General features: G+C 39.7%; 48 protein-coding genes and 2 tRNA genes (1 of these 50 running past the window's edge). 27 read left to right on the top strand and 23 right to left on the bottom strand.

The genetic code is table 11. From position 1 onward, the window contains the following. The 10 genes from nrfE to radC form a co-directional block, all read right to left on the bottom strand. Positions 1–49: the beginning of a heme lyase NrfEFG subunit NrfE gene (nrfE, locus tag BKK47_RS01615; RefSeq protein WP_077493224.1), read on the bottom strand. 1,856 nt of this gene lie to the left of the window's left edge; the window shows 49 of its 1,905 coding nt (coding positions 1–49); its start codon is at positions 47–49; its stop codon lies beyond the left edge, outside the window. Positions 50–135: 86 nt separating this feature from the next. Continuing rightward, positions 136–1,101 (bottom strand): cytochrome c nitrite reductase subunit NrfD, encoded by a 966-nt coding sequence (gene nrfD, locus BKK47_RS01610; RefSeq protein ID WP_077493184.1) that lies wholly within the window; start codon positions 1,099–1,101, stop codon positions 136–138. Continuing rightward, positions 1,098–1,775, bottom strand: a complete 678-nt coding sequence (gene nrfC / locus BKK47_RS01605) for a cytochrome c nitrite reductase Fe-S protein (RefSeq protein ID WP_077493183.1) — start codon at positions 1,773–1,775, stop codon at positions 1,098–1,100. The genes nrfD and nrfC overlap by 4 nt, the downstream gene beginning before the upstream one ends. Beyond that, positions 1,772–2,410 carry a cytochrome c nitrite reductase pentaheme subunit gene (nrfB, locus tag BKK47_RS01600; protein WP_077493182.1) on the bottom strand — a complete coding sequence of 213 codons (639 nt, stop codon included), beginning with the start codon at positions 2,408–2,410 and terminating at the stop codon, positions 1,772–1,774. The genes nrfC and nrfB overlap by 4 nt, the downstream gene beginning before the upstream one ends. Before the next feature lie 68 nt (positions 2,411–2,478). Next, positions 2,479–3,999, bottom strand: coding sequence for an ammonia-forming nitrite reductase cytochrome c552 subunit (nrfA, locus tag BKK47_RS01595; protein WP_208603956.1), 1,521 nt, complete (start codon positions 3,997–3,999; stop codon positions 2,479–2,481). A gap of 463 nt (positions 4,000–4,462) precedes the next feature. Next, the gene (locus BKK47_RS01590) at positions 4,463–5,974 is read right to left on the bottom strand and encodes a hypothetical protein (protein WP_077493180.1); all 1,512 of its coding nucleotides are present in this window, start codon (positions 5,972–5,974) and stop codon (positions 4,463–4,465) included. Between the two features lie 282 nt (positions 5,975–6,256). Next, positions 6,257–7,072, bottom strand: a complete 816-nt coding sequence (mutM, locus tag BKK47_RS01585; protein WP_077493179.1) for a bifunctional DNA-formamidopyrimidine glycosylase/DNA-(apurinic or apyrimidinic site) lyase — start codon at positions 7,070–7,072, stop codon at positions 6,257–6,259. 71 nt (positions 7,073–7,143) lie between these two features. Continuing rightward, positions 7,144–7,314, bottom strand: a complete 171-nt coding sequence (gene rpmG, locus BKK47_RS01580; protein WP_005613503.1) for a 50S ribosomal protein L33 — start codon at positions 7,312–7,314, stop codon at positions 7,144–7,146. Positions 7,315–7,325: 11 nt separating this feature from the next. Beyond that, on the bottom strand, positions 7,326–7,562 hold the full coding sequence (rpmB, locus tag BKK47_RS01575; RefSeq protein WP_005542826.1) for a 50S ribosomal protein L28: 237 nt from the start codon (positions 7,560–7,562) through the stop codon (positions 7,326–7,328). Between the two features lie 212 nt (positions 7,563–7,774). After that, complete coding sequence (gene radC / locus BKK47_RS01570) at positions 7,775–8,419, bottom strand: RadC family protein (protein ID WP_425271830.1); 645 nt, start codon at positions 8,417–8,419, stop codon at positions 7,775–7,777. A gap of 193 nt (positions 8,420–8,612) precedes the next feature. On the opposite strand from radC, the gene coaBC reads away from it, so the two are divergent. From coaBC to crp, 5 genes are read left to right on the top strand one after another with little or no spacing between them, the layout of a single operon-like run. Continuing rightward, the gene (gene coaBC, locus BKK47_RS01565) at positions 8,613–9,815 is read left to right on the top strand and encodes a bifunctional phosphopantothenoylcysteine decarboxylase/phosphopantothenate--cysteine ligase CoaBC (RefSeq protein WP_077493177.1); all 1,203 of its coding nucleotides are present in this window, start codon (positions 8,613–8,615) and stop codon (positions 9,813–9,815) included. A gap of 49 nt (positions 9,816–9,864) precedes the next feature. Beyond that, on the top strand, positions 9,865–10,320 hold the full coding sequence (gene dut, locus BKK47_RS01560; RefSeq protein WP_077493176.1) for a dUTP diphosphatase: 456 nt from the start codon (positions 9,865–9,867) through the stop codon (positions 10,318–10,320). Positions 10,321–10,323: 3 nt separating this feature from the next. Continuing rightward, positions 10,324–10,980, top strand: a complete 657-nt coding sequence (gene slmA / locus BKK47_RS01555) for a nucleoid occlusion factor SlmA (RefSeq protein WP_077493175.1) — start codon at positions 10,324–10,326, stop codon at positions 10,978–10,980. Positions 10,981–11,001: 21 nt separating this feature from the next. Further along, entirely contained in the window at positions 11,002–11,220 is a 219-nt protein-coding gene (locus tag BKK47_RS01550) for a YheU family protein (protein WP_077493174.1), read from the top strand. Positions 11,221–11,239: 19 nt separating this feature from the next. Beyond that, positions 11,240–11,917: a cAMP-activated global transcriptional regulator CRP gene (crp, locus tag BKK47_RS01545; protein WP_077493173.1), complete on the top strand. Its 678-nt coding sequence runs from the start codon at positions 11,240–11,242 to the stop codon at positions 11,915–11,917. A gap of 450 nt (positions 11,918–12,367) precedes the next feature. Here the strand turns inward: crp and nagE are convergent, their stop codons facing one another. The 4 genes from nagE to BKK47_RS01525 all read right to left on the bottom strand — a co-directional run bounded on the left by nagE (position 12,368) and on the right by BKK47_RS01525 (position 18,061). Further along, positions 12,368–13,834, bottom strand: a complete 1,467-nt coding sequence (gene nagE / locus BKK47_RS01540) for an N-acetylglucosamine-specific PTS transporter subunit IIBC (protein ID WP_077493172.1) — start codon at positions 13,832–13,834, stop codon at positions 12,368–12,370. 75 nt (positions 13,835–13,909) lie between these two features. Further along, entirely contained in the window at positions 13,910–15,037 is a 1,128-nt protein-coding gene (locus tag BKK47_RS01535) for an N-acetylneuraminate epimerase (RefSeq protein ID WP_077493171.1), read from the bottom strand. A 107-nt stretch (positions 15,038–15,144) separates the two neighbouring features. Next, positions 15,145–16,995, bottom strand: coding sequence for a TRAP transporter large permease subunit (locus BKK47_RS01530; protein ID WP_077493170.1), 1,851 nt, complete (start codon positions 16,993–16,995; stop codon positions 15,145–15,147). Between the two features lie 79 nt (positions 16,996–17,074). After that, positions 17,075–18,061 carry a sialic acid TRAP transporter substrate-binding protein SiaP gene (locus BKK47_RS01525; protein ID WP_077493169.1) on the bottom strand — a complete coding sequence of 329 codons (987 nt, stop codon included), beginning with the start codon at positions 18,059–18,061 and terminating at the stop codon, positions 17,075–17,077. A gap of 292 nt (positions 18,062–18,353) precedes the next feature. Here BKK47_RS01525 and BKK47_RS01520 point away from each other — a divergent pair, with 292 nt between their 5' ends. From BKK47_RS01520 to BKK47_RS01490, 7 genes are all read left to right on the top strand, one after another. Then, on the top strand, positions 18,354–19,040 hold the full coding sequence (locus tag BKK47_RS01520; protein ID WP_077493168.1) for an N-acetylmannosamine-6-phosphate 2-epimerase: 687 nt from the start codon (positions 18,354–18,356) through the stop codon (positions 19,038–19,040). Positions 19,041–19,055: 15 nt separating this feature from the next. Next, positions 19,056–19,958 carry an N-acetylmannosamine kinase gene (locus tag BKK47_RS01515; RefSeq protein WP_077493167.1) on the top strand — a complete coding sequence of 301 codons (903 nt, stop codon included), beginning with the start codon at positions 19,056–19,058 and terminating at the stop codon, positions 19,956–19,958. Next, positions 19,951–20,817, top strand: coding sequence for a MurR/RpiR family transcriptional regulator (locus BKK47_RS01510; RefSeq protein ID WP_077493166.1), 867 nt, complete (start codon positions 19,951–19,953; stop codon positions 20,815–20,817). The genes BKK47_RS01515 and BKK47_RS01510 overlap by 8 nt, the downstream gene beginning before the upstream one ends. 9 nt (positions 20,818–20,826) lie before the next feature. Then, the gene (gene nanA / locus BKK47_RS01505; RefSeq protein WP_077493165.1) at positions 20,827–21,705 is read left to right on the top strand and encodes an N-acetylneuraminate lyase; all 879 of its coding nucleotides are present in this window, start codon (positions 20,827–20,829) and stop codon (positions 21,703–21,705) included. A gap of 125 nt (positions 21,706–21,830) precedes the next feature. Further along, positions 21,831–22,634: a glucosamine-6-phosphate deaminase gene (gene nagB, locus BKK47_RS01500; RefSeq protein ID WP_077493164.1), complete on the top strand. Its 804-nt coding sequence runs from the start codon at positions 21,831–21,833 to the stop codon at positions 22,632–22,634. A gap of 57 nt (positions 22,635–22,691) precedes the next feature. Further along, positions 22,692–23,846: an N-acetylglucosamine-6-phosphate deacetylase gene (nagA, locus tag BKK47_RS01495; RefSeq protein WP_077493163.1), complete on the top strand. Its 1,155-nt coding sequence runs from the start codon at positions 22,692–22,694 to the stop codon at positions 23,844–23,846. Between the two features lie 130 nt (positions 23,847–23,976). Then, positions 23,977–24,732 (top strand): class I SAM-dependent methyltransferase, encoded by a 756-nt coding sequence (locus BKK47_RS01490; protein ID WP_077493162.1) that lies wholly within the window; start codon positions 23,977–23,979, stop codon positions 24,730–24,732. Positions 24,733–24,852: 120 nt separating this feature from the next. Here BKK47_RS01490 and BKK47_RS01485 read toward each other — a convergent pair whose 3' ends face one another. Together BKK47_RS01485 and rnhA are read right to left on the bottom strand one after the other, a co-directional pair. Continuing rightward, the gene (locus BKK47_RS01485; RefSeq protein ID WP_077493161.1) at positions 24,853–25,914 is read right to left on the bottom strand and encodes a porin; all 1,062 of its coding nucleotides are present in this window, start codon (positions 25,912–25,914) and stop codon (positions 24,853–24,855) included. Between the two features lie 223 nt (positions 25,915–26,137). Next, entirely contained in the window at positions 26,138–26,602 is a 465-nt protein-coding gene (gene rnhA / locus BKK47_RS01480) for a ribonuclease HI (RefSeq protein ID WP_077493223.1), read from the bottom strand. 60 nt (positions 26,603–26,662) lie between these two features. Here rnhA and dnaQ point away from each other — a divergent pair, with 60 nt between their 5' ends. The 4 genes from dnaQ to der all read left to right on the top strand — a co-directional run bounded on the left by dnaQ (position 26,663) and on the right by der (position 29,658). Next, the gene (gene dnaQ, locus BKK47_RS01475; RefSeq protein ID WP_077493160.1) at positions 26,663–27,430 is read left to right on the top strand and encodes a DNA polymerase III subunit epsilon; all 768 of its coding nucleotides are present in this window, start codon (positions 26,663–26,665) and stop codon (positions 27,428–27,430) included. A 77-nt stretch (positions 27,431–27,507) separates the two neighbouring features. After that, positions 27,508–27,584: transfer RNA gene (locus tag BKK47_RS01470), tRNA-Asp, on the top strand. Positions 27,585–27,644: 60 nt separating this feature from the next. Continuing rightward, positions 27,645–27,721: transfer RNA gene (locus tag BKK47_RS01465), tRNA-Asp, on the top strand. Between the two features lie 422 nt (positions 27,722–28,143). After that, on the top strand, positions 28,144–29,658 hold the full coding sequence (der, locus tag BKK47_RS01460) for a ribosome biogenesis GTPase Der (RefSeq protein ID WP_077493159.1): 1,515 nt from the start codon (positions 28,144–28,146) through the stop codon (positions 29,656–29,658). Positions 29,659–29,701: 43 nt separating this feature from the next. Here der and hda read toward each other — a convergent pair whose 3' ends face one another. The 3 genes from hda to upp all read right to left on the bottom strand — a co-directional run bounded on the left by hda (position 29,702) and on the right by upp (position 32,452). Then, positions 29,702–30,397, bottom strand: a complete 696-nt coding sequence (gene hda, locus BKK47_RS01455; protein ID WP_077493158.1) for a DnaA regulatory inactivator Hda — start codon at positions 30,395–30,397, stop codon at positions 29,702–29,704. 59 nt (positions 30,398–30,456) lie between these two features. Next, positions 30,457–31,713, bottom strand: coding sequence for a nucleobase:cation symporter-2 family protein (locus BKK47_RS01450; RefSeq protein ID WP_077493157.1), 1,257 nt, complete (start codon positions 31,711–31,713; stop codon positions 30,457–30,459). Between the two features lie 112 nt (positions 31,714–31,825). Continuing rightward, on the bottom strand, positions 31,826–32,452 hold the full coding sequence (gene upp, locus BKK47_RS01445) for a uracil phosphoribosyltransferase (protein WP_018357133.1): 627 nt from the start codon (positions 32,450–32,452) through the stop codon (positions 31,826–31,828). A gap of 291 nt (positions 32,453–32,743) precedes the next feature. On the opposite strand from upp, the gene malQ reads away from it, so the two are divergent. The 6 genes from malQ (at position 32,744) to BKK47_RS01415 (ending at position 44,640) form a co-directional block, all read left to right on the top strand. Further along, complete coding sequence (gene malQ, locus BKK47_RS01440) at positions 32,744–34,834, top strand: 4-alpha-glucanotransferase (RefSeq protein WP_077493156.1); 2,091 nt, start codon at positions 32,744–32,746, stop codon at positions 34,832–34,834. 10 nt (positions 34,835–34,844) lie between these two features. After that, positions 34,845–37,034 (top strand): 1,4-alpha-glucan branching protein GlgB, encoded by a 2,190-nt coding sequence (gene glgB, locus BKK47_RS01435; RefSeq protein WP_077493155.1) that lies wholly within the window; start codon positions 34,845–34,847, stop codon positions 37,032–37,034. Between the two features lie 60 nt (positions 37,035–37,094). Beyond that, entirely contained in the window at positions 37,095–39,089 is a 1,995-nt protein-coding gene (glgX, locus tag BKK47_RS01430; RefSeq protein ID WP_077493154.1) for a glycogen debranching protein GlgX, read from the top strand. 18 nt (positions 39,090–39,107) lie between these two features. Continuing rightward, on the top strand, positions 39,108–40,403 hold the full coding sequence (gene glgC / locus BKK47_RS01425) for a glucose-1-phosphate adenylyltransferase (RefSeq protein ID WP_077493153.1): 1,296 nt from the start codon (positions 39,108–39,110) through the stop codon (positions 40,401–40,403). A 99-nt stretch (positions 40,404–40,502) separates the two neighbouring features. Continuing rightward, entirely contained in the window at positions 40,503–41,933 is a 1,431-nt protein-coding gene (gene glgA, locus BKK47_RS01420; protein WP_077493152.1) for a glycogen synthase GlgA, read from the top strand. A gap of 244 nt (positions 41,934–42,177) precedes the next feature. Continuing rightward, positions 42,178–44,640: a glycogen/starch/alpha-glucan phosphorylase gene (locus BKK47_RS01415; protein WP_077493151.1), complete on the top strand. Its 2,463-nt coding sequence runs from the start codon at positions 42,178–42,180 to the stop codon at positions 44,638–44,640. Positions 44,641–44,715: 75 nt separating this feature from the next. Here BKK47_RS01415 and BKK47_RS01410 read toward each other — a convergent pair whose 3' ends face one another. The 4 genes from BKK47_RS01410 to gap all read right to left on the bottom strand — a co-directional run bounded on the left by BKK47_RS01410 (position 44,716) and on the right by gap (position 51,131). After that, positions 44,716–46,518: an AMP-dependent synthetase/ligase gene (locus tag BKK47_RS01410; protein ID WP_077493150.1), complete on the bottom strand. Its 1,803-nt coding sequence runs from the start codon at positions 46,516–46,518 to the stop codon at positions 44,716–44,718. A 289-nt stretch (positions 46,519–46,807) separates the two neighbouring features. Next, positions 46,808–48,121, bottom strand: coding sequence for a group II intron reverse transcriptase (locus BKK47_RS01405; protein WP_244149096.1), 1,314 nt, complete (start codon positions 48,119–48,121; stop codon positions 46,808–46,810). 139 nt (positions 48,122–48,260) lie between these two features. Then, entirely contained in the window at positions 48,261–48,530 is a 270-nt protein-coding gene (locus tag BKK47_RS12650) for a reverse transcriptase N-terminal domain-containing protein (RefSeq protein WP_244149095.1), read from the bottom strand. A 1,581-nt stretch (positions 48,531–50,111) separates the two neighbouring features. After that, positions 50,112–51,131 (bottom strand): type I glyceraldehyde-3-phosphate dehydrogenase, encoded by a 1,020-nt coding sequence (gene gap, locus BKK47_RS01395; protein WP_077493149.1) that lies wholly within the window; start codon positions 51,129–51,131, stop codon positions 50,112–50,114. A 248-nt stretch (positions 51,132–51,379) separates the two neighbouring features. On the opposite strand from gap, the gene gmk reads away from it, so the two are divergent. The 5 genes from gmk (at position 51,380) to murI (ending at position 57,451) form a co-directional block, all read left to right on the top strand. Further along, the gene (gene gmk / locus BKK47_RS01390) at positions 51,380–52,006 is read left to right on the top strand and encodes a guanylate kinase (protein ID WP_077493148.1); all 627 of its coding nucleotides are present in this window, start codon (positions 51,380–51,382) and stop codon (positions 52,004–52,006) included. Between the two features lie 62 nt (positions 52,007–52,068). Continuing rightward, complete coding sequence (gene rpoZ, locus BKK47_RS01385; RefSeq protein WP_018357122.1) at positions 52,069–52,335, top strand: DNA-directed RNA polymerase subunit omega; 267 nt, start codon at positions 52,069–52,071, stop codon at positions 52,333–52,335. 77 nt (positions 52,336–52,412) lie between these two features. Continuing rightward, positions 52,413–54,524 (top strand): bifunctional GTP diphosphokinase/guanosine-3',5'-bis pyrophosphate 3'-pyrophosphohydrolase, encoded by a 2,112-nt coding sequence (gene spoT / locus BKK47_RS01380; RefSeq protein WP_077493147.1) that lies wholly within the window; start codon positions 52,413–52,415, stop codon positions 54,522–54,524. A 6-nt stretch (positions 54,525–54,530) separates the two neighbouring features. Beyond that, positions 54,531–56,612 (top strand): ATP-dependent DNA helicase RecG, encoded by a 2,082-nt coding sequence (gene recG, locus BKK47_RS01375; protein WP_077493146.1) that lies wholly within the window; start codon positions 54,531–54,533, stop codon positions 56,610–56,612. A 29-nt stretch (positions 56,613–56,641) separates the two neighbouring features. Then, a complete protein-coding gene (gene murI / locus BKK47_RS01370) occupies positions 56,642–57,451 on the top strand; it encodes a glutamate racemase (RefSeq protein WP_077493145.1) in 810 nt (269 codons plus the stop codon). Positions 57,452–57,671: the final 220 nt, after the last annotated feature.

Below are 57,671 nucleotides of genomic sequence, written 5' to 3'. Positions count from 1 at the left end.
CACTGATAGTTGCGATTAAAAGGGAAAGGAAACCAAGTTCTGGAAGCATAATAAATTTGTTTTTCAGTGGATAAAAATCGGGTTTCAAAAAAGAAAGGCGCATATTAATACGCCTTTCTCCATAAAACAACTTCTCTAAGCGACGGTTAATTGTCCTGCATACAAAATAAAGTAGCGTAAGCAGAGAACCCCGATCAAGTCGAAAATCGACACCCAAATAATGAAAGTGCGATTATATTTGAATCGATCGGAGGCAAACATATTGGCAATTAATGGTATTAAAATTCCGATAAAGAATACACCAATCCAGAATACCGCTCCCCAGAATCCCGAAAGCGCATTGTATAATGCCAAGGTTTTTTGTCCACCGCCAAAATATAATCCCACAAAGAAACACACTAATAAGCCAAGTTCAGTTACCATAATCGGCACTTCAAATTTGTGAATGAAGTGAGATTCGTGAGAATCACCTTTCAATTTACCGGCTATCAGAATGATTAAGAATGTGGCTGCAATTCCCGATGACGTGCCTGATGCTAAGAATAATGCCGGTAATACCGGATTATTTAGCATTGGGTAGCTGATTAAGGCGGACAGTAGGAAACCGGTATAGGCGCCTAACACCGCGGCAAGAACGAATAAAATCACTTCTACGGGGCTAATTAACCGTTCGGCAATGCTAATTAATTTCATCACAAATTTTAGTTTTGGTATAAAACGGTGAATGAGTGCTTCAATTTCATTTTTGAATATCACTACACCCCATAACACCAAGAACAGCATATAAATTTGGAAGAGCATCACCCCCATGGACATAACAGAATTGAATTGATAATTAAACATCAATTTCCAGAATGTCCAAGGACGCGCCAAGTGGAAAATTAACAGGGTTAAGCCGATTAATGTCGGCACCGAACCTAAAATCACACCGGCACGAATGATCCAGTTTTGGCTTGGGTTTTCCAATTTATGACTACGTTTAAATGCAATAGCTAATTGTACCGCACCGGATGAGATCCCAAGTAAAAACAAATAGATCGCAATGGTTGAATCCCACACTAAATTTGGCGTGTGGAACGGAACAGGATAATCTAACGTCATCTTCTAGGCTCCCCATGTTGGAATGGAATATGGTAGAGATTTGGTTGTGTCCCTAATTCCACTTTTGTGCGATAAACCGGTTTTTCTTTTACTTTACGGGCGACTTCACTGGTCTGGTTGTTCATATCGCCAAAGATTAACGCTTTTGTCGGACAAGCTTCTACACAGGCGGGCTGTTTACTCTTGGCTAAATTGGTATCACGACAGAAGTTGCATTTATCTGCGGTTAAATGTTCCGGATGAATAAAACGCACACGATACGGACAGACCGCAATACAATATTGGCAGCCTACGCATAAATCTTTATGCACATCGACAATGCCCGTCTCTTTATCAATAAATGAGGCACCGGTTGGGCAAACCGCCACGCAAGGTGCATTGCTACAATGCTGGCAAGATTGGCGGAAAAACTCATATTTCTGGTTTGGAAATTCACCATAAGGTTCGCTACGCAAAATCTCTAAACGAGATACGCCTTGCGGCACTTGGTTGACATCACGGCAAGCATCCATACAGGCTGTACAGCCAATGCAAGCCGTTTCATCATGTATCATTGCATAACGTTTGGTTTTATCTGCCTTATCTTCTTTTGCTAAAGAAGTTAAAGGTGTTCCCGTCATAAGGATCACAGCCCCCATGCCGGAAACAAAGTTTCGGCGTGAGCAAGTTGTCATTGTTTATCCTTTTGTTCGGTTGATTTTTCTTGTTCGGCTTGGCGTTTTTGTTGTTCACCATGACAGTCAACACAAAGTTTAACTCGTTGTTTTGGTTGAATGCCTTTCATTGCATCTTCTTTTGGATGAAGGGTGTGACAACTTGCACAAGGCAATTTCATCGCATGTACATCGTGTGCCCATAATTTCTCGCGGAGTTTATCCGGTTGGTGGCAGGCAAAACAGACTTGGTTTTGTTCTTGCACGGAATACATTGGTTTTTTCTCGCCAAAAATATCCCCTTCAAAACGCATGACATCTTTCGCACCACGACGGTGGTTTTCTGTAATATTACCGTGACAGCTTACACAGGTGATCGGCTTGCCGTTATTTGGATTTTTTTGGTTTAAATGTGTGCCATGGAATTTCCCAAAGTGCAATTCACCCCCGGATTGATCCAAGGTTTGATTTTTATCTACTTTGTCAAATTTATGACATTTCGCACAGTATTGGTTTGGGTCACGCTGATTGTCTAATTGCGGTTCATAATTTAGTGCAGAATCCGTTTGTGCGTGGGCAATCATTGGTGTCGCTGCAGCAAAGACAAGAAATGCTGTGGCTTTTGCCATATTGCGAAGGAAAGAAGTTAAATTCATTTTGGAACCTCAAATTTATTATGGAAAACGACCGCACTTTTAGCACAAAAGTGCGGTAACTTTTCTTACTATTTTGTTGCGGTATCTTCGACTAATTTGCCGTTAGCTTTTGCTTCTTTTTCCCATTGAGGTACAACTGTTTTTAAGAATTCTTCTTTTGCTTGACGTTCTTTTTCAATATCAATCCCCATCACTTTCCATGCTTTTTCAGCGGTAGAAATATCAGGGATTTCAACCGGTGTTTTTACGCCGTGTTTTGTTAAGATAGTCGCGAGTTTAGCACGTGCATCTGCTGCTCTATCTAAACCAGAACCTAATACGCGGAGCATCACATCAGGTGCGTGCATGTGACCACCGTGGCTTGCCGCAGCATAGTCCCAACGCCATTGAGCGTGGCGGATATCCATTAATGCCGCTTCCATTTCTTCTTTGCCAGCACCGGCATCCCAAGCTGCTTTAGCTTCAAAGTGAGCTTTCACCACTTGATCTTCTAAGCGACCCATCACATCTTTCACGTCTTTTTTACGTGAAACCACGATCTCTTTTAATTTTTCTTTACTTTGATCATGACAGTTTGCGCAAGTTGAATCGAAGGCATCAAATGGGTTTTGGATTTGGTGATCCGTATAAACTTTACCATCAGCATCCTGTACTTTCGGCATATGACAATCCACACAGGTTACGCCATTTTTACCATGCATCCCTAAAGACCAAATTTCAAAGTCAGGGTGCTGTGCTTTTAACATTGGTGCTTTAGAAAGGGAGTGAGTCCAATCGCTGAAACCAATATCATCATAGTATTTTTCAATATCATCGACTGTTTGACCGTTATTCCAAGGGAAGGTTACTTGTTTGATGTCGCCGGCAAAATAGTATTCAACGTGACAGTTTGCACAGATTTCCGCACGTTTTTCAGTACGCGCTGCTGTATTAAAACTAAGATCAGATTGTGCCTTTCCTTCTGCTTTTGCTTTAGCCTGTAAGGCATTATTGAGGTGATCTAAGGCACGTAAAACATGTGGGCGTGCAATGCGTAATGCAGGTTTGCCTTCTGCAAAATCTTTTGATGTTGTATCGTGGCAATCAGCACAACCAATAGAATTGACGATTTCAGGTCCACCTTTTGCCCATTTTGCATTGAAATAGCCTTCTTCGCCCCACTCAGCGATTAAACGCGGTACATCGGGACCTTTACATGTCCAACAAGCCATTGGTTGAGGACCGTCATTAGCGGTTTTTGGTGCGCCGGTACGCAAAATATTACGTACATCTGTAATCGCATAAGCGTGCCCACGAGGTGCGTTATACTCTTTAGAAAACGCATAGCCGCCCCAAAGCACGATTAAACGTGGATCTTCTTCGTCGGCATAAATTAGTTTGTCGCCTTTTTCTGTTGCTTTCCAAGATTGGAACTGTTTGGGGTATTTTTCTGCGAATTTTTCGCTTACGGCTTCAATTTTTAAATTTGGGTTTGGTGCTTCAACGGGTTGCTCAACCGGTTTGTAAACCATTTCGGCTATTGCCGAATTATAACCGCCTAACGCTGCGAAAGTGGCAGCTAAGATAAGACTTTTTCTTAATGTATTCACGATAAACACTCCATAGCAAAGTGGGGAAAAATAAAACTATTCAAATGCAAATTATTATTGATAACTTATTGATCTTACTTAAAAAGATACTTCAGTTTGGAAGTAACGATAACAAAAGTATGGTGATTTTCTAGGGCTATTTGTGAAAAAGTTGCTTTAGATCAAAGGAAAAAATAAAAATACACCTAAAGAGTTAGTTGGGGGGATTGAAGGGGGGGAGTAACGAATTTTTAACCGCACTTTGGTTTCTTTACAGTATTATGCAAAACAGTAATTTTAACGAAACATAGGAACACACTGCGTATGTATGTTATAAAGTCAAACCATAGCAAAATGTTATAAACGGACACACGCAGTGTGTCCTTACAAATAAACCTAAAATTAGGTTTATGAAACTGCATTATGTAGCAGTTTCTTTATATAAAGTGCGGTCGAATTAATTTATTGTTTCCAATTTATGCGTTCAATTAATGTTTGCTTCACTTCTTTGCACGCTGTCCCAAATCGGTAATGGTGTAGGACAGCGGAAGACTTGAACAGTTGGATACCAGAGATTGGTTGGGTTAACCAAACCCCAACGCCAATCACCAACATAAGACAACATTAATAAACTTGGTATGCCCATTGCACCTGCAGCATGAATGACAGAAGTACAAGTTGATACAAGGCAATCAAGATGCATTAACATCGCAGCCGTTTGGGCAAAATCTTTTGCATTTTTAGTCACCTGTGGAATATTATATTTTTCCAATAGCTGTATTTCTTGTTCATTACAAGCCTTTTGAACACAATACCAATCAATCCCAGGCATTTGAAATAAGGTTTCAATATAGTCTAAGTTATGGATAGAACGGTATGCATCATTTTCATTTATTGGATCACCACGCCAGGCAATGCCGACTTTTAAATTGCCTGTATCCGGAAATAAATTTGCGGTTTTTCTTTGAGTACTTGATTTCGCAAAAAGGTAAGGGTGTCGTTTCGGCAAATACTGAAACGGTGTACTTACATAAGCTAAAATCTCATGGGGATAGACCCAGTAATCAAATTCACCCAGAATTTCCGCTTGTTGACTTAATTTGGATGAGTCAATCACCTGATCAATATCAGGATGGGTGGAAAGGAGTGAAACAATAGGGCTTTGCACAATCCATTTTACTGTTTTTGCGCCTTGACTTTTAAAATAATAAGCTAGTTGTGCAAACATAATTTCATCACCTAAACCAAATTCAGTCCAAACCACAATAGTTTTTCCTGCTAAGTGTTCGCCTTTCCAACGTTTATCATAAAATTGTTCCAGAGGTGGTGTTGGGGTTCGACGTAGATGAGCATTGCCTAAAATTTTTTCCCGTTGCTGAAATCCTATTTGATAGTTTCCATTGGCTAAAGTGTTTAAGGTAGAATAAATATTCATTACCGGGGTAAGCGTCCTGTCAAACAAGCGTTGCCAACTTTCGTAGCTAACAGAAGGAATGTTATGAAATAGTTTAGCTCTAATAAAGTGAGGTAAAACGGAGCGTGGATTGACATATTCCATTTTTTCCAACAATGGAAGAAGGTGAATGGTTGGAGACTTCTCATTAAGAGCCTGTATGATTTGTGACTCGAGTTCAGCCACATTGAGCGTATTTTTACTAAAAATCCAAATGCCGGGATTCGAATTTTCGTGGAAAGTTAAAAGTTCCGGAAAAAGTGCGGTCAACATTTTAGGTGTTTTTTCAACAATACGTTCCATCAATAATAAACCGTCATTTTTCAGCACTCTTATCCAACATAGTAGATTTTCTTTGGAATAAGCGAGATCCGCATCGACAAACATAGCGGAAAAAGTAGAGTCCTTTGTATGTTGAAGTTTATCCTTCGTACCTAATTCCCGATTCCAAGAGCGAAGTTGTAATTTTTCAAGAAATTCTTGATTAAAATTAGTCATCATTAAATCGGAACAAAGTTTGAGTGCTATATTTTGTTCGGTCATTTTGTGTTATTCCTGATTGGCATTTGATAAGTTGAATTTGAATGATCTGTTAAGAGATTGTAAGGATTGTAAGAGTTACCCACTTGGCAATGGGTAACTATAAATTTAAATGAAAAAAAATCAAGTGGAGATAAGAATAATTAATTTGAAGGATGTTAAGATAAAAAACATACGACAAAAAACTTTTCTGTTACTTAGCTGACATTGAAGGAAATGTTTTAAGTCTATTACTCCGGCACGAAAAACTGCAAATTGAGAGCCTGTTTGAGGAACAATAAGTTTTTACTTTTTCTTTTGACAGTGAGGACAAATATAGCTGTTGCGTTGCCCAATAACTAAACTTTCAATTTTTGTACCGCACTTTGGACAAGGTTTACCTTTATTACCATAGACCAGTAATTCTTGTACAAAATAACCGGGGCGTCCATCAGGCTGTAAAAAATCTTTGAGTGTTGTCCCCCCTTGTTGTATCGCTTGTGTCAGTACGGATTTGATCGTATCTGCTAATAATATACATTGTTTTCGGGTTAGATTTGCCACCACTTTTTGTGGATGTAAGCCGCATAAAAATAAACTTTCATTGGCATAAATATTACCGACACCGACAACAATTGCATTATCCATTAAGAAGGTTTTAAGTGCGGTCAATTTTTTACGGGATTTTTTAAAAAGATATTCGGCGTTAAATTCGTCAGAAAGCGGTTCGGGACCGAGTTTCAAAAAAAGATGAAATTCATCAAGGTTTTCTGTCCATAACCATGCGCCAAAACGGCGGGGATCGTTATAGCGTAATAATTTCCCATTGCTCATGACAATATCCACATGATCGTGTTTATCAATAGGGCTATCATGCGGTACAATTCGAACAGATCCCGACATACCTAAATGCCCAATGATGTATCCGTTTTCCGTGTGGATAATCAGATATTTTGCTCGACGCGAAAGCGTTAGAATTAGCACGTTAGACAATTCCATTAATTCAGGTGAAACAGGCCAGCGTAATTTAGGTTGGCGAACAATAATTTTTTCAATAATAAAACTTTTTAAATAAGGGCTTATACCACGTAGGGTGGTTTCAACTTCAGGTAATTCAGGCATAGTTGAGATCTCTAATAAATTTTGTGTACAAAAAAACCCGAGCAATCTCGGGCTTTTTCAAATCAGCAAAATTATTTGATTTTTGCTTCTTTATAGATAACGTGTTTACGTACTACCGGATCAAATTTTTTGATTTCCATTTTCTCAGGCATATTACGTTTGTTTTTATCGGTTGTGTAGAAGTGACCGGTCTCTGCAGTAGAAACTAAACGGATTTTCTCACGAGCGCCTTTCGCTGCCATGTTTTAGCTCCTTAGATTTTTTCGCCACGAGCACGGATTTCAGCTAACACTGCATCAATGCCTTTTTTATCAATAATACGCATACCTTTCGCTGTTAAGCGTAAAGTTACGAAACGGTTTTCACTTTCAACCCAAAAACGGTGGGTGTGAAGGTTTGGAAGAAAACGACGACGTGTCGCATTCATTGCGTGTGAGCGGTTATTACCCACAGCTGGACGCTTGCCTGTTACTTGACAAACTCTAGACATAATAATCTCCAATAATTAAATATAAGCTCGAGCTTACGTTTCGGATTGTTCTAAACCTAGTCTAACTAGATTTGCTGCCTCGTCAGGTCGCGCAAATCCGACCCGCTTACTATATTAAAGGTGGCAGATTATACTGACTTTATTTCCATTTCTCAAGTATAAATACGATTTTCCTAGAGGGAGCGAGAAAAAATAAGTGGTTTTCATGAGAATTAAAGAAAATTATGCTCAGCAAAGGAATAACAGTCGTTTTTTCCTACGATGAAATGATCGAGAACACGAATTTCCATTAATTCTGCCGCCTCACAAATTTTTTGTGTGACGAGCTGATCTGCATGGCTGGGTTCTGCTATCCCCGAAGGATGGTTATGCACTAAAATGATTGCCGCTGCATTACAATAAAGCGCTTCTTTAATTATTTCGCGCGGATACACGTTTGCTACATTAATTGTGCCTAAAAATAACCGCTCTTTTTTTATGAGCCTGTGTTGATTGTCTAAAAATAACACCATGAAAATTTCCCGTTCTTCGTGTTGTAATTCCATTCTCAAATAGAATTTAACGGTTTCAGGTTCTGTAAAAATTTGTGCATGAAACATTTCTTGTTTAAGGTAACGTTTGGTCATTTCAGTGGTGGCTTGGAGTTGAATAAATTGTGTAATACCTAAACCTTTCATTGCACAAAAAGAGGTTTGATCGGCAGAAAGCAATGCTCGGATCGAACCAAAATGCTCAAGTACTTGTTTGGAAAGCTGCATAACGGGACAATTTTTTATACCGGTGCGTAAAAAAATTGCCAGGAGTTCATGGTCTGAAAGTGTGGTCACGCCGTATTTTAATAATTTTTCACGCGGCATAAGTTGAGGAGATTCCATCGCATTATTTTGTGTTAATAAAAATCTTTCGGATTTTGATCGCTCTCATATTATTCGACAAGTTTAGAGTATGAACACTGCGTAACGGATCGCGAAAATAAAATTTTTTATTCAACTAAATTGAAGTAAAATACAGGAATTGTGGTTAACCACTAACAAATTAAATGGAGAGGAAATGAAGCTAAGCGGAAAACGTATTGTCGTGGGGATAACCGGAGGAATTGCAGCATATAAAACCATTGAATTTATTCGCTTATTACGTAAAGCTGAGGCTGACGTTCGTGTAGTATTAACACCCTCTGCCGCAGAGTTTGTTACACCACTGACTTTACAGGCTATTTCAGGTAATGCGGTCTCACAGTCCTTACTTGATCCTCAAGCGGAACTTGCCATGGGGCACATTGAGCTTGCAAAATGGGCTGATGCAATAGTAATCGCACCGGCGAGTGCTGATTTTATCGCACGTTTTACTGTTGGAATGGCAAATGATTTACTTTCTACGATTTGCTTGGCAACTAATGCACCGATTTTTCTTGCGCCGGCAATGAACCAACAAATGTTCCATCAGCAAATAACGCAACAAAATTTGACCGCACTTCGAGCAAGGGGCATACAACTTATAGGACCAAATAACGGTGTTCAGGCTTGTGGTGATATAGGGGTGGGACGGATGTCGGAACCGACGGAAATATTTGCGATGCTTTCAGATTTCTTCACGAGAGATCAAGACTTGCAAGGGGTAAAAGTGGTGATTACAGCAGGACCTACCCGCGAAGCCATAGATCCCGTGCGTTATATTTCTAATCATAGTTCTGGAAAAATGGGCTTTGCTATTGCTGAAAATTTTGCGAAACGTGGTGCGGGTGTGACATTAATTACAGGACCTGTAACTTTATCGACACCGAATAATGTAACTCGTATTGATGTGTTATCGGCGAAAGAAATGTGGCAGGCTGCACTTGAAAATGCCGTTAAAAATCAGATTTTTATTGGTTGTGCGGCGGTAGCGGATTATCGTGTTGCGGATATTGCAGATCAGAAAATTAAAAAATCTGCTGATGAAATGCTACTTAAATTGGTTAAAAATCCGGATATTATTGCAGATGTAGGGCATTTAACGGAGAATCGTCCTTTCACTGTGGGATTTGCGGCAGAGACACAACATCTTTCCGATTATGCAAAAGAGAAACTTAAACGTAAGAATTTAGACATGGTTTGTGCGAATGATGTCTCTGAGGGGCAGGTATTTAATGCCGATGACAATGCTTTACAGCTTTTCTGGAAAGAGGGGAGTAAAACCCTTTCTTTAAAATCAAAAACTGAACTTGCTGCTGATTTAGTCAATGAGATCGTTGAACGATACCAAAAAACATTATAATTTTTGACCGCACTTTATATAAAAAACAGAATTTCAAACGGAGTATGAGATGAAAAAAATAGACGTAAAAATTTTGGATCAACGTATTGGGAAGGAATTTCCTTTACCTGCTTATGCCACAGAGGGTTCTGCAGGTCTAGATTTGCGGGCATTAATTGATGAAAGTTTTGAGATTCAGCCGAATGAAACCAAATTGATTCCGACAGGTTTATCCATTTATATTGCCGATCCAAACCTAGCTGCAATGATTTTACCCCGTTCAGGTCTAGGACATAAACATGGGATTGTGTTGGGTAATTTAGTGGGGTTAATTGATTCAGACTATCAAGGACCTTTAATGGTTTCAATGTGGAATCGTAGTGCAGAACCGTTTAAAATTGAAGTCGGTGATCGCATTGCACAGTTAGTATTCGTCCCAGTGGTGCAGGCTGAATTTAATCTTGTACAGGATTTTCAGCAAACCGAGCGTGGTGAAGGCGGCTTTGGGCATTCAGGCAAACAATAACCTATGATAGAAGAACAATTATCTTTATCCGGTGTGGATGAAATTGCACCGGAAGTAAAAACACCTAAAATTGAAAAACGCACTGTGAAAGAACGTCGTCAGCAAGTGCTAACGGTGTTAACACATATGTTACATTCTGAACGGGGAATGGAGCGTATGACTACTGCCCGTTTGGCACAGGAGGTTGGTGTGTCGGAGGCGGCACTTTACCGTTATTTCCCGAGTAAAACAAAAATATTTGAAGCATTGATTGAAAATATTGAAAGTAATTTATTGAGTCGAATCAACGCTTCTATCCGCAATGAAACCAATACGCTGAATCGAGTTCATGATATTTTGCAGATGATTTTGGATTTTGCCCGCAAAAATCCTGGTTTCACACGCATTTTAACGGGGCATGCACTGATGTTTGAAAATTCGGAACTACAGGCACGTGTTGCAATGTTTTTTGATCGCCTTGAAATGCAATTTGTAAATATTCTACAAATGCGTAAACTACGGGAAGGAAAGGGGTTTTCAGTGGATATTCGCATTATTGCAGCACATTTAGTGACCTTATGCGAGGGACAATTTATGCGTTATGTTCGGACAAATTTCCGTACGACATCGAGTCAATCCTTTGAACAACAATGGCGTTTTATTGAACCCTTATTTGCTTAATTGACTTTCTTAGGGAAATGTATGATTATTCCGTGGCAAGAGTTAGAGCCTGCAACCCTTGATAATATTATTGAAAGTGTAATATTACGAGAGGGTACTGATTACGGTGCGGAAGAAATTCCACTGGCTCGTAAAAAAGAACAATTATTAGAAAAAATCCGTAATGGAAGTGCGGTCATTGTTTGGTCAGAATTACACGAATCCATTGATATAAAAGATAAAATGGGCTTTTTGAAATAGGAACTGGTGAGGAGTCAATATGTCAGATTATATTGATGCTGATATTGAAGTGGAACAATTGCAAGATGAACATTCTCCATCTACAAGGGATCCTGCTTTAGATTGGTTTTTGACACATTGTCATTTACACAAATATCCTGCTAAATCCACTTTGATTTATGCAGGAGAAGATGCAACCACGCTTTATTATGTCATTAAAGGTACAGTGATGGTTTCAGCTAAGGATGATGAAGGCAAAGAGATGATTTTAACTTATCTCGGCGCTGGTGAGTTTTTTGGTGAGGCCGGTTTATTTGATGAAGGGTCAAAGCGTTCAGCTTGGGTAAAAACTAAAACGCCTTGTGAGATTGCTGAAATTTCTTATAAAAAATATCGCCAATTGATCCAAATTAATCCTGAAATTTTAATGTTTTTAACAGCACAGTTAGCGCGTCGGGTGCAAAATACCTCCCGTCAAGTAAGTAATTTGGCGTTTTTAGATGTAGCCGGACGTATCGCTCAAACGCTAATTAATCTTGCAAAACAGCCAGAGGCAATGACTCATCCGGATGGAATGCAAATTAAAATTACACGCCAAGAAATTGGACAAATGGTCGGTTGTTCTCGTGAAACAGTAGGGCGTATTATTAAAATGTTAGAAGATCAAAATTTGATTTATGCCCATGGTAAAACAATTGTTGTTTATGGCGTAAGATAGTGGATAATCCCCTGAAAAGGGGATTATCTATATAAAAAAATAATTTTTGAATATTTAATATTCAAATAGATACACATTAAATTGACAATAAGGGAAAAGGATTTTATCATACGCGTATTTCTACGAATATGTAGAAAAACAGGATTGGTCTCCTGAAAAGTGGCTTAAAAGGTTGAGAAGCCTTTTTTATCGTTTTATGTCGCGCAGACTAGAACACCTCTATGGTGAGCTAGGTAGAAATTCCGCAAGGATGCGTACAGTAAGCCACTTGCTGTTAAGACCAATTCTGCTTAGTTCACCACCCTAGCATAGTCTAGTAGATTTTCTAATATTCTCCCCAAATTTTAATATTCCCCAAAATACGTTTATAAAGTGGTTTTTCTTAATTTTTTATAAAAAAATACCGCTCAAGGGCTTGAACGGTATGTATGCTAAGTCGTTATTTTCTTATTAATGGATTTGGCGCTTAATTGCTTCAGCCACTAATTCTGCTTCTGGTCCTAAGATGACCTGCAATCCATCATTCCCTATTTTGATCGTGCCTTTTGAGCCTAAGGATTTAAGCTGTGTTTCATTGATATTGTTGTGATTAACTAAGGTGAGGCGTAATCGGGTGATACAAGCATCAATATTTTTGAAGTTTTCTTTTCCGCCTAATGCATCAATAAATTTAATTGCTCTTTCTTCACGAGAGGATGTGGTTGCTGTCGGAGATTCCTCTAGAGATTCTTCTTGTTCTTCGCGTCCAAGGGTTTTGAGGTTGAAGACCTTGATTGCCGTGCGGAATATCACATAGTAAATCGCAAAGAAGAGCACACCTTGTATAATGAGCATATACCAATTTACTGCGAGTGGATTGCGAGAGGAAAGCACCATATCCACCAAACCGGCACTGAAACCAAAACCCGCAATCCAGTGCATACTTGCTGCAATAAATACGGAAATACCGGTTAAGAGTGCGTGAATGACATAAAGAATCGGTGCCACGAACATGAATGAAAATTCAAGCGGCTCGGTGATTCCGGTGAAGAATGAAGCAAACGCAGCAGCCAACATAATTGATGCCACTTTAGCTTTTTGGCTTGGTTTGGCGCTGTGATAAATTGCTAATGCGGCTCCCGGTAAACCAAACATCATGACAGGGAAGAAGCCTGCTTGATACATTCCCGTCACACCTATGGTTGCCGTTCCTTCAGCAAGCGATTTTACCCCACCAAGGAAGTTTGGAATATCGTTGATACCGGCTACATCAAACCAGAATACAGAATTTAATGCGTGGTGTAAGCCCACAGAAATAAGCAAACGGTTAAAGAAACCGTAAATCCCTGCACCCACTGCACCTAAATCTTTAATGGACTCACCGAAAGAAACGAGCGCATTAAAAATATGTGGCCAAACATAGAGGAGAACAAAAGAAATAGCGATCATTACAAAAGCCACCACAATCGGGACGAGTCGTTTTCCACTAAAGAAGGAAAGGGCTTTTGGTAATTCCACTTGATAGAAACGATTATAAAGTTCGGCAGAAATAACACCTATTAAGATCCCGACAAATTGGTTGTTAATTTTGCTAAAAGCAGCGGGTACTTGGCTTGGGTCAATATGTTGTAGTTGTGCCACGCCGCCCGGTGAAAGCAAGGTTGTGACCACATAAAAACCCACTAAACCGGAAAGGGCAGCAGAACCATGTTTGTCTTTTGATAAACCAAAAGCCACACCAACGGCGAATAATAAGCCCATATTATCAATAATCGCCGCCCCTGATTTGATTAATAATGCCGCTAATTGACTATTGGCACCCCAACCATCAGGGTCGATCCAATAACCGATCCCCATTAATAATGCGGCAGCAGGTAATGCGGCTACCGGAACCATTAACGCCTGCCCGATTTTTTGTGCATAACTAAGAATGCTCATAAATCCTCCTTTAATTTTTTACTAACTGCTTGTGAATGAGGTATTCACAAGCTATTCCTTGTATTTTATTAGTGATTATTCCACTGTTAATTTTTTACCGTCATAGCTTAATGCTTTCACGGAGGTTAAGGCTTTTCCTCCATCGGTTTCACCGCCAATTAATAGCACTTTATTATCATAAGAAACGGATAATCCATAGCCGATATTCATTGGTAACTCGCCAATAATACGCCATTTTCCATTATTTAACGTATAAATTTCCTTGTGCCATGCTTTGGTTAAACCTTTGTGAGCGTGTAGCATACCTTCTTTAAATTGTTTAACGGAGCCGGGGAAGTTTGCCCCTCCGGTCACTAAATAATGACCATGGCTATAACCCGCCATAGCGCCGGCTAAACCGTCTTGGCTTTTACCTTTTGGAGCAGGCAAATCCGGTAAGTTTTTCCATTGAACTCCTTTGGTGGTAAATTTACCTTGATGGGTTTCTGCGGTACGAAGTCCGGGTTTTATTTCCCCATTCACGACTATTAAATTATTGCCTTGAATGGTAAATGCCGCGCCCGCACGACCGGAGAAAGGTACTCGACCTTCATTACGCCATTTATTCGTAGAAGGTTCATAACTTAATAATTCCGTAGTAAAGAAGTAATCTTCCGGACGTTGGTTGAAATAGGCAGCCGTTATTTCATCCTTTTTCATTTTATCTTCACCGGCAGCCACTGTATCTTGAAAGAAACCGTTAAAGATAGACAGATTGGATCCGCCTATAATATAAACTTTATCACCCTGTGATGCACCGGATGAGCCTACTAAACCGCGTGGAGAACGAGTTGGCAATTTCGTCCAAGTATTATCTGTCGGATTATATTGATAGGCATCATTGATCAGTTGCAGCTCGCCTTTTTCATTTTTTTGCAAGCCGCCAAATACATAAAGTTTTCCATCTACGGCAGCTGCAACGGGTTGATTACGTTCGCCCCCCGGGAAAGCGGCAATCTCTTCCCATTGTGCAGTCGGCTCTTTTAAATTGAGGGAGTAGAATTTGTTTCCGCCGGAACCTAATCCTACATATACGGTATCGCCGATTAACGCACCTGCACCGCTTTTAATACCTACGGGAAGATCAGGATAGGCTTGAACGTTTGAAGAAAATGTTACGGTGGCAAAAAGTGCAGTGCATAATGCTGTTTTCGTTAATGTCATAATAAACCTCATTAGGTAATGTTATGGTTTGCTATTCATAAAACGGCATTGAATAGAGTTATTTAAAGTGCAGTCAAAAATATGAGCATTTTTAACCGCACTTTGGGTTATGGAATCAAGAGATTCGGGATAAACGTAATGATTTGTGGGAAGATCGTAATTAAAACCAACATAGTAAAAATTGGTACTAAGAACGGTAATACCCCTTTTGTGACGGTGGATACCGACATATTTCCCACACGTGCTACCACAAAGAGTGCCATCCCCATTGGCGGTGTTAGGATACCGATCATCATATTCAAGGTCGTCATCACACCAAAGAATACGAGGTCGATATTAAATTGCATGGCAATTGGGATAAGCATTGGAAGCACTAGGAATTGCAATGCCAAGGCATCAATAAACATACCGAGGAAGAGCAACAACGCATTGATCATCACTAAGACCATTAATGGTGAATCTGCAACGGCAACAAAGACGTCAGCAATACGCATTGCCACCTGTTCACGAGCGATCATATCGCCGAAGAAAGTGACCGTCATAATCATTAACGCTACCACACCAGTAATTGCCATAGCTTCAACACAGCTGTTGAAAAGCATTTTTAGGGTGAGTTCTTTATAAACAAATTTACCGATAATCACGGAATAAGCTGCTGCAACGACAGCAGATTCAGTTGGACTGAATAAACCGGAGAAAATACCACCAATAATTAATAGTGGGGTTAAAATCGCCCAAAATGCTTTTTTAAATGCGGTACAAAGCTGTTCTCGAGAGGCTTTTGGTGTTCTTGGATAACCGCGTTTTTTAGATACATAATAATTCATCACCATCAATGCGATTGTCACCAATACACCCGGGACGAAACCAGCGATAAAAAGCTTCGCAATGGATTCATTGGCGATTACGCCGTAAATAATCATAGCAATGCTCGGTGGAACTAATGGACCGATAATACAGGAAGCTGCCGTAATACCACCGCAAATGTCATCGTCATAGCCGGCATCACGCATTGCTTTAATTTCAAGTTGCCCCAAGCCACCCGCATCCGCAAGGGCAGAACCGGACATACCGGAGAATAATAAACTTGCCCCGATATTCACATGCCCCATCCCTCCAGTGTAGTGACCAAGCAGTGCTTTGGCAAAGTTAAAGATCCGTTCGGTGATTCCCCCTGTATTCATCAAAATACCGGTGAGAATATAAAATGGCACAGCGAGGAGTGGGAAACTATCAAGACTGTATACCAGTTTATCGGCAGCGGCATTCACCACATTCCAACGGGTCATCGAAAAATAAAGCAGGGAAGTAATAAAGAGAGACCAGCCCACAGGCACGCCTAAGAACATAATCACTAACCAAACAAGTAACGCGACATAAACTGCGTTAGAGCCTAATTTCACATAGTTTGTGATACGTAGCACTTTAAACCAGTCCGGCGCGAGGAATAAAATGGCTAGCAAAATGACCGCACTTATAATGAAAAATGTGGTGGGTAAATAGCTTTTTCCTTCTTTGAAATTGTGTGCTTGGGCTTGGAAAAAACGTACCATCATCAGTACGGCGACGATAGGTAACGAAGCAAAGATCCATTTTTCAGAAATACCACCAAGTGCATCAATAGGGAATGAGGCACTCATAAAATTTCGAATACCAAAGTGAATAAAAAAGAAAATACTGGCAAAAATAATGAGTTGAACAAAAGTATTGGTAATTTTTCTGATTCGCTCGGGCATTAAGTTGGTTAAGAAATCAATATAAACGTGTTCTTGTTTTCTGATAGCTACACTAATCCCCAGCATCCCTACATAAACAAAAAGGAGTTTAGCAAGTTCTTCACTCCAAATAAGTGGGGAGTGAAAGACCTGTCGGGAAAGAATCTGGGCAATAAGAATACAAAAGATGACGAGAAATAATACGCCACCAATCCATTCTTCAAGTTTGTTAAAAATTTTCATACTTCACTCCATGAACGAAGACTAAAGGAAGCAAGATGAGATGAAGTGCGTCAAATGCTTTTGACGCACTCTGTGTGGTTTATTTATTGATTGCTTCAATTTCTTTTAATGCAGTTTCACCTTTGCTACCGGTTTGTTTTACAAACTCAGCATAGAATGGTTTCATTGCTTCTTTAAACGGAGTGAGATCCGGATGGGTTACGGTAACACCTTGTTTCTCAAAGAAAGCAACTAACTCTTTTTCACCATCAATAAATAATTTCGTATGGTATTTTGCCGCATTTTCAGCCGCATCTTTTACTACTTTTTGGAGATCTTCTGGCAAATCTTGATAGGTTTCGTTACTGACCAAATAAAGTTGGTCGTTCAAAATGTGGTTTGTCATGGCTAAGAATTTTTGCACTTCATAAAACTTTTGTGCTTGTACGGTCGCTAATGGATTTTCTTGACCATCTACAGAATTGGTTTGAAGGGCAAGATACACCTCTGAGAATGCCATTGGTGTAGGAGCCGCACCGACATATTTTGCGTATGCCAAATTAGTGGCGGCATTTGGTACGCGGAGCTTGAGACCTTTCATATCGGCGATGCTATTAATTGCACGATTTGAAGTAGTTTGGCGTGTACCGTTATAGGCCTGTGATAATAATGTCACACCTAATTCTTTGTTCATTTTTTGAATGAGATCTTTACCAAAGGCTGTGTCATGCAAGGCTTTTTGTGCAACGTCGTAGTCGGAGATGACATAAGGAAGAGCAAACACCGCAGCCTCAGGATAGAACAGTTGGAAACGTGCTGATTCTGCAAAAGTGAAATCAAGAGAACCATCTTTTAGTTGTTTTAACATGGCACGATCATCGCCTAATTGTGAGCTAGGATAGAGCGATACCTCAATTTTGCCGCCTGATTTTTCTTTTACTTCTTTAGCAAACATCTCTGCTGCTTTATATTCATTAGACGAAGTTCCAGCATTCATACCGAATTTTAAATCATAATCTGCAGCGAAAACAGCAGAAGACAGACCGGCAGTAATGGCAGCGGTAAGAAAAAGTTTAGTAAATTTCATAGTGTTGCTCCTAATGTGGAAACTATCAGGGTTGATAGTGTTAGCATAAGAATTTTGGTAAAACAAGTACCCAAAACAATTTATTCGATTTTCATTTTAAGAGTAAAAAAGTATTTTTAAAATAGTTTATGGAGTTTTATTTCAAAAATGAGACATTGATCACATTTGAGAAAATATACTTCAAAAATAAATTTAAAATGAAGTTTTGTTTCTATATAATGCTGGGGAAAAGTAATGGAAATCGGGATTTTTAATGATCTCAGTTAATCCGAATAGGAAATGAGGGTTTTTTATGTCTAAACTTACACATGAACAGATTTTTCAACGTATTCAAAATGGTTTAATTGCTTCTTGTCAGCCTGTAGATGATGGTCCGATGGATAAACCGGAAGTCGTTGCGGCAATGGCTCAAGCTTCAGTAGTAGGCGGTGCGGCAGGGATTCGCATTGAAGGCGTGGAAAATTTAAAAGCTACCCGAGCTGTCGTAAAAGCGCCGATTATAGGCATAGTCAAACGTGATTTATCTGATAGTCCTGTTCGTATCACTCCGTTTCTGAATGATATTGAAGAGCTTGCTAATGCCGGAGCTGATATTATCGCTGTGGACGGGACTCATCGCCCTCGTCCGGTTGATTTGGAAAGTGCGGTCAAAAAAATCCATGAATTAGGCTGTCTTGCTATGGCGGACTGTTCCAATTTGGAAGAAGGATTATATTGTCAAAAACTTGGTTTTGATATTATCGGTAGCACGATGTCCGGTTATACCGGTGGTATTGTACCGGAAGAACCGGACTATCAATTAGTAAAAGATTTGAAATCAGCAGGCTGCCGTGTGATGGCGGAAGGGCGTTACAATACACCGGAATTAGCGAAAACCGCTATTGAAATCGGTGCGGATTTTGTGACGGTTGGCTCTGCATTAACCCGTCTAGAACATATTGTCGGTTGGTTTGTCGATGCAGTGAAATCGGCAAAATAATAGAAGGAATTCACTATGCGCTGTTTAGCTTTAGATATTGGTGGAACTAAGATTGCCGCTGCAATTGTTCAAGAGGGCAAAATTACGCAACGCCAACAAATTTCTACACCAAAAAATAATGCGGCAGAAGCATTACATCAAAGTATCGCCCTATTATTAACAGAGTATGCAGAACAATTTGATTATGTTGCGGTTGCTTCTACCGGCATTATAAATCAGGGAATTTTGACCGCACTTAATCCTAAAAATTTAGGGGGATTAGCGGAATTTCCGCTTAAAGCAAGCATTGCCCGGCACACGGATAAACCGATTGGGTTACTAAATGATGTACAAGCTGCTGCCTATGCGGAATACCAATTACAGGGGCGGGATAAATTAGCCAATTTTACTTTTATTACTGTTTCAACCGGGGTTGGCGGCGGATTAATTGTCAATCATCAATTACTCACTGAACCAAACGGCATCTCAGGACATATCGGTCATACATTGGCTGATCCTAACGGTCCCTTATGCGGCTGTGGACGGCGTGGTTGTGTGGAGGCTATCGCAGCCGGACGAGCCATTGAAGCAGTATCTTCCACTTGGAATGATCCTTGCTCGCCGAAAGAAGTCTTTGAACGCTTTAGAAAAAATGATGAAAAAGCGACCGCACTTGTAGCACGTTCAGCCCTTGCTATTACTAATTTAGTCGCTGATTTGAAAATTTCGATGGATATGCAAAAAATTGCCATTGGTGGAAGTGTTGGATTGGCTGAAGGTTATTTACCTTTGATACAACAGTTTTTGAATGAAATGCCGGAAGTTTATCATTGTGATCTTATTCCGGCTCAATTTGGGCAAGACGCCGGTTTAGTAGGGGCTGCCTATTGGGTAAAAGATTTCTTACTCGCACCGTTGCAAGGAGGAGGCTATGACTAAAAATGGGAATATTTTAAATACCATAAGTTCGCTTTATCAAAGCCTGACGAAAACCGAAAAAAAAATTGCCGATACGGTTTTAACTTCTCCGGATCTTGTTGTGGGTTATCCGCTTTCTGAAATTGCAGAGAGTTTAGGCGTGGGAGAGGCGACTCTTGTTCGCTTTTGTCGTTCAGTCGGTTTTAAAGGTTTTAGTGATTTTAAGCTGGAGCTTTCCATTGAACTGGCGACAAAAGACAATGATTCGCACCCCTTGCTGGAAAATGATATTGAGCCGACAGATAGCTCACGCCATACCGCACAAAAATTACAAACTGCCATTACGAACGTGGTAGATGAAACAATTAATTTACTCGACTTCGATCAGTTAGAACAGACCGTTAATGCGATACGCCGTGCGAATCGTATTTTTTTATTTGGTGTGGGCTCATCGGGGATTACGGCAGAAGAAGCAAAAAATAAATTAATGCGTATTGGTTTTCAGGTGGATGCAACCGGAAATAACCATTTTATGTATATGCAGGCAGCATTGTTAAAACCACAGGATGTTGCCATTGGAATTAGCCATTCCGGGTATTCGCAAGAGACTGCCCATGCGTTAAAAATTGCCAAACAGAATGGAGCTACCACAGTAGCAATCACTCACAGCCTACGTTCACCTATTACAAGCTCTGCAGATTTTGTATTAGTAAACGGTAATAAACAAGGCAAATTACAGGGGGATTCTATTGGTACTAAAATTGCCCAGCTTTTTGTATTAGATTTGATTTACGCTTTATTAGTGCAAAGTAAGCAAGATAGAGCGATCGCAATAAAGCAAAAAACGCTCGATGTTATTCTCGAGCAACGTATAAAATAGGAGAAAATTATGCGTGATTTAAAAGGTATTTTCAGTGCGTTATTAGTGTCATTCAACGAAGATGGATCAATTAATGAAAAAGGATTGCGCCAAATTATTCGTTATAACATTGATAAGATGAAAGTGGACGGTTTATATGTGGGCGGTTCTACCGGTGAAAATTTTATGCTTTCTACTGAAGAGAAAAAAGAAATTTTCCGCATTGCAAAAGATGAAGCCAAAGATCAAATCGCACTTATCGCCCAAGTGGGGAGTGTCAATTTGCAGGAAGCTGTTGAATTAGGTCAATACGCAACCGAATTAGGCTACGATTGTTTATCAGCCGTTACTCCCTTCTACTACAAATTCAGCTTTCCTGAAATCAAACATTATTACGACACCATCATAGAGAAAACAGGTAATAATATGATCGTGTACTCCATTCCGTTCTTAACCGGTGTAAATATGGGGATCGAGCAATTCGGCGAACTTTATAAAAACCCGAAAGTGCTTGGTGTGAAATTTACCGCAGGCGATTTTTATCTCTTGGAACGCTTGAAAAAAGCCTATCCAAATCATCTTATTTGGGCAGGTTTTGATGAAATGATGTTGCCGGCAGTTTCTTTAGGTGTAGATGGGGCGATTGGTTCGACATTCAATGTGAATGGCATACGTGCCCGCCAAATCTTTGAATTAACCAAAGCAGGAAAACTCCAAGAAGCCTTAGCCGTTCAACATATCACTAATGATTTGATTGAAGGAATTTTAGCCAACGGTTTATATTTAACTATCAAAGAATTGCTTAAATTAGAAGGAGTTGAAGCGGGCTATTGTCGTGAACCGATGACCGCAAAAGCAACGCCGGAACAACTGGCAAAAGCAAAAGAGTTAAAAGAAAAATATTTATAAATCGTAGCACTAGTAACGGCAAATTCAATTAAATATAGGGACACCGGCGTGGTGTCCCTACGGAATAAAAGCATAAGTTGTGCAACGATGGCACTAAGTGCGGTCAGAATATAAGGAAATTTATTATGCGTCTTATCCCTCTACAAACAAACGAACAAGTAAGTCGTTGGGCGGCACGTCACATTGTTGAGCGAATTAATCATTTTCAACCCACGGCAGAACGCCCCTTTGTTCTGGGTTTACCCACCGGTAGTACGCCTTTAAAAACCTATCAAGAATTGATTAGACTTCATCAAGCGGGTGAAGTTAGCTTTAAACACGTGGTGACGTTCAATATGGACGAATACGTGGATTTACCACAAGATCACCCTGAAAGTTATCACAGCTTTATGCATAAGAACTTTTTTGATCACATCGATATTCAACCGCAAAATATTAATATTCTGAACGGTAATACGGAAGATCATGATGAAGAATGTCGCCGCTATGAAGAAAAAATTAAATCTTACGGAAAAATTAATTTATTTATGGGTGGAGTAGGAAATGACGGGCATATTGCCTTTAATGAACCGGCATCATCCTTAAGTTCCCGTACCCGTATAAAGACATTGACACAAGATACCTTAATTGCGAATTCCCGTTTCTTTGATCATGATGTGGATAAAGTGCCGAAATATGCCCTAACTATTGGGGTTGCCACTTTATTGGATGCGGAAGAAGTGATGATTCTTGCTACTGGACATCAAAAAGCCCTTGCCGTACAAGCCGCAGTGGAGGGGGGGGTTAACCATCTATGGACAGTGACAGCATTGCAGTTGCATCGCCATTTTATTTTGGTGTGTGATGAGCCGGCACAGCAAGAATTAAAAGTAAAAACGGTAAAATATTTCAATGAGTTAGAACAACGTGCTATCCATAGCGTGTTATAACTTTATAATACCGTATAAAAGTGCGGTCGTTTTTTATTATTTTTTTAGGAAGATGAAATGAGATATGCATTAATTAATGCTGTAATTTATACAAAATACGATGTGCTACGCGATTTTGTGGTGGTGATTAACGGGGACATTATTGAAGCGGTTATTCCACAAAATGAACTTGAGGCAGGCATTAAAACTATTGATTTACAAGGTAATAATTTAACCGCTGGTTTTATTGATCTCCAACTTAACGGCTGTGGCGGAGTAATGTTTAACGATCAAACCACGGTGGAAACCTTGGAAATTATGCAAGCCACTAATTTAAAATCCGGCTGTACCAGTTTCTTACCAACCTTTATTACCGCACCGGACGAAGGCATTAGAAGTGCGGTTAAAATTATGCGGGAATATTTAACCAAGCATAAAAACCAAGCACTCGGTTTACACATTGAAGGGCCTTACATCAGCGTGGAGAAAAAAGGCGTACACCGCCCTGAATATATCCGTGAAATCTCTCCTGAAATGAAAAATTTTCTATGTGAGAATGGCGATGTGATTACTAAGATCACTATTGCTGCGGAAAATCCAACCTCGCAATATATTCCCGATTTCGTAAAAAATGGTATTGTTGTTTCCATTGGACATTCTAATGCGACTTATGAAACTGCTAAAGCGGCATTCCGTAAAGGGGCAACCTTTGCAACACATCTACATAATGCCATGTCGCCAATCAGCTCCGGTCGGGCTATGGGGGTTGTCGGTGCGGTGTTGGATTCCGATATCTACACCGCTATTATTATAGATGGTGTGCATATTGACTATGGTAACGTCAGAATCGACAAGAAGATTAAAGGTGATAAATTGTGCATTGTAACCGATTCTATTGCGGCAGCGGGTGCAGGACCTGAATTGGAAAGTTTCACCTTTGAAGGCAAAACCATTTATGTAAAAGAAGGTCGTTGTTATGATGCTAACGGTACTATTGCGGGAGCTTCGATCACGATGATGGAGTCCATCAAAAATGCGGTGGAATATGTAGAAATTCCTCTTGCAGAAGCGATTCGTATGACTAATCTCTACCCGGCACGAGCTATTGGCGTGGATGATCGTTTAGGTTCGGTAGAAAAAGGTAAAGTGGCAAATCTTGCCGTGTTTACACCAAATTATGAGGTGATTGGCACGGTGGTGAATGGGGAATGGAAACCGAATTTGTCATCATAAAAAAATAGATTAAATAAAAAATAAGAAAAATCCATATTGTAGCTACGGTATGGATTTTTTTCTTTATTGCTTTAATAAGAATAATTTTTATCTATAATGTAAAAACTTAGTTTAAGAGTAGGAGATTAAAATGGCGAAAGAAGAAGTCGGACATAATTTTTTGGCCCGTTTAGGAAAAACACGTTTACGTCCCGGCGGTAAAAAAGCAACGGATTGGTTGATTGGTAACGGTGATTTTACTCAGAATAAAAAAGTATTAGAAGTGGCGTGTAATATGGGGACAACGGCGATTGATTTGGCGAAACAATTCGGTTGTCAGATTGAGGGCGTTGATTTAGATGAGGAGGCGTTAGAAAAGGCGAAAGCCAATATCGCTGCCAATAACTTACAAGATAAAATTCATGTTCAACGTGCCAATGCAATGAAATTACCTTTTGAAGATGAGACTTTTGACATTGTGATCAATGAGGCGATGTTGACGATGTTGCCGGTAGATGCGAAGAAAAAAGCCATTGCGGAATATTTTCGGGTGTTAAAACCGAGTGGTTTCTTACTTACTCATGATGTGATGTTGGTAGGCGAAGATCATCAGACTATTCTTGATAATATGCGTAAAGCGATTAATGTCACAGTTACTCCCTTAACCAAAGAAGGTTGGAAAGGACTTTTTCGAGAAAGCGGATTCCGGAATGTGGATACATTTTCAGGTGAAATGACATTACTTTCACCAAAGGGAATGATTTATGATGAAGGCGTTTTGGGGACATTAAAAATCGTTAAAAACGCAATGAAGACAGAAAACCGTGAGCAATTTAAACGAATGTTTAAAACTTTTAATGATCCTGAACACAAATTGCATTTTATCGCAGTGTGTAGCCAAAAATAATTAGGAAGCTGAAAAAAGCAATGTTTAAAAAACGTTGGTTTTTGTGATCGCACTTTGGCGGTTAAAAGTAAAAAGGCGAATCTTAAGATTCGCCTTACAAAGATAGAAAACTATTTCAAATTACCAGAATACACGCATACCTACACCGATAGCTTTGTCGTCTTTTTTACCTTTGTAGTCGTATCCACCATTAAGGTTGTTAGCATAGTCTTTAGTGCGTAAATATTTACCTTCTAAGAACACCACAACTTGTTTGTGGAATTTATAGTCAGCACCAAGTAAGAAACCGTGAGTTTTTACTTTGCTGCTATCTTTGGTTTTTACACGTTCATATAGGTAGTTACCATAGATCTTGGATTTAGCAAGTGCTTGGTATTCAAAACCCGGAGATACGTAGAACTTATCAGTTTTTTGACCTTGATTTTTCTCGTGAGCATAACCAAAGTCACCGATTAATTTGAAATCGCCAAATGCATAGCTTAATGACGCTAAATAACCATCTTTACGATGTGATGCATTTGAACCAGTTTCATAGTTTGTGTGGCCATAAGCGAAACGTACATCATAGGCATCTTTGGCATAAATAGCGCCTACACTATAAGCATTTTTAATTGCAGGTTTAAGATCATTACCTTTATCATTATGACGTTGACCAAAGTTATAGTTTGCGCTTAGTTGTAAACCTTCAATACCACGATAGTCATAACGAATCACACCAGTACCGGAAGTAGGAATGTAATCGCCTTTTGGAATAAGACCGTACTCATAGTCGTTTGTTTGACTTAAATCATCAGCGATAGTCACTTGGCGACCAAATGTAATATCACCCGTTGCTTTGCTACCTAAACCTACATAAGCACGTTTAGCATAAAGGCTGCCAAATTGATCACGAGACTCAGTGTCATCAAAACGGAATTCAACACGACCTAACGCATAGAAATCATTATCTAAATCATGCTTAACAGTAAAACCTAAACGTGAACCGGCGTTACGTAAAGCTGAGTTTGATGTTTTTGTTGATACCCCTGCTGCTGTTGTGTCTTTAACTCGACTTTTTTCCATAATTAAACGAAGTGAACCGTATAATTCGACTTTAGTTCCTTCGTTATCGTAAATTACTGTCGCATTCGCTGCTGAAGCTGCAAACGCACCGATGATTAATGCTGCTAGTGTTTTTTTCATAATTGTTATTCCTTATTTGGTGTGATACGACCAAGATTGAACTTTTCATTATTGAAAATGTCAATCGCCTAAATAGACAGTTCGAATCATTGCAAAAAGCCTTTTTTCTGTCAATGGAAAAAAGTTGTAATATTCCAAATATCAGATCAAGATCACATTTTTAAACTAGATAAGAGCAATAATTAAACAAATTTGGTTTATAAAACACAAAAAACACCCTGATTTACTCAGGATAGTAACCTTCATCTTCAAAAGTAGGATTTTCCGCCCCTTTTTTTGCCAACACATCACAAATTTCATTTTCACGATGCCCTACATGCCCCTTTACCCATTTCCATTCGATTTTGTGACGTTGAATGGCATCGTCTAGCATTAACCATAAATCTTGGTTTTTTACCGGCTTACTGTTGCTGGTTTTCCAATTATTTTTTTTCCAATTTGTAATCCACCGGGTGATACCGTTTTTCATATATTGGCTATCACTATAAAGAGTAACACGGCACGGTTCTTTCAAGGTATTGAGCGCCTCAATTACTGCACGTAATTCCATGCGGTTATTTGTGGTATTGAAATAGCCTTTAGAAAGTTGTTTTTCATGCTCTTTATAGCGTAATAGAATACCAATTCCCCCCGTACCGGGATTGCCGAGGCAAGAGCCATCGGTAAAAATTTCAATCTGTTTTTGCATAACAAAATCGTTGTTGTGTAAAATAGCGGTCATTCTAAAGGAAAGAAATAGGTTGAACAAATGATTAATCCAAATCGCCAGATTGTGTTGGATACGGAAACAACGGGGATGAACCAACTTGGTGCACATTATGAAGGACATGGCATTATTGAAATTGGTGCAGTGGAATTAGTGAATCGACGTTATACGGGCAATAATTTCCACATTTATATTAATCCAAACCGACCGGTTGATCCGGAGGCAATTAAAGTTCACGGCATTACTGATGAAATGCTTGCCGATAAACCGGAATTTAAAACGGTAGCCCAAGAATTTTTAGATTACATTAAAGGCGCAGAGCTTTTAATTCACAATGCGCCCTTTGATGTGGGCTTTATGGATTATGAATTTAGTAAACTCGGATTGGCTGTAAAAACAACGGATATTTGTGTGGTAACAGATACCTTGCAAATGGCACGCCAAATGTATCCGGGTAAACGCAATAGTTTGGATGCTTTGTGTGACCGATTAGGAATTGATAACAGCAAACGAACATTGCACGGTGCGTTATTGGATGCGGAAATTTTAGCTGACGTTTATCTTTCCATGACAGGCGGACAAACCAGCCTGTTTGATGAAGGGGAAGAAGAAATCAATATGATGGCTACAATGGAGAGAAATGCTTCTGAATCAATGGAAAGTGCGGTTACTTTTTCTAATAATTTAAAGCGTTTACAACCAAATGAAGAAGAATTGCAAGCCCATTTGGAATTATTGAAAGTGATCAATAAAAAAAGTAATGGAAATTGCCTATGGGATTTACATACAAATAATGAATCCGTGCATTAAATGAACGAACAAGTGTGAAATTAAAAAAAAAAGATTGACGAGATAAGGGCGGATCATTATGATACGCAGCACTTAGCGGAGTGGTAGTTCAGCTGGTTAGAATACCTGCCTGTCACGCAGGGGGTCGCGGGTTCGAGTCCCGTCCATTCCGCCAAATTTTATTTACTCCTTATTGATGTGTTTACGAAAGTGAACAATAAAAAGATTAAGCTGCGGAGTGGTAGTTCAGCTGGTTAGAATACCTGCCTGTCACGCAGGGGGTCGCGGGTTCGAGTCCCGTCCATTCCGCCAATTTTTTCGAGAATAAAAATTGCACCTTTGAGGTGCATTTTTTATGACTTAAATTTATATCGTCCTTGACAAGATTTTCATAAACTTTTAAGATTTGAAGCACTAGGGAGCGGCGAACTCCCTAGTATGTCGTTATTATCAATAAACAGGCAAGCTTATCAATAATAGTAGTACGACAAGGATAATGATTTTAATCATACACTTATCCTCTTCAAACGTTGCGAAAAAGCGCAACCCTCTCTTTCAAGACCTAACCTTGAAAGCGAGATTATTATAACGAAAGTTATGAATAAATAAACAGTGTTTGGAAAGCCACGATTTTTGTTCGTGGCTTTTTATTTGCTTATTTTCAAATGAGTTTTTACCAATGCCCCAACTTCCGCTATAATGCCCTCCATTTTTGAAAAGATAAGAGATTTTTTATGGCAACTCCTGTTGTGGCCCTAGTCGGGCGTCCAAATGTAGGAAAATCAACGCTGTTTAACCGCCTAACACGTACTCGTGATGCGTTGGTGGCGGATTTTCCCGGTTTAACGCGTGATAGAAAATATGGTCATGCAAATATTGCTGGGCGTGAATTTATTGTAATAGATACCGGTGGTATTGACGGTACAGAGGAAGGCGTAGAAGAAAAAATGGCAGAGCAATCGTTGCTTGCCATTGAAGAAGCGGACATTGTGCTTTTTCTCGTCGATGCCCGTGCCGGTTTAACCTCGGCGGATATTGGTATCGCAAATTACCTACGTCAACGCCAAAATAAAATCACCGTATTAGTGGCGAACAAAACCGATGGCATTGATGCGGATTCTCACTGTGCCGAGTTTTATCAACTAGGTTTAGGCGAAATTGAGCAAATCGCAGCCTCTCAAGGACGTGGTGTGACTCAATTAATGGAACAAGTCCTTGCACCTTTTGCAGAACAAATGGAAAACGGTGAGAAAACTGACCGCACTTCTGATGAGGAACAAGACGAGTGGGAGCAAGAGTTTGATTTTGATTCGGAAGAAGATACGGCATTACTTGATGAGAGTTTGGAAGAGGAAATCGATGACGCACAAGATAAACATATCAAAATTGCGATTGTCGGTCGTCCTAATGTTGGCAAATCCACGTTAACCAACCGTATTTTAGGCGAAGATCGGGTGGTGGTTTATGATATGCCAGGAACTACACGGGATAGCGTTTATATTCAAATGGAACGTGATGGACAGCACTATACATTGATTGATACTGCAGGGGTGCGTAAGCGGGGAAAAGTGCATCTTGCGGTGGAAAAATTCTCTGTGATAAAAACCCTACAAGCCATTCAAGATGCGAATGTGGTGTTGCTTACCATTGATGCACGTGAAAATATTTCAGACCAAGATTTGTCTTTGCTTGGTTTCATTTTGAATGCGGGTCGTTCCCTTGTCATTGTGGTGAACAAATGGGATGGATTGGATCCAGAAATCAAAGATCGTGTGAAATCGGAACTTGACCGCCGTTTAGATTTTATTGATTTTGCTCGTGTGCATTTTATTTCTGCGTTACACGGCAGTGGTGTAGGTAATTTGTTTGATTCCATTAGAGAAGCCTACGCTTGCGCTACACAGAAAATGACGACCTCAATGCTTACCCGCATTTTGCAAATGGCGACAGATGAACATCAACCGCCAATGATCGGGGGGCGTCGTATTAAATTAAAATATGCCCATCCGGGCGGTTATAACCCGCCGATTATCGTAGTACATGGTAATCAAATGGAAAAATTACCGGATTCCTATAAGCGTTATTTATCAAATTATTATCGTAAAAGTTTGAAAATTATCGGCTCGCCGATTCGTCTGATTTTCCAAGAGGGCGACAACCCGTTTGTCGGACGTAAAAATAAACTAACGCCAAATCAGTTGCGCAAACGCAAACGCTTGATGAAATTTATTAAGAAAGCGAAAAGATGATGTGGAAAAAGTGCGGTTAAATTTGACCGCACTTTTTTTGTTTCTAAAGATCCAATGTTTCTTTCACAAAAGGAATCGTGAGATTACGTTGTGCCTGTAATGAGGCTTTGTCGAGTTTTTCTAAGGCTTGTAATAGCGTGTGGGTATCACGGTTTAAGCGTTTTAGTAGAAAATGTGCGGTTTCAGCGGGTAATTCAATGCCACGTTGATGAGCATTTTTTTGTAACACTTCTAATTTTTGCTCATCTGTTAGAGGAGAAAGTTGGTAAATTTCACCCCATTTTAAACGTGAGGCTAAATCGGGTAATTGCACATTTAATGCGGAAGGAGAGAGGGAGGCACTCACAAGCAAGAGTGTTTGCCCGCTTGCTTTGATTCGATTAAATAAATCAAAAAGAGCGATTTCCCACTCAGGATCACCCATGACGGAATCCAGATCATCTAAGCAGACTAGCGATTGTTGTTCCAGATTTTCCAGTACAGCAGGGGAGAAATAACGGGATTTGTTCAGTGGCACATAAATTGCAGCACGTTGTTCATTTAAATATTGGTTGCTGAGGGCGCGAAGTAAATGGCTTTTTCCGCAGCCAGCCATTCCCCAAATATAGAAAAATTGCTGTTGAATCTGCTGTGAATTTTTGCGTAAAGAATCAAGCAACAACAAATTGTTGTCACCATAAAAATTCTCAAGTGTATAATCATCAATTTGATGAATAGGCAAAGGTAACTGCTGATTCAAAATGATATAGAGTTCTTGATTAAGAAAGAAAAGGGCTATTTCAGCCCTTAATTTTTTGATTATTCTACTTCATTTTTTGCTTTTGGCAAAACTAAGTTCAGGATGATTGCCACGATGGCACACAAGCTGATTCCTTTTAATGAAACGGCATCACCGACATTCACAAACATATTACCGATACCAAAGGTCATCACCACAGAAATAATGCAAAGGTTGCGAGGTTCTGTAACATCGACTTTACCTTTGATTAAGGTACTCATTCCTACTACGGCGATAGAACCAAAGACAAGCATCATAATACCGCCCATTACGATAGTCGGAATGGTAGAAAGGAATGCCCCCACTTTTCCACAGAAAGAAATGGCGATAGCCCATACCGCCGCCCAAGTCATAATATTCGGATTAAAGTTACGGGTTAGCATTACGGCACCGGTTACTTCTGCGTAAGTGGTATTTGGTGGGCCGCCGACTAATGAAGCGGCAGCAGTGGCGACGCCATCACCTAATAAAGTGCGGTGTAATCCCGGTTTTTTTAGGAAATCTTTTCCGGTTACGGAGCTGATCGCCATAATGCCCCCGACGTGTTCCACCGCAGGTGCAATGGCAATCGGCAACATATAGAGAATCGCTTCGAGGTTAAATTCCGGTTTAGTAAGTTTCGGTAGTTCAAACCAAGGTGCGTCGATTACCGGCTGAAAATTAATTAAACCGAGGAAAAGGCAAAGAATATAGCCTGCTGTGATCCCAAACATAATTGGGATTAATTTCATCAAACCTTTTGCAAAAACTGCAACGGAAAGGGTCACGATTAAAGTGATCATAGAAACGAGCACGGCATCGTTATAAGCATAGACACTGTCTTTGCCTAGTGCCATATTGACGGCAACGGGAGCAAGCCCCATCCCTATAATGATGATTACCGGACCGACCACAACCGGTGGGAAAATACGTTCTAAGGCTTGGCTTCCACGAATTTTAACCAGTGCGGAAAGCGCAAAATAGACCAATCCGGCACAAGCTAACCCTCCCATTGTAGTTGGAATGCCCCAAGTTTGTACGCCATATTGAATGGGGGCGATAAAAGCGAAAGAGGAAGCAAGAAAAATAGGCACTTGTTTGCCGGTACAAAACTGGAATAATAGCGTGCCTACGCCGGCGGTAAGTAGGGCGGTGTTAGAATCTAAACCGGTGATAAGCGGCACAAGTACCAATGCGCCAAAGGCGACGAAAAGCATTTGTAAGCCGACAAAGGATTGTTTTGCTATACTCTGTACTTCTTCCGGTTGAGTAGAAGTGGTTTGATTTTGATTAGTCATTTTAGTTTCAACTCTCTGTTTGAATTAACTTTAAAGTGCGGTCAGCTTTTGAACTGTTTTCCGCCCGAAAAAAGACGGCTTGAAAGCCGTCTCAGTGTTTTAGAACAGGGGATTATTTTGTTCCAAAAATTTTGTCACCCGCATCACCCAAACCCGGAATGATATAACCGTGTTCATTTAAATGATCATCGACAGAGGCGCAGTAGAGCTCAATATCCGGGTGTGCTGCTTCTAACGCTTTAATTCCTTCAGGGGCTGCAACAAGCACTAATACTTTAATGTGTTTACAGCCTTTCGCTTTTAATAAATCAAGGGTTGCAATCATTGAACCGCCGGTTGCCAACATAGGATCCACCACAATGGCAAGACGTTCTTCCAAATCGCTCGCTAATTTTTGGAAATAAGGTACAGGCTCAAGGGTTTCTTCATTACGGTAAATCCCCACTACGCTGATACGTGCACTTGGGATGTGTTCCAATACGCCATCCATCATGCCGAGACCGGCACGCAAAATGGGTACGACGGTCACTTTTTTACCTTTAATGCGATCAATTTCAACGGGGCCGTTCCAACCGTCAATAATCACTTTTTCTGTTTCTAAATCTGCAGTGGCCTCATAGGTTAATAAACTGCCGATTTCTGTTGCCAGTTCACGGAATTTTTTTGTATCGATTTCTGCTTCGCGCATGACACCTAATTTGTGTTTTACTAGCGGATGCTTAACTTCGACAAGTTTCATGATTTTACCCCTTAGCTGCAAATGAATAGATTAATGTGAGTGATAAAAAATTAAATCGCACGATTCTAAATCAGAAAATAGAAAAACTCTAGCGGTTTATTTATAAAAAATTCGGTATCAAGTTTATGTTTCCGTCGTTTGAAACAGGATTTTGGGGAAATTTTTTAAGAAAAATTAGGCGATAGAAAATTAAATTTTGACAGAGATCACTAATTTAAATAAAAGTCATTGTATTTATTCTAAGCAAGACTAGAATGGAACTAAGTTGTTATTTGTTGTGTGTTTGGTCGTATGGAATTAGAACTGCTTCAAAAAACTGCCCAAGAGTTGGGAATTGCCCCCGCGCATTATGATATTGATGGGCGACTTATTTATGCCGACCCAAAAACATTATCGCATTTTGTTGAATTGCTTAAGCCGGTTGAAAATAAATGCCGTAGAGAAGAATTTGATGATGTTTTGGCTTGTTTTGAAAATGAACCTATTCATTATGATGTTGAACGGATTGCTCTTACGGAACCGATAATATCCCTTGAGTTGCTTGATGAAAATAGCATTTCAATAACACAAAAAATTACTCAAAATTCTACCGTACTTTCTTTGCCTCCGCTTTCTTTTGGTTACTATCAATTACTACTTTCAACAAAATCTCACTGCTATTCAATTCGGCTACTGGTTTCTCCAAAGCGCGCTTTTCAACCGCCGGTATTAAAACACAAAAAAATTTGGGGAATCAATGTTCAGATTTATAGTTTACGCTCTCAGAGTAACTGGGGGATTGGCGACTTTGGCGATTTGGCTTATTTGATTGAACAAAGTGCTAAACAAGGGGCTGATTATGTGGGAATTAATCCATTGCATCTGTCCTATCCTGCCGTACCTGAATGGGCAAACCCTTATAGCTCTTCTTCTCGCCGTTGGTTGAATTTTCTCTATTTAAATATTCCGAATTTACCGGAATTTAAACGTTGTAAATCATTACAAAGTTGGTTCAAATCTGAAGCGACCCAAACTCAAATTCTCACTTTACATAACTCTGAGACAGTGAATTACAGTGAAGTTTATCAGTTAAAACTGACCGCACTTGAACAGCTTTTTGCTTTCTTTAATCGGAGTAAATCTGTTGAAATTATCAAACGCCGTCAACTATTTGAACAATATGTAAAATCCAAAGGCGAAGCATTGCAGTTGCAAGGACTGTTTAATGTTTTAGATGCGCAGGAACATGCCGATCATCAAGCGAAAGAAAATACCATCGGTTGGCTTGGTTGGCGTAAAGAATGTCAACATTTAGGTGCGACAAAACGTAGAACATTACTCAAAACTTATCATAAGCAAATAGGATTTTTTGCATGGTTGCAATGGTTAATGGAGCAACAACTTGCTGAATTGCAAAAACTTTGTAAAAAATGTGGTATGCAGTTAGGTATTTATGGTGATCTGGCTGTAAACAGTTCACGTGGTAGTGTCGATGTGTGGAGCGATCCTGAATTGTATTGTGTCAATATTTCTATTGGTGCTCCGCCGGATCCCCTTGGACCAGTAGGACAAAATTGGAATTTACCACCTTATAATCCAAGTGTATTAAAAGCCCGTGGTTTTGCACCTTTTATTGAGATGTTGCAAGCTAATATGCAATATTTTGGCGTATTACGTATCGATCATGTGATGGGCTTGTTCCGTTTGTGGTGGATTCCTGAAGGAAAAACGGCGCAAGAAGGAGCGTATGTTCATTATCCTTTTGATGAATTAATGGCGATTCTTGCCATTGAAAGTGTTCGTCATCAATGTTTGATTATCGGTGAAGATCTTGGCACTGTGCCGGATGAAGTGCGGTCTAAATTAAACGAACTTCAGATCTTTTCTTATTTTGTACTATATTTTGCCCAACGTGATATGCAGTTTCCACATTGTTCCGCTTATCCGAAAAATGCTTACGCCGCGATTGGCACACATGATGTGCCGTCATTGCAAAGTTTTTGGCACTGTCGCGATCTGGAATTATTTGACCAGCTCAACATTTTAAGGGGCGAAGCGCTAAAACAAAAATATGATCAACGGATGATTGACAAACAAGCGTTGATTAACAGCCTACGTCGAGATCATTATTTACCACCGAATTATGAAGGCGATGCCCTTTCTATGGCGATGCACGATAATTTAAATTTTGTTATTCATCGGTATTTAGCTGAAAGCGAAAGTAAATTAATTGGTGTTCAACTGGAAAATTTATTAAGTCAAGAAGTGGTGTTTAACTTACCGGGCACTTTGGATGAATATCCGAATTGGCGTAAAAAACTCGCGCAACCCTTAGAATTTATTTTTAATAATGAATCATTACAAATTTTCTTTGCAATGCTGAATGAAGCCCGCAAAGTGTAAGGAGTTAGCTATGACAATGGTCATTACCCATTCTATTATTGATAGTTTTTTTGACGCAACCAATAGCGATCCCTTTGCAACCTTAGGTATGCACGAAACAGAGCAAGGCATTGAGGTTCGTGTTTTATTGCCTGATGCGGATCGGGTGATTGTTATAGATCGGGAATCGGGAGAGTCCGTTGCCGAATTAAATTGTTTAGACGAACGTGGTTTTTTTACCGGTGTGATCCCAAATTGCCATCAATTTTTTGCTTATCAATTACAGGTTTTTTGGGGTAATGAAGCGCAGATTATTGAAGATCCTTACCGTTTTCACCTCATGATTGATGATTTAGAACATTGGCTGCTTTCTGAAGGCTCAATGTTACGTCCTTATGAAGTTTTAGGGGCGCATTTTATGGAATGCGATGGCGTGAGCGGGGTGAATTTTCGTTTGTGGGCACCGAATGCAAAACGGGTTTCCATTGTGGGCGATTTCAACTATTGGGACGGTCGTCGCCATCCAATGCGATTTCATTCAAAAAGTGGTGTGTGGGAATTATTCCTCCCGAAAGTCAGTTTTGGACAACTCTATAAATTTGAACTCATTGATTGCCATGGTAATTTCCGTTTGAAAGCAGATCCTTACGGTTTTAGTTCTCAGCTTCGTCCGGATACGGCCTCTCAAGTGAGTGCGTTACCGAATGTGGTAGAAATGACCGAAACCCGCCGTAAAGCAAATCAAGTTAATCAGCCGATTTCGATTTATGAAGTGCATTTGGGATCATGGAGACGTAATCTTGAGAATAATTTTTGGCTTGATTATGACCAAATTGCTGATGAACTTATTCCCTATGTGAAAGATATGGGTTTTACTCATATTGAGTTTTTACCACTTTCTGAATTTCCTTATGATGGTTCTTGGGGATATCAACCTCTTGGGCTTTATTCACCAACCAGCCGTTTCGGCACAGCAGACGCTTTTCGACGTTTGGTGAAACGGGCTCATGAAGCCGGTATTAATGTGATTTTAGATTGGGTACCGGGACATTTCCCGAGTGATACTCATGGATTAGTGGCTTTTGATGGTACGGCACTGTATGAACATGCTGATCCGCGTGAAGGTTATCATCAAGATTGGAACACCTTGATTTATAATTATGGGCGTAACGAAGTACGCAATTTTCTTTCCAGTAATGCCCTTTATTGGCTGGAACGTTTCGGCTTGGACGGTATTCGTGTGGACGCAGTGGCATCAATGATTTATCGGGATTATAGTCGTCCAGAGGGAGAATGGGTTCCTAATCAGTATGGTGGGCGTGAAAATCTCGAAGCGATCGAATTTTTAAAACATACCAATTGGAAAATCCATAATGAAATGGAAGGCGCGATTTCTATTGCGGAGGAATCGACCGCATTTACCGGAGTAACTCATCCTAGTGAGAATGGTGGTTTAGGCTTTAATTTCAAATGGAATATGGGTTGGATGAATGACACGCTTTCTTATATGAAACTCGATCCGATTTATCGCCAATATCATCATAATAAAATGACCTTTGGTATGGTTTATCAATACAGTGAAAATTTTGTGTTGCCGCTTTCCCATGACGAAGTGGTGCATGGAAAATGTTCTTTACTTGACAAAATGCCGGGTGATACATGGCAAAAATTTGCTAACTTACGTGCTTATTATGGTTATATGTGGGGATATCCGGGCAAAAAATTGCTCTTTATGGGGAATGAATTTGCACAAGGCAGAGAGTGGAATTACGAAGAAAGTTTAGATTGGTTCTTACTTGATGAAAACATTGGCGGTGGTTGGCATAAAGGTGTGCTGAAATTGGTGAAAGATTTAAACCATATTTATCGGCAAAATCGACCGCTCTTTGAACTTGATCATTCTCCGGAAGGCTTTGATTGGCTGGTTGTGAATGATGCCGAAAATTCTGTTTTTGCTTTTGAACGCCGAAGCAGTCAGGGTGAACGGATTATTGTCATCAGCAATTTTACTCCCGTCCCCCGCCATAATTACCGTATTGGTGTGAATGGGGCAGGTAAATATGAAGAAATTTTGAATACCGATTCAATGTATTATCAGGGTTCTAACGTAGGCAATTTTGGTTGTGTCCAAAGTGAAGCGCTCGAAAGTCATGAAAGAGGAAATTCAATCTCGGTTTCTATTCCGCCATTAGCAACGATTTATTTGAAATATTTGGGATAGTTTATTTTTGTCTTCGCCGATTAGGTTGGCGGGAATTATTTAGGAATTGATGATAAGGCGATGTTCAAAGTTTTTGATTTAGGCGTTCCGGCCCCGTTTGGTTATTCGAAAAAAGTCGAAAATGGCGTGGAATTGACTAATTTTAGTTTGTTTTCGGCGGCTGCAAGTCAGGTGGAACTCTGTTTATTTGAGGGCGAAACTGAAACCCGTTTCACGATGGCTTGTACCGATAATATTTGGCATTTGGCGGTTATCGGTGTACGGAACGGCACACAATATGGTTTTCGGATTCACGGGCCACATTCAAACCCGCAAAAATTAATGCTCGATCCTTATGTCAAAGCGGTCAGTCATAAGCCTGATTTAAGTTGTGCAGAAAAATGGCAGTGGTTCTTGCTCAGTGATCATCGTGACAACGCTCATATTGCTCCAAGAGCGGTCATTGTTGATGAGGATTTTGATTGGAACGGAGATCAAAAACCTCATATTCCTTGGGCTGAAACCATCGTATATGAACTGCACGTTAAAGGTTTTAGCCGATTAAACGAAAAAATCCCAGCAACTTTACGAGGCACTTATGCCGGTTTGGCACACCCGATTAATCTTGCGTATTTGAAAGAATTAGGTGTGACGACGATAGAATTATTACCTGTCAATTTCCATCTAAATGAACCGCACTTACAGGCACGTGGTTTGCAAAATTATTGGGGATATAACCCTATTGCTATGTTTGCAGTTGAGCCAAAATATGCGGCAACGGGCGATCCGCTCAGCGAATTTAAGTCAATGGTGAAAGCCTTTCACCAAGCAAACATTGAAGTAATTTTAGACGTCGTATTTAACCACTCAGCGGAATCGGAACAACATTTCCCTACATTTTGTCAGCGTGGGATCGATGATCAAACCTACTATTGGCGGAACGATAACGGACATTACATCAACTGGACGGGGTGCGGCAATATGCTTAATTTGTCCTCTGATGTAGGACGGAAATGGGTGGTCGATTGCTTGTGTTATTGGGTGGAAGAATGTCATGTTGATGGCTTTCGCTTTGATCTGGCAACTGTGCTTGGACGGGATAAACCTGATTTTAATTCTTCAGCCCAACTTTTTGTTGATATAGCTAATGCCCCGAGTTTACAAAATATTAAATTGATCGCAGAGCCTTGGGACATCGGGCATTACGGTTATCAAGTAGGCAATTTCCCTGATTATTTTGCCGAATGGAATGATCGTTTCCGTGATGATATTTGCCGTTTTTGGTTGTGGAAAAGTGGTGAAATCGGCGCATTTGCCGAACGTTTTGCCGGATCGAGCGATTTATTTAAAAGAGATGGTTGTTTGCCGCATCGTTCCCTTAATTTTATCACTGCTCATGATGGTTTCACATTGCATGATTTAGTGAGTTATAACCACAAGCATAATGAAGCGAACGGCGAAGAAAATTGGGACGGACGCAACGAAAATTACAGCTATAACCACGGTGTAGAGGGAACGACGGAATTTTTAGACGAACCGAAAAAAAGTACAGTAGAAAATGACCGCACTTTTGCGCAGATTGCCTTATTGACAAGTTTACTGCTTGCCAATGGAACACCAATGTTGTTGGCAGGCGATGAGTTTGGAAATACGCAGTACGGTAATAATAATGCTTATTGCCAAGATAACAAAATTGCTTGGTTGAAATGGGAAAACTTTAATAAAAATTTATTTGAAATCACGAAGCAAACCATTGCACTTCGTAAGCAAATTCGCAGTTTGCAACAGGATGCTTGGTGGTCAAATGATAATGTCAACTGGTTGAATGTATGGGGAAAGCCTATGCAGCAAGAAGATTGGCATAACCTTGGAGTTAAAGCGTTACAAATTTTATTGGACGATAAATGGCTCCTTTTAATTAATGCGAAAGCAGAATCTCAGACTTTCATATTGCCTAATTGTGCTGTAAGCCAATGGAAAGCCTTTGTGGAAACAACAAACTTAACATTTATCCAGTCACAGGAAGTAACGGTAAGCAGTATGGCATTTTGTTTGTTGTATAGAATAAATAATTAAAGACAAACGGAGTTTACAATGAAAAGCCCTGATAAAAATGCTCTTGTAAAAGATACTTTGGTTCTTATTTTAGCCGGTGGACGCGGGTCACGTCTTCATGAACTCACAGATAAACGAGCGAAACCTGCGCTCTATTTTGGCGGTAACCGTCGTATCATTGATTTTGCCCTGTCAAATTGTATTAATTCCGGCTTAAATCGTATTGGTGTTGTGACCCAATACGCGGCCCATTCTTTACTACGCCATTTACAAACCGGTTGGTCATTCTTGCCGCAAGAACGAGGCGAATTTGTTGATATGCTTCCGGCCCGTCAACAAATTGATGATACCACCTGGTATCGCGGTACGGCAGATGCGGTTTATCAAAATATGGCGATTATTCGTGATCATTATCGTCCAAAATATATTTTAATTTTGGCTGGTGATCATATTTATAAGCAAGATTATAGTGTGATGTTGATGGATCATGTAACAAGTGGAGCAAAATGTACCGTAGGCTGTATTGAAGTTCCACGTTCAGAAGCGCATGAATTCGGTGTAATGGCAGTAAATGAAAACTTAAAAGTGAAAGCATTTGTTGAAAAACCGAAAGATCCGCCTGCGATGGTGGGCAAACCCGATATATCTCTTGCTTCAATGGGAATTTATGTCTTTGATGCGGATTATCTTTATAAAATGCTTGAGTGTGAAGTACATAAGCCACAAACCAGCCATGATTTCGGTAAAGATGTACTACCAAGATGTTTAACGGAAGAAACGCTTTATGCTCACCCGTTCAGCCGTTCTTGCATGGGACGTAATACAGAAGGGGAAATTTACTGGCGAGATGTGGGGACATTGGATAGCTTTTGGCAATCCAACATTGACTTAGTATCGGAAAAACCACAGTTGGATATTTATGATCAAAGTTGGCCGATTCGCGGTAATCCAGTACAAGCATATCCGTCTAAATTCTTCTATAAAAATGCTAATATTCGTCCGGTGGATAATTCTTTGATTGGTGGCGGTTGTGTGATTACAGATGCTTCCATTAATTATTCTGTTCTTTTTGATCGTATCAAAATTGAAGAAGGTTCTCATATTGATCATTGTGTCATCTTACCGGAAGTAGAAATCGGTAAAAATTGTTCTTTGAAAAATTGTATTGTTGACCGCAATTGTAAAATCCCTGATGGTATGCGAATCGGTTTTGATATCGAAGAAGATAGAAAACATTTCCGCATAAGCTCTACGGGCAAAGTGATTCTGGTTACTCATACTATGCTACAAAAATTGAAGGGAGAGGAAGTCGCTTCGGAAGCGCATTTAGATTAATAAACTGAAAAGTGCGGTTGAAATTAACCGCACTTTCTTAATTAAATTTATCCTAACCTCTTAAAATAGAGGGGAGGAGATTAGAAAATAGGATATTCAATGAAAGTATTACATGTTTGCTCGGAACTCTATCCATTATTAAAAACGGGGGGGCTTGCCGATGTTATTGGGGCATTGCCTTTTGCTCAAAAAGAGATAGGGATAGACACAAGAATTTTATTGCCTGCTTATCCTGCCATTTATCGAGGCATTGGAGAAACCCATATTGTTGCTGAGTTTGATAATTTTGCAGGGCATGTGGTATTACGTTACGGCGAATATAAGGGGGTGGGAATTTATTTAATTGATGCGCCACATTTATATGCTCGTGAGGGAAACCCTTATCATGACGTAAATTACAATGATTATGCGGATAATTATAAACGCTTTGCCTTGTTAGGCTGGGTGGGCGCTGAATTGTCCACAGGACTTGATTCGTGGTGGCGTGCGGAAATCGTACATGCGCATGACTGGCATGCCGGGCTTACAGCAGCGTATTTGTTTAATAAAGGAAAACCGGCGAAATCTGTCTTTACCATTCATAATCTGGCTTATCAGGGGCAATTTCATCACCGCCACTCATATGAAATCGGGCTACCGGAAGGGATGTTCCACATAAACGGTTTGGAGTTGTTTGGTCAAATATCTTATTTAAAAGCCGGTCTGTATTATTCCGATGTCGTCACCGCCGTTAGTCCGACTTATGCCCAAGAAATTACCTCGGAAGAATTTGCCTATGGTTTGCAAGGCTTGTTAAGCGGATTGCGTGATCAGGGGAGACTGGTCGGTATTTTAAATGGTGTAGATGAAAAAATTTGGCATCCGAACTGTGATGGGTATATTCAGTATCATTACAACCAAAAATCAATGGAAGGAAAAAAGAAAAATAAATCGGCGCTTCAGGCTTACTTTAATTTACCGGAGAATGACACATTGCTTTTTGTTATGGTAACCCGCTTAACGGAGCAAAAAGGCGTTGATTTGCTGGTTGAAAGCGCGGATGAAATTGTTAAACAAGGTGGGCAACTCGCCATTCTTGGATCGGGAGCAGCACATTTAGAAGAGGCTATCCGCCAACTTTCTGCTACTTACCCTCAAAATATGGCAGTGAAAATCGGATATGATGAATCACTTTCCCATTTGATGATAGCCGGTGGTGATGTGATTCTCGTACCAAGCCGTTTTGAACCTTGTGGCTTAACCCAACTTTACGGCTTGCAATATGGAACTTTGCCCCTTGTAAGAAAAACCGGAGGACTAGCCGATACCGTTGTAAATAGCTCATTAGAAAACATTAAAGAGCATACCGCGACAGGTTTTATTTTTGACCATGCGGATTCAGTGGAACTTCGTCGCTGCATACAAGACGCTTTTGCTCTATGGCGAGAACCTCGTATGTGGGCAATGGTTCAAAGCAACGCAATGGAACAAGATTTTAGCTGGCGTAAAGTTGCTAAAGAATATTTTAGTCTGTATCAGTGTCTATCGTAATGATAAAAAAATATCCCAAATAACATAAAATTGATTGTTTTTTAGCTAATAATGGCTAAAATTTACACGGTTTTTTTATGGGGTTAGATACTTTATAGTTAATCCAAAGGAATGTTTAGAAAATGAGCGATGTCATTTTTTGAAATCTGGCGTTTTTGTTGAAATGCTTACTTGATTCACGATGGAATTTTATATTGTTTAGCTATCTCTCCTGTTTTTAATTTTTTAATAGAGGTTTATTACCATGATAATGGATAATTTTGATTCTCCATTTCTTTATAATCGTCCTAAATTGGATGTTCAAGAACTAAAAAAATCCATCGTTTATAAATTAATTTTTGCTATCGGTCGTTCACCGCGGGAAGCAAGTAAGCGGGATTGGTTAAATGCAACATTATATGCTGTGCGGGATCTTGTCACTGAAGGTTGGATTACCGCTGCGCGTCAAGCACGTACTGATGGTGCACGGCGCGTTCATTACCTTTCAATGGAATTTTTAATCGGGCGAACTCTATCTAATGCACTGATTGCCGAAGATGTTTATGATTTAACGAAAGAAGCATTAAGTGAGTTAAATATTGATTTAGAAGAGATTATTGCAAAAGAAGTTGACCCGGGGCTCGGAAACGGTGGTTTAGGACGTTTGGCTGCATGCTTTATGGATTCTATCGCCACACTTGGTTTGCCGGGAATGGGGTATGGTATTCGCTATGAATACGGTATGTTCCGTCAAAAAATCGAAGACGGTCAGCAAGTGGAGCGTCCTGACGCATGGTTGGAAAAAGGTGCACCGTGGGAGTTTGTACGTTTGTCCAAACGCTTTCATGTTGCCTTTGGCGGTAATATTCATTTTGAAGGTGGAAAATGTGTATGGAATCCACAGGAAAAAGTAACCGCACTTGCTTATGATCAAATGATTCCGGGTTATAAAAATGATTCGGCTGCAACGTTACGGCTGTGGTCTGCTCATGGCGGTGAAATGTTTAATCTTGCGGAATTTAATCGTGGAGAACATTTAGCTGCGGTAGAGGCTCGTGCTTCCAGCCGAAATTTATCACGGGTTCTTTATCCTGATGATTCTACATGGAATGGGCGAGAATTGCGTTTACGCCAAGAGTATTTTTTAGTGTCGGCATCTTTACAAGACATTATCCGACGTCATAAGCGTATTCATAATAGCCTTGATAATTTGGCTGATAAAGTGGCGATTCACTTGAATGATACTCATCCTGCCTTAGCGATTCCGGAATTAATGCGGATTTTGGTTGATGAAGAAGGCTTTGAATGGGAAAAAGCATGGGATATGACACGCAGTATTTTCTCTTACACTTGCCATACGCTGATGTCGGAAGCGTTGGAAACTTGGCCGGTTGAGATGATGGCAAAAGTCTTACCGCGCCATTTACAAATGATTTTTGACATTAATGATCATTTCTTAGAATACGTGCGGACTTACATTACAACAGATAATGATTTTATTCGTCGTGTGTCTCTTATTGAAGAAGGCTATCAACGTAGAGTGCGTATGGGCTGGTTGTCTGTGGTTGGTTCACACAAAGTTAACGGGGTGGCGGCAATCCATTCTGACTTAATGGTGAAATCCACTTTCGCTGATTTTGCACGTATTTATCCGGAGCGATTTACCAATGTAACAAACGGCATTACACCTCGTCGTTGGTTGGGTGTGGCGAACCCGCAATTAGCCGCATTATTTGACAAATATATTGGTCAGGAATGGCGTTGTGATTTAAGCCAAATCAAAAAATTAGAAACTGTGGCACATGAAAAGGCGTTTAAAGAGGCAGTGGCAGATATTAAATACGCCAACAAAGTTAAACTTGCCGACTATGTAAAACGGGAACTTGGCATTGAGCTAAATCCTAAAGCATTGTTTGATGTACAGGTAAAACGCATTCATGAATATAAACGCCAAATGTTGAATGTATTGCATATCATTGCCCGTTACAATGCGATGCTTGCCAACCCTGAACAAAATTGGCAACCGCGCGTATTTATCTTAGCGGGTAAAGCTGCATCAGCTTATTATGCGGCAAAACAGACGATCCGTCTTATCAATGATGTGGCAAAAATTATCAATAATGATGAACGCTTACAAGGGCGTTTAAAAGTGGTATTTATACCGAATTATAGTGTAAGTTTGGCGCAACTTATTATTCCAGCGGCGGATATTTCCGAACAGATTTCTCTTGCCGGGACTGAGGCTTCGGGAACCAGTAATATGAAATTCGCTCTCAATGGTGCATTAACACTTGGAACCTTAGATGGGGCGAATGTGGAAATTTTGGATAATGTAGGCGAAGATCACATTTTTATTTTTGGTAATACGGTTGCACAAGTAGAGCAACTTCGTCACAATGGCTATCATCCGTTTGATTTTTACCAAAATGATGCGGAATTACGCATGGTCGTTGATCAAATTATAGCGGGTGTGTTTTCTCCAGAAGAACCGCAACGTTATTTGCCATTATTGCAAGAATTACAATACTACGATTACTACCAAGTTTTTGCCGATTTCCGTAGTTACGTGGATGCACAAAAAGTGGTGGATGAAAAATATAAAAATCGTGATCGATGGATTGAAAGTACTATCCAGAATATCATCAATATGGGCTTTTTCTCTTCGGATAGGACGATTTTAGAATATGCCAAAAATATTTGGAAAATTGAACCCCTTGAAATCAATTAAAAAAATCCCCTTATGGGGATTTTTCTTTAATTTTGTACGAAAAAGTGCGGTCAATTTTGACCGCACTTTTCTTGTTTACGTCTCGTTACTTTGTTTATACATCGCTTCTATTTGATTGCGATAACGTTCCATAATGACTTTTCGTTTGAGTTTTAAGGTTGGGGTAATTTCACCTAATTTGATACTGAAAGTCTGAGAGAGTAAAGTGAATTTTTTTACCTGCTCAAAGTGTGCCAACTCTTTTTGTACCGCATTAATACGTTGTTCAAACATTTTTAAAATCTCAGAATTTTTGATTAATTCCATCCGATCTTGATATTTGATATTCAACTGTTTTGCATACTCTTCCAAGCTGTCAAAACAAGGCACAATGAGAGCGGAAACATATTTTTTGGCATCTGCCACAATGGCAATTTGTTCAATAAATTTATCTTTACCAATTTTACTTTCTATGTATTGTGGTGCGATGTATTTACCATTAGAGGTTTTCATTAATTCTTTAATACGATCGGTAATAAAAAGGTTACCCTCCGTATCAAACTCGCCGGCATCGCCGGTTTTTAGGAAACCATCTTCTGTGAAGGCTTGAGCAGTTTCTTCCGGTTTTTTGTAATAACCTTTCATCACCATACCACCGCGCACGAGAATTTCGTTATTTTCGCCAATTTTAACTTCAGCCTTCGGCATTGGTGTTCCGATGGAATGAGAGTTAAATCGCTCATCGTGCCAACATGAAACGGTCGCAGTGGTTTCCGTCATACCATAACCAAGTTTAACGTTAATCCCGATGCTATGAAAAAATAGCCCGATTGCCGGTTCTAATTTTGCACCGCCACAAGGCATCATTTTGATTCTTCCGCCTAGTAATTGGCGAAGTTTGGATAAGACGAGTTTATCGGCGAGGGCGTATTGTTTTTTTAGCAAGAAGGGAATCGGTTTTCTTTCTGTCAATAAAGTGAAACGTTTTTGTCCGATAGCGATCGCCCAGTGAAAAAGAATCTGGCGAAATTTAGAGGCTTTTTGTACTTTATCTAGTACGGCAGCGTAAATTTTTTCGTAAAAACGCGGTACGGCACACATTAGCGTTGGACGAATCTCTGCTAAAACCGACCGCACTTGGTTTGTGTCTTCCAAATAACAAAGCATTGCACCACGATGAAGAATATAAGCCGCCCATGCCCGCTCAAAGATATGAGAGAAAGGCAAGAATGAGAGGGAAATATCTTGTTGTGTAACATTAAGCGTAAGATCATGCGCTTCTAATTGATGGGCAAGATTTGAATAATCCAACATAACGCCTTTTGGTTCACCCGTCGTGCCTGAGGTATAGATAATGGTGAATAAGTCGTCCATCCGCTTATTATCTAGACGTTGATTTAATTCGACTTGATGATCTATTGTTCCAAGTTTAATGAATTGTTCCCATGAACAAGAAATAGTGTTAGGTTGGAGTTTGATAGTGGATTTCATCGCCACAATTTTTTGTAATTGGGGACAGGATGGTGCGATTTCTAGGGCGTGGTCATATTGTTCTTGATCGCCTACGAATAAAATTTTGACATCGCCGTGGTTTAGAACAAATTCTGCTTGTTGTGCCGTGTTGGTTGCATAGATGGGTACTGTAACGGCTCGAATTTGTAATGCGGCAATATCGGCAATCGTCCAACGCGGCATATTATGGGCAAAAATTGCAATTTTATCTTGTACTTGAATACCACAAGCAAGTAATGCGAGAGAAAGTTGGTTTAGCTGATTTTGGAATGCGACCCAAGTAATGTCTTTCCAAATACCATTTTCGTTATGACGAAGTGCGGTTGTATTTCCCTGTGCTTTTACTTGTTGTTCAATGCGATGAATAAAATGAAGATCGAGATTCATATTAACCTTATTTAGTTTAATGCTAATTGAGCTAACAGTTGTGCGCTAATATAAGGCTAAATGAAAAGAAAAGCCAGATAAATCTTTAATATTTTTGATGATTTTGAGTGAACTTTTGTTCAATTTGCGAGAGGCGTAATATCATTGAAGATAAAAAAACCGCTCCGAAGAGCGGTTAGTCTGTGAGCTATTTTTAATCGGGTAGCTAAGTTGTATTACTACAACTTAGCCCCCTAAGAACTGTACAAGCAAATTTCTCTGCATACAGCTCAAGCCTTTCTATTAACTGCTACGCAGTCGGTTTCACAACGTTCAAATTCAGGCGATGAATTTGTTGGTGACACTCAGGATGTACTAAACATCTGTTATTTAGTGAATCCGTTCCACCATACATTTTGTAAATTATATGATGATCGTGCCAGCAGCTTTCTTTCGTTATTGGCGTATTACACAATGCACATTTTCCTTTCTGCTCTTTGTAAAGAGCTTGCCATTGCTGTCTGTGTGATTGTTCATCATACATTCTGGTTTGAGCAAAGTTTTCTCCATACATTTCCCATTCAGGTAAAAATGGTTTGTATTGTGATTTTATCTTTCTGTATCGCTTAATTTTCACATATCCACAATAGAGTAAATCTATTGGGATTTGTTCTCCTTTGTTGCTGTTGGTGACTGTGCCGAAAATCCAATTCCGAGTTGCATTTGAATAAAAGTATTTTTCTTTAATCCAAATTTTTCCTTTGTTTGGATGTCTTCGTCTGCACCAACGCCATAAGGCTTTCCAAATTAAACTATCCATTCGGTTAAATATCACTTTAGCCACAACGTGTCTATGATAGTTTGTCCAACCTCTTATCATTGGATTTAATACTTTTATTAAGTCATCTTGTTTCGCCATTTTCATTTTTGAAATTGATTGTTTTACCTTGTCATAAAGTGCTTTTGCATTTTTCTTACTTGGTTTAATAATCAATTTTTTATCAAAACGTTTAACAGTCCAACCTAAAAAGTCAAATCCCTGTTCGATATGCACTACCTTGGTTTTACTTTCCGATAAGGAAAGTCCTCTTTCTGCAAGAAAGTTTTTCACCATAGGGATAACTTGTTCTTCCAGTAATTCTTTTGATATACCTGAAATAATAAAGTCATCTGCATATCTAACGAGGTATGTCTGATGTTTTGCTATTTTAAGACTATTCTTTGCACCAAAGTGCTTGATTAGCTCTTTTTCTAACCCATCTGACGGCCATATTTGCCAACGTTGGAGAGATAATACCACCTTGCGGTGTGTTGGTTTTAGTTGACCGAACTCCACAACACCTGATTTTAACCATTTCTTGAGTATCCGCTTATTCATTGGAATATGCTTTAGTAGCCAGTTGTGGTTAATAAAATCAAAACAGCCCTGTATATCTGCATCCAGTACCCATTCTGCCATTTGACGAGATTGGTTTCCTTTTGTTGAAAATATACTATGTATATGTGATATAGCATCTGCCGTTGAACGGTTTAATCTAAATCCATACGAATTATTGTCTGCTGTTGTTTCTGCTATGGGTTGCAATGCCAGTAAATACAACATTTGCATTGCTCTATCTTTCATCGTAGGTATGCCTAATGGACGTTTCTTCCCATTTGACTTCGGAATGAAAACCCGTCTTAATGGTTTAGGTTGATACCCTTTATTTGATAGATCTTGTATAGCAATCCATTTGGATTCAGGTGTATCCCAAATCCGTTTATCAATAAATACCAGCGGTTCGTTTGCCTGTATTTTCTGTCACCCGTCGTACTGCTAATACTTTTGCATAAAACGAGTGGGTAAGCATTCGTTGTAAGTTTTTAACCTTACGCCAATTGCTTTCCTGTGTTGCCTTCGCAATCCGCACCTGCATTCCTTTCACATATCGGTTTGCTTTATACCAATTGATATAATGCCATTGCGATATATGTGAGGTCGCTGGAGCTAGACTGCTTACTAATTTCTTAGTATGATGAGTTTGCTCTTTCATACTTACCTCCGTTGAGAGATAAGTTTTCTTGGTAAATTAATAGTTCCTCTTTCTGTTTGGACACTTCAAGAGTTGCTATGATTACCAATAGACTTACACTCTTGAGTTATCACTAAGGATAAAGAGTGCGTGCGTTGGTTTTATTTGATTGGTTTTCAATCTGTAAGCCAACGCTCGCTTTTATCCCGTCAAACTTTAAAGGAATTTGTCAGACATCTTGTGATGAAAGACCGGTTAGAAGTCTGCACCCTTTCGGGTTAGGTCATACTTCATACCCTATTTGCACCATTACAGTACAACCTTCGCTTTCTCTAACTTCTTTTACCTACACCACCAACAGCATTGCTTACGCGTTGCCTGCCATTTTTCAGGCGGAGATATAGGCTTACCAAGTTCCATTATTACTACACGGATAGGGAAGATATAGTCTGTTTCCCGACAGTGTTTATGATGACGTATCCCAAGGCTAAAATGAGATAACCCACTGCATACCTTTTGGTTCAAGCCGATAGCGACCGTAGGCTTGTTCTACATAACGAGAATTACGACTATTCACTTACGTTTATCTTTCTATCCAACCTAGTCCCTCAACCCAATGGTCGTTTCGAGTCTCTTATTAATACTTCACAGTATTAATAACCTTATCGGGGTACATTGTCAGGAAGCTCCGCACAAAATCGTTGCCAATTATGCACTATCCCTAGGTTACTGTTAGTCATATAACAGGTTACACTCATTTATTTCTTCGCAACTGCATATATCAACGTTGAAACGAATTGTAACAATAGTAATAACAGCTTACTCATACTTAACTAAGTTGTTACCTAATACAGCAATAAATAAGCCCTTGCTGGTTTGCTTTAAAACTTACTTTATCCATTAAACAAATGTTTAATGGTACTTTGTTTACTTTTAATCCTCTAATAGGAAATAACTAACCTTTAACAAACAAAAGCTCATTTGTTAGTAATGATTATTTCAATGAAAGGGGATTTGGGTAAATTTAGACCGAGAAGTAACCGTGCTGTTCCGCAAGCCATTCACGGGCAACTATTATTTTCAAGTTGCTGAGGGTGTTTCTTAATAAAAGAATATCCCGAAGTAAAGTAAATAAAGATAAGTGTAAAGGTGGCAACCAAATAGAAGAAATTCCACTTTCTTATACTCGAACCGTCTCAGATTGCTACGGTATCTTTCGGACTTTATTTATAGTAGGGTTGAATAATCATTCTTTATGGACGATATGACGTTTTGGATTTGACCCAAGTCACTCTATAAATAGGCGACCAACGGTAGTCCTATCTTTCGATAACGGATCTTGCTTGCTTACCCCTCTTAATATTTATCTAAATATTAAGTACATAAAAGTGAAGACCATACCTTAACCGCATAAAGTTGGAGATATTCTTACCAACTTAGAACTAGATCTTGGGCAACGCCCCTTTTCTAGTCTGCTACCCAAACTCTTCCCGAGAAGATCTGAATAGCCAAGAGAAAGCTACATTACATAGCTTTCTCTTAATTGAGTTAACTTCTTGATATATAAGGACTTAATCCCAGTAAGCACGACACTTGTCGCACTTAGCCTTTGTAGTTGTAAACATGTGCCACTAAGTCTAATACTTTGTTAGAATAACCGGCTTCGTTGTCGTACCAAGAAACAAGTTTCACGAAAGAATCGGTTAATGCGATACCTGCATCGGCATCAAATACAGAGGTTAATGTGCAACCGTTGAAGTCAGTAGATACAACTGCATCTTCGGTATAACCTAAAACATCTTTTAACTCGCCGTTGAAAGTTTTACCTTCTGCTGCATCTTTGATTGCTTGTTTGATTTGCTCGTAAGTTGCAGGTTTTTCAAGGTTTACGGTTAAGTCAACAACAGAGACATTTGGTGTTGGAACACGGAAAGCCATACCTGTTAATTTACCGTTTAATGCCGGTAACACTTTGCCTACTGCTTTTGCAGCACCGGTTGAGGATGGGATGATGTTTTGTGACGCACCACGACCACCACGCCAGTCTTTAGCAGACGGACCGTCAACGGTTTTTTGCGTCGCTGTGGTTGCGTGAACAGTTGTCATTAAACCATCTTTAATACCGAAAGTTTCATGGATAACACGTGCTAAAGGCGCTAAACAGTTTGTTGTACAAGACGCGTTAGAAACGATATCTTGACCTGCGTATGCACCAAAGTTTACACCACGCACAAACATTGGAGTTGCATCTTTAGATGGACCGGTTAAAACGACTTTTTTCGCACCGGCAGTGATGTGTTTACGTGCTGTTTCATCGGTTAAAAATAAACCTGTCGCTTCAACTGCGATATCAACACCGATAGCGCCCCAGTTTAAGTTTGCCGGATCACGTTCTGAGGTCACACGAATCGCTTTACCGTTAACCACTAAGTTACCGTCTTTAACTTCAACAGTACCATCAAAACGACCATGAGTTGAATCGTATTTTAACATGTAAGCCATGTATTCAACATCAATTAAGTCGTTGATACCGACAACTTCAATGTCATCGCGTTGTTGTGCTGCACGGAATACGATACGACCGATACGACCAAAGCCATTGATACCAATTTTAATTGCCATAAGATTTTTACCTTCTTAGTTAAGTTAAACAAACTGTTGTGTTTAAGAAAAAAGAGCATTCCCTAAAACTTTGTAGCAGATTATAGCACGAGCATTTAGATAAAACTAGAAATCCGATTTTTTTGTGATCTAGATCACGCTAAAAATACTTTTTTAGATAAAAACTTCTGAAAAGATGACCGCTCTTTAATGATTTTCTATTAAATAATCGGCATAATAGACTGAAATATTTAGGAAAGGTTTAAACTATGTCACAAGGCAATTTATACATTCTTTCAGCCCCAAGCGGGGCGGGGAAATCTTCGCTAATTTCAGCATTATTGGAACGTGATTCTTCCACACAAAAAATGGTGTCGATTTCGCATACAACGCGCGATCCGAGACCCGGTGAAATTGACGGCGTACATTATTATTTTGTTTCTAAAGAAGAATTTGAATCCTTGATCAAACAAGATTTATTTTTGGAATATGCTACGGTGTTTGGTGGAAATTATTATGGCACATCATTGCCGGCAATTCAGGAAAATCTGGCAAAAGGAATTGATGTTTTTTTGGATATTGATTGGCAAGGTGCGCAACAAATTCGTAAAAAAGTAGTAAATGTAAAGAGTATTTTTATTCTTCCCCCTTCATTGCCGGAGTTAGAACGTCGTTTGATTGGTCGTGGTCAAGACAGCGAAGCAGTAATTATGGAACGTATGGCAAAAGCAAAGAATGAAATTTCTCACTATGATGAGTATGATTACATCATTATCAACGATAATTTTGAGCAAGCATTAGCCGATTTACAGAGTATTTTAAGTGCGGAACGTTTGACGAAAGATTATCAACAAGTAGAAAATGCGGTCTTAATTCATCAATTACTGGATCAATAATATGAGATTTAGTATGATGTTTCCCCTTATATCCCTTATTTTAAGATGAATTGGAGTAGAATATGGCACGTGTTACAGTACAAGATGCGGTAGAAAAAATTGGCAACCGTTTTGATTTAATTTTGACCGCAGCACGTCGTGCGAGACAATTGCAGTTACATCAACGTGATCCTTTAGTACCGGAAGATAATGATAAACCGACAGTTATTGCGTTGCGTGAAATTGAAAAAGGATTAATCTCTAACGAGATTATGGATGCTCAAGAACATCAAGCTATTACAGCTGTTCAGCATGTAGAAGCAGCAGCGGTAGCATTAATTTCCGAATAATTTTAAAAGTGCGGTTGATTTCAACCGCAGTTTAATTTTAACTATTCATTTAATAATCCGAAAAAGTCAGGTGTCCTTTGGAATTGTTTGCAGATTTAGAACACATTATTCGAGGGTATTTACCCGAAGATAAAGTTGAATTAGTCAGACGTGCATTTGTTATCGCAAGAGATGCGCACGAGGGACAATTTCGTTCAAGCGGAGAACCCTATATTACCCATCCTGTGGCGGTAGCTTCCATCATTGCGAAAATGAATCTTGATCATGAAGCGGTAATGGCTGCGTTATTGCATGATGTTATTGAAGACACGGCTTATTCGGAAGAAAATCTTAAAGAAGAATTTGGAGCAAGTGTTGCAGATATCGTTGACGGGGTATCAAAGCTTGACAAGTTGAAGTTCCGGACACGTCAAGAAGCTCAGGTGGAAAATTTCCGCAAAATGATTTTGGCGATGACCCGTGATATTCGAGTGGTATTGATTAAACTTGCAGACCGAACGCACAATATGCGTACATTGGGTGCATTGCGCCCTGATAAGCGTCGTCGTATTGCTAAAGAGACGCTTGAAATTTATTGCCCCCTTGCTCATCGTTTAGGCATTGAGCATATTAAAAATGAACTAGAGGATTTATCCTTTGAAGCAATGTACCCACACCGTTATAAGGTATTGAAAAAATTAGTGGAAGTTGCGAGAAATAATCGTCAAGACCTTATTGAACGTATTTCTAATGAAATTAAAGAGCGGTTAGAAAATGTGGGGATTGTTGCTCGGGTGTGGGGACGAGAAAAACATCTCTATAAGATCTACCAAAAAATGCGTGCAAAAGATCAAGAATTTCACTCTATTATGGATATCTATGCGTTTCGTATTATTGTGAAAAATATTGACGATTGTTATCGCGTATTGGGTCAAATGCACAATCTCTATAAACCCCGTCCGGGACGCGTAAAAGATTATATCGCCGTGCCAAAGGCAAATGGCTATCAGTCTTTACAAACTTCTATGATTGGTCCGCATGGCGTACCGGTAGAAGTTCATATTCATACGGAAGATATGGAACAAGTGGCGGAAATGGGGGTGACTGCGTACTGGGTATATAAAGAAAGCGGTAAAAATGACAGTACAACCGCGCAGATCCGCGCCCAACGTTGGTTGCAAAATTTAGTTGAAATCCAACAAAGTGTAGGAAACTCCTTTGAGTTCATTGAAAATGTAAAATCGGAATTTTTTCCAAAAGAAATTTTTGTTTTTACACCAAAAGGGCGAATTGTTGAATTGCCGAAAGGGGCAACTGCGGTAGATTTTGCTTATGCGGTACATTCTGATATCGGGAATACTTGTGTTGGCGTGTTGGTTGAATATAAACCTTACCCGTTATCAAAAGCGTTAGAATCCGGTCAAACGGTAAATATTATTACTGAACCGAATGCACATCCTAAAGCTTCATGGTTGAATTTTGTGGTTACTGCCCGTGCGAAAACCCGCATACGTCACTATTTAAAACAACGTTGTGAAGATGATGCGGTAAAACTGGGTGAAAGGGAACTGAATGCTGCATTACAACCACATCGTTTAACAGATCTTTCTCCACAACAAATTCAAGCGGTTTTGGATGAACGAAAACTTTCTTCGCTTGATGGATTGTTGCGTGAAATTGGTTTAGGAAATCAACTTTCTTCTGTGATTGCACATCAATTAGTGGGAGAGCCGATAGAAATTGATGTGGACGGTAATGCGGAAAATCATTCAAACACCTTAACAATTGCACCGGCTTTAATGGCTAATATGCAATTTGCCAAGTGTTGCCACCCGATCCCGGGTGATCCGATTCTGGGGTGTAGTACTCCGAATAACGGACTAGTCATTCATCATCAACAATGTGTAAATCTTAAAAATGCTCATCAGTTAGTCAAAGCTAAATGGGAGAAAATGCAAAGTGCGGTCAATTTTGATGCTGAATTACAAATTGAAATCTTAAATGAGAAGGGGGCTTTGCCAAGTTTAATGACAGTGATCGGAGCAAGCGAAAGCAGCATCCAAAATATTTGGACGGAAGGGTTGGAGAATAATTTGTTGTTTGTGATTTTGCAAATTAGTGTGAAAGACACAAAACACCTTGCCAATATTTTATATCATATTAAGAGAATTACAGGTGTGGTAAGTGCAAAGCGCAATATTAACGCCTAATATATTATGGTTTTTCCTCTTCTTGATGCCGTCCCTCTTACCACGCTTTCAGGTGTAGGGGCGGCAGTTTCTAATAAACTTAGCAGAATCGGTATTAATAATTTACAAGATCTGCTTTTTCATTTGCCGATTCGTTATGAGGATCGTACGCGTATTACACCCATTGCTGATCTACGTCCTGATCAATATTTCACCATTGAAGGAATTGTACAAACTTGTGAGGTCACCTTTGCCCGTCGTCCGATTCTGTCCGTCAGCCTGTCTGATGGTTCGTCAAAAATTATGTTACGTTTTTTCAATTTTAATGCGGGAATGCGTAACAGTTTTCAGATAGGTGCTCGTGTTAAGGCGTTTGGCGAAGTCAAACGAGGGCGTTATATGCCGGAAATTCATCATCCGGAGTATCAAATTATTCGTGACAATACACCGATTATATTGGCAGAAACGCTTACACCTGTTTATTCTACTACAGAAGGGCTAAAACAAAATACGTTACGAAAGCTGGTAGAGCAAGCATTAAATTTACTTGATAAAGTGCAAATTGCTGAAATTTTGCCTAATGAATTTAATCCTCATCAATTCAACTTAAAAGAAGCATTGCAGCTATTGCACCGACCTCCACCGGATATTTCCTTAGAAGCACTGGAAAAAGGGCAACATCCTGCTCAACAGAGATTAATTTTTGAAGAGTTGCTCGCGCATAATCTCGCTATGCAAAAAGTGCGGTTAGGTACGCAACAATTTTCGGCTTTGCCTTTGCGTTATCAAACGGATTTAAAACAACGATTTTTGATGAGTTTACCTTTTCACCCCACCAATGCACAAACGCGGGGTATCACCAATATTGAACAAGATTTAGCAAAAGATTATCCTATGATGCGCTTGGTGCAAGGGGATGTGGGCTCGGGTAAAACATTGGTGGCGGCATTATCGGCGTTACTTGCGATTGACAATGGTAAACAAGTGGCTCTAATGGCACCGACAGAAATTTTAGCCGAGCAACATGCCAATAATTTTCGTCATTGGTTTGAGCCTTTTGGTATTAATGTGGGTTGGCTGGCTGGCAAAGTGAAGGGGAAAGCACGTCAAAGTGAGTTGGAAAAAATCAAAAATGGTGCGGTACAAATGATCATTGGTACCCATGCTCTGTTTCAAGACGAAGTCGAATTTGCCTCACTTTCCCTAGTGATCATTGATGAACAACATCGTTTTGGTGTGCATCAACGCTTAATGCTTCGTAATAAAGGCGAAAAGGCGGGGTTTTACCCTCATCAATTAATTATGACGGCAACTCCGATACCGAGAACTTTGGCGATGACGGTATATGCAGATTTAGATACATCTATTATTGATGAATTGCCTCCGGGGCGTACGCCAATTACAACGGTGGTGATTTCGGAAGAGCGACGGGATGAAATTGTTGAGCGCGTAAAAAAAGCTTGTGTCAATGAAAAACGTCAAGTCTATTGGGTATGTACTTTAATTGATGAATCCGAAGTGCTGGAAGCGCAGGCCGCAGAGGCGATTTGGGAAGATTTAACCAAAGCCTTACCTATGTTAAGAATTGGTTTGGTACACGGAAGAATGAAACCTCAAGAAAAACAAGAGGTCATGTTACAGTTTAAAAATGCCGACTTAGATTTGTTAGTGGCAACGACGGTGATTGAAGTTGGCGTAGATGTACCGAATGCCAGTTTGATGATTATCGAAAATGCCGAACGATTGGGTTTATCACAACTCCATCAGTTGCGCGGACGTGTTGGGCGAGGTAATACCGCCTCTTTTTGTGTTTTAATGTATAAGCCACCTTTGGGAAAAGTCTCACAAAAACGCTTACAAGTACTACGAGACAGCCAAGACGGTTTCTTTATTTCTGAAAAAGATTTGGAAATCCGTGGTCCGGGTGAGGTTCTAGGGACAAAACAAACAGGAATTGCTGAATTTAAAGTGGCAAATTTAATGCGTGATCGTAAAATGATTCCAACGGTGCAATATTATGCCAAGCAATTGATTCAAAGCTATCCTGATGTGGCAGATTGCCTGATTAAACGTTGGTTAAATAACAAAGAAATATATTCGAATGCCTAAAAGTGCGGTCAATATAGAAAGAGTTTTTTATGGAGATAGAAAGAGAACGTCCGACAGTCCTTTTTTTTGATTCTGGTGTGGGCGGATTCAGCGTATATCGCGAGACGAAAAAATTGTTACCTGACTGGCATTATCTTTATTGTTTTGACAATGAAGGTTTTCCCTACTCGGAGCGTTCGGAAGAAAGCATTATTCAGCGTACATTATCTGCTTGTCAGTTAATTGACATGCAACATTCTTTGGACGCGATTGTCATTGCTTGTAATACAGCGAGCACGGTGGTTTTGCCTGTTCTGCGGGAAAATTTTTCTATACCTATTATCGGTACGGTTCCGGCAATTAAACCTGCTACAGAGATTTCAAATACAAAACATATTGGGCTATTAGCAACAAAAGGAACGGTAAAGCGCTACTATGTAGATGAGCTGATACATAAGTTTGCTCAAGATTATCGAGTAGAGCGATTAGGCTCGACAAAATTAGTTGAAATTGCTGAACAAAAAATTCGTGGACATTCGGTAGATTTGATCGCTTTAAAAGGTGAATTATCGCCTTGGGTAGATATGTCGGATTTGGATACGTTGATTTTAGGATGTACCCACTTTCCTTTAATAAAAGAGGAAATCAAATTATGTTTACCCCAAGTCAGATATTTTATAGATTCGGGTGCAGCAATTGCAAAACGGGTTCAATCTTTGCTTGGTGGTGTGAATGTGAGAGAGCAGGGGAAAAAAGTGAACCAAATGTTTTGTACGAAACATTTTTCAAAAGAATCGCAATTCAACCAAATATTACATTTATGGGGATTTGAATCTTTAAATGTAATAGAAATCAGCTAAAAAAACAGCCAATTTGGTGGGATTTTATGCAAAAGAACATTTTTTTAAATTTTTTTGAAAAAAGCACTTGTGTGGCGTAAAAAAATCCCTATAATGCACCGCACACAACGACGCACTGTTGTGAACGTTTGAGATTTGCAGTGCGTCGTTCTTTTTTGCTCTTTAACAATCTATCAGACAATCTGTGTGGGCACTTGTTGATTGACTTATTGAAAATATT

The organism is Rodentibacter mrazii, from assembly GCF_001998825.1.
In the GTDB taxonomy this organism is placed as follows: Bacteria; Pseudomonadota; Gammaproteobacteria; order Enterobacterales; family Pasteurellaceae; genus Rodentibacter; species Rodentibacter mrazii.
This window is presented reverse-complemented; position numbering and strand designations above follow the sequence as displayed.

Coding starts and splice junctions, on each gene's coding strand:
- nrfD (WP_077493184.1), bottom strand. CDS start 1,101: ATGACGTTAGATTATCCTGTTCCGTTCCACACGCCAAATTTAGTGTGG.
- nrfC (WP_077493183.1), bottom strand. CDS start 1,775: ATGACAACTTGCTCACGCCGAAACTTTGTTTCCGGCATGGGGGCTGTG.
- nrfB (WP_077493182.1), bottom strand. CDS start 2,410: ATGAATTTAACTTCTTTCCTTCGCAATATGGCAAAAGCCACAGCATTT.
- BKK47_RS01590 (WP_077493180.1), bottom strand. CDS start 5,974: ATGACCGAACAAAATATAGCACTCAAACTTTGTTCCGATTTAATGATG.
- mutM (WP_077493179.1), bottom strand. CDS start 7,072: ATGCCTGAATTACCTGAAGTTGAAACCACCCTACGTGGTATAAGCCCT.
- rpmG (WP_005613503.1), bottom strand. CDS start 7,314: ATGGCAGCGAAAGGCGCTCGTGAGAAAATCCGTTTAGTTTCTACTGCA.
- rpmB (WP_005542826.1), bottom strand. CDS start 7,562: ATGTCTAGAGTTTGTCAAGTAACAGGCAAGCGTCCAGCTGTGGGTAAT.
- radC (WP_425271830.1), bottom strand. CDS start 8,419: ATGCCGCGTGAAAAATTATTAAAATACGGCGTGACCACACTTTCAGAC.
- coaBC (WP_077493177.1), top strand. CDS start 8,613: ATGAAGCTAAGCGGAAAACGTATTGTCGTGGGGATAACCGGAGGAATT.
- dut (WP_077493176.1), top strand. CDS start 9,865: ATGAAAAAAATAGACGTAAAAATTTTGGATCAACGTATTGGGAAGGAA.
- slmA (WP_077493175.1), top strand. CDS start 10,324: ATGATAGAAGAACAATTATCTTTATCCGGTGTGGATGAAATTGCACCG.
- BKK47_RS01550 (WP_077493174.1), top strand. CDS start 11,002: ATGATTATTCCGTGGCAAGAGTTAGAGCCTGCAACCCTTGATAATATT.
- crp (WP_077493173.1), top strand. CDS start 11,240: ATGTCAGATTATATTGATGCTGATATTGAAGTGGAACAATTGCAAGAT.
- nagE (WP_077493172.1), bottom strand. CDS start 13,834: ATGAGCATTCTTAGTTATGCACAAAAAATCGGGCAGGCGTTAATGGTT.
- BKK47_RS01535 (WP_077493171.1), bottom strand. CDS start 15,037: ATGACATTAACGAAAACAGCATTATGCACTGCACTTTTTGCCACCGTA.
- BKK47_RS01530 (WP_077493170.1), bottom strand. CDS start 16,995: ATGAAAATTTTTAACAAACTTGAAGAATGGATTGGTGGCGTATTATTT.
- BKK47_RS01525 (WP_077493169.1), bottom strand. CDS start 18,061: ATGAAATTTACTAAACTTTTTCTTACCGCTGCCATTACTGCCGGTCTG.
- BKK47_RS01520 (WP_077493168.1), top strand. CDS start 18,354: ATGTCTAAACTTACACATGAACAGATTTTTCAACGTATTCAAAATGGT.
- BKK47_RS01515 (WP_077493167.1), top strand. CDS start 19,056: ATGCGCTGTTTAGCTTTAGATATTGGTGGAACTAAGATTGCCGCTGCA.
- BKK47_RS01510 (WP_077493166.1), top strand. CDS start 19,951: ATGACTAAAAATGGGAATATTTTAAATACCATAAGTTCGCTTTATCAA.
- nanA (WP_077493165.1), top strand. CDS start 20,827: ATGCGTGATTTAAAAGGTATTTTCAGTGCGTTATTAGTGTCATTCAAC.
- nagB (WP_077493164.1), top strand. CDS start 21,831: ATGCGTCTTATCCCTCTACAAACAAACGAACAAGTAAGTCGTTGGGCG.
- nagA (WP_077493163.1), top strand. CDS start 22,692: ATGAGATATGCATTAATTAATGCTGTAATTTATACAAAATACGATGTG.
- BKK47_RS01490 (WP_077493162.1), top strand. CDS start 23,977: ATGGCGAAAGAAGAAGTCGGACATAATTTTTTGGCCCGTTTAGGAAAA.
- BKK47_RS01485 (WP_077493161.1), bottom strand. CDS start 25,914: ATGAAAAAAACACTAGCAGCATTAATCATCGGTGCGTTTGCAGCTTCA.
- rnhA (WP_077493223.1), bottom strand. CDS start 26,602: ATGCAAAAACAGATTGAAATTTTTACCGATGGCTCTTGCCTCGGCAAT.
- dnaQ (WP_077493160.1), top strand. CDS start 26,663: ATGATTAATCCAAATCGCCAGATTGTGTTGGATACGGAAACAACGGGG.
- der (WP_077493159.1), top strand. CDS start 28,144: ATGGCAACTCCTGTTGTGGCCCTAGTCGGGCGTCCAAATGTAGGAAAA.
- BKK47_RS01450 (WP_077493157.1), bottom strand. CDS start 31,713: ATGACTAATCAAAATCAAACCACTTCTACTCAACCGGAAGAAGTACAG.
- upp (WP_018357133.1), bottom strand. CDS start 32,452: ATGAAACTTGTCGAAGTTAAGCATCCGCTAGTAAAACACAAATTAGGT.
- malQ (WP_077493156.1), top strand. CDS start 32,744: ATGGAATTAGAACTGCTTCAAAAAACTGCCCAAGAGTTGGGAATTGCC.
- glgB (WP_077493155.1), top strand. CDS start 34,845: ATGACAATGGTCATTACCCATTCTATTATTGATAGTTTTTTTGACGCA.
- glgX (WP_077493154.1), top strand. CDS start 37,095: ATGTTCAAAGTTTTTGATTTAGGCGTTCCGGCCCCGTTTGGTTATTCG.
- glgC (WP_077493153.1), top strand. CDS start 39,108: ATGAAAAGCCCTGATAAAAATGCTCTTGTAAAAGATACTTTGGTTCTT.
- glgA (WP_077493152.1), top strand. CDS start 40,503: ATGAAAGTATTACATGTTTGCTCGGAACTCTATCCATTATTAAAAACG.
- BKK47_RS01415 (WP_077493151.1), top strand. CDS start 42,178: ATGATAATGGATAATTTTGATTCTCCATTTCTTTATAATCGTCCTAAA.
- BKK47_RS01410 (WP_077493150.1), bottom strand. CDS start 46,518: ATGAATCTCGATCTTCATTTTATTCATCGCATTGAACAACAAGTAAAA.
- BKK47_RS01405 (WP_244149096.1), bottom strand. CDS start 48,121: ATGAAAGATAGAGCAATGCAAATGTTGTATTTACTGGCATTGCAACCC.
- BKK47_RS12650 (WP_244149095.1), bottom strand. CDS start 48,530: ATGAAAGAGCAAACTCATCATACTAAGAAATTAGTAAGCAGTCTAGCT.
- gap (WP_077493149.1), bottom strand. CDS start 51,131: ATGGCAATTAAAATTGGTATCAATGGCTTTGGTCGTATCGGTCGTATC.
- gmk (WP_077493148.1), top strand. CDS start 51,380: ATGTCACAAGGCAATTTATACATTCTTTCAGCCCCAAGCGGGGCGGGG.
- rpoZ (WP_018357122.1), top strand. CDS start 52,069: ATGGCACGTGTTACAGTACAAGATGCGGTAGAAAAAATTGGCAACCGT.
- recG (WP_077493146.1), top strand. CDS start 54,531: ATGGTTTTTCCTCTTCTTGATGCCGTCCCTCTTACCACGCTTTCAGGT.
- murI (WP_077493145.1), top strand. CDS start 56,642: ATGGAGATAGAAAGAGAACGTCCGACAGTCCTTTTTTTTGATTCTGGT.